Annotated in this window: 59 protein-coding genes (1 of these 59 cut by a window edge); 31 read left to right on the top strand and 28 right to left on the bottom strand. The window is 60.8% G+C overall.

Annotated elements, in window-relative coordinates:
* The first annotated feature begins 45 nt into the window (after positions 1-45).
* The gene (locus POI8812_RS06990) at positions 46-537 is read left to right on the top strand and encodes a VOC family protein (RefSeq protein ID WP_108781839.1); all 492 of its coding nucleotides are present in this window, start codon (positions 46-48) and stop codon (positions 535-537) included.
* A 30-nt stretch (positions 538-567) separates the two neighbouring features.
* Here the strand turns inward: POI8812_RS06990 and POI8812_RS06995 are convergent, their stop codons facing one another.
* From POI8812_RS06995 to POI8812_RS07035, 9 genes are all read right to left on the bottom strand, one after another.
* Positions 568-993, bottom strand: coding sequence for a GNAT family N-acetyltransferase (locus POI8812_RS06995; RefSeq protein ID WP_162844945.1), 426 nt, complete (start codon positions 991-993; stop codon positions 568-570).
* A 76-nt stretch (positions 994-1069) separates the two neighbouring features.
* Positions 1070-3277 carry an FAD-dependent oxidoreductase gene (locus POI8812_RS07000; protein ID WP_108781841.1) on the bottom strand — a complete coding sequence of 736 codons (2208 nt, stop codon included), beginning with the start codon at positions 3275-3277 and terminating at the stop codon, positions 1070-1072.
* A 44-nt stretch (positions 3278-3321) separates the two neighbouring features.
* A complete protein-coding gene (locus POI8812_RS07005) occupies positions 3322-3765 on the bottom strand; it encodes a DUF6841 family protein (protein WP_108781842.1) in 444 nt (147 codons plus the stop codon).
* Positions 3766-3768: 3 nt separating this feature from the next.
* Positions 3769-4980: an acetyl-CoA C-acetyltransferase gene (locus POI8812_RS07010; protein ID WP_108781843.1), complete on the bottom strand. Its 1212-nt coding sequence runs from the start codon at positions 4978-4980 to the stop codon at positions 3769-3771.
* Between the two features lie 17 nt (positions 4981-4997).
* Entirely contained in the window at positions 4998-5336 is a 339-nt protein-coding gene (locus POI8812_RS07015) for a hypothetical protein (RefSeq protein WP_108781844.1), read from the bottom strand.
* 61 nt (positions 5337-5397) lie between these two features.
* Positions 5398-6024, bottom strand: a complete 627-nt coding sequence (locus POI8812_RS07020) for a glutathione S-transferase family protein (protein WP_108781845.1) — start codon at positions 6022-6024, stop codon at positions 5398-5400.
* Positions 6025-6147: 123 nt separating this feature from the next.
* On the bottom strand, positions 6148-7302 hold the full coding sequence (locus POI8812_RS07025; RefSeq protein ID WP_108781846.1) for an acyl-CoA dehydrogenase family protein: 1155 nt from the start codon (positions 7300-7302) through the stop codon (positions 6148-6150).
* Positions 7303-7434: 132 nt separating this feature from the next.
* On the bottom strand, positions 7435-9207 hold the full coding sequence (locus tag POI8812_RS07030; protein WP_108781847.1) for an acyl-CoA dehydrogenase C-terminal domain-containing protein: 1773 nt from the start codon (positions 9205-9207) through the stop codon (positions 7435-7437).
* A gap of 64 nt (positions 9208-9271) precedes the next feature.
* Positions 9272-9667 (bottom strand): MerR family transcriptional regulator, encoded by a 396-nt coding sequence (locus POI8812_RS07035; RefSeq protein ID WP_108781848.1) that lies wholly within the window; start codon positions 9665-9667, stop codon positions 9272-9274.
* Between the two features lie 333 nt (positions 9668-10000).
* Between POI8812_RS07035 and POI8812_RS07040 the strand changes: the two genes are divergently transcribed.
* Complete coding sequence (locus POI8812_RS07040; protein WP_108781849.1) at positions 10001-10906, top strand: LysR substrate-binding domain-containing protein; 906 nt, start codon at positions 10001-10003, stop codon at positions 10904-10906.
* Positions 10903-11892, top strand: a complete 990-nt coding sequence (locus POI8812_RS07045) for a GT-B fold glycosyltransferase domain-containing protein (RefSeq protein ID WP_146186133.1) — start codon at positions 10903-10905, stop codon at positions 11890-11892. The genes POI8812_RS07040 and POI8812_RS07045 overlap by 4 nt, the downstream gene beginning before the upstream one ends.
* 3 nt (positions 11893-11895) lie before the next feature.
* On the opposite strand, the gene POI8812_RS07050 is transcribed toward POI8812_RS07045, so the two are convergent.
* Positions 11896-12276, bottom strand: coding sequence for a MerR family transcriptional regulator (locus POI8812_RS07050; RefSeq protein ID WP_108781851.1), 381 nt, complete (start codon positions 12274-12276; stop codon positions 11896-11898).
* Between the two features lie 162 nt (positions 12277-12438).
* On the opposite strand from POI8812_RS07050, the gene POI8812_RS07055 reads away from it, so the two are divergent.
* From POI8812_RS07055 to rarD, 4 genes are all read left to right on the top strand, one after another.
* On the top strand, positions 12439-12897 hold the full coding sequence (locus POI8812_RS07055) for a PaaI family thioesterase (RefSeq protein WP_245895302.1): 459 nt from the start codon (positions 12439-12441) through the stop codon (positions 12895-12897).
* Positions 12894-13400 carry a PaaI family thioesterase gene (locus POI8812_RS07060; protein ID WP_108781852.1) on the top strand — a complete coding sequence of 169 codons (507 nt, stop codon included), beginning with the start codon at positions 12894-12896 and terminating at the stop codon, positions 13398-13400. Before POI8812_RS07055 ends, POI8812_RS07060 begins: the two co-directional genes overlap by 4 nt.
* Positions 13401-13522: 122 nt before the next feature.
* On the top strand, positions 13523-14404 hold the full coding sequence (locus POI8812_RS07065) for a DMT family transporter (protein WP_108781853.1): 882 nt from the start codon (positions 13523-13525) through the stop codon (positions 14402-14404).
* A gap of 71 nt (positions 14405-14475) precedes the next feature.
* The gene (gene rarD, locus POI8812_RS07070) at positions 14476-15351 is read left to right on the top strand and encodes an EamA family transporter RarD (protein ID WP_108781854.1); all 876 of its coding nucleotides are present in this window, start codon (positions 14476-14478) and stop codon (positions 15349-15351) included.
* Here the strand turns inward: rarD and POI8812_RS07075 are convergent.
* Positions 15315-15872 carry an LOG family protein gene (locus POI8812_RS07075; RefSeq protein WP_108781855.1) on the bottom strand — a complete coding sequence of 186 codons (558 nt, stop codon included), beginning with the start codon at positions 15870-15872 and terminating at the stop codon, positions 15315-15317. The two genes, rarD and POI8812_RS07075, sit on opposite strands and share 37 nt — an antisense overlap.
* Before the next feature lie 115 nt (positions 15873-15987).
* Here POI8812_RS07075 and POI8812_RS07080 point away from each other — a divergent pair, with 115 nt between their 5' ends.
* From POI8812_RS07080 to POI8812_RS07095, 4 genes are all read left to right on the top strand, one after another.
* Positions 15988-17442: a LysM peptidoglycan-binding domain-containing protein gene (locus POI8812_RS07080; protein WP_108781856.1), complete on the top strand. Its 1455-nt coding sequence runs from the start codon at positions 15988-15990 to the stop codon at positions 17440-17442.
* 3 nt (positions 17443-17445) lie between these two features.
* Positions 17446-18024, top strand: a complete 579-nt coding sequence (locus POI8812_RS07085; protein ID WP_108781857.1) for a sigma-70 family RNA polymerase sigma factor — start codon at positions 17446-17448, stop codon at positions 18022-18024.
* Positions 18017-18748, top strand: coding sequence for an anti-sigma factor (locus tag POI8812_RS07090; protein WP_108781858.1), 732 nt, complete (start codon positions 18017-18019; stop codon positions 18746-18748). The genes POI8812_RS07085 and POI8812_RS07090 overlap by 8 nt, the downstream gene beginning before the upstream one ends.
* A 339-nt stretch (positions 18749-19087) precedes the next feature.
* A complete protein-coding gene (locus POI8812_RS07095) occupies positions 19088-20914 on the top strand; it encodes an ABCB family ABC transporter ATP-binding protein/permease (protein WP_108781859.1) in 1827 nt (608 codons plus the stop codon).
* Between the two features lie 141 nt (positions 20915-21055).
* Here the strand turns inward: POI8812_RS07095 and POI8812_RS07100 are convergent, their stop codons facing one another.
* From POI8812_RS07100 to POI8812_RS07140, 9 genes are all read right to left on the bottom strand, one after another.
* On the bottom strand, positions 21056-23143 hold the full coding sequence (locus POI8812_RS07100; protein WP_108781860.1) for a dipeptide ABC transporter ATP-binding protein: 2088 nt from the start codon (positions 23141-23143) through the stop codon (positions 21056-21058).
* Between the two features lie 19 nt (positions 23144-23162).
* Complete coding sequence (locus POI8812_RS07105; protein WP_211310401.1) at positions 23163-23447, bottom strand: putative quinol monooxygenase; 285 nt, start codon at positions 23445-23447, stop codon at positions 23163-23165.
* The gene (locus POI8812_RS07110; protein ID WP_108781862.1) at positions 23447-24595 is read right to left on the bottom strand and encodes an ABC transporter permease; all 1149 of its coding nucleotides are present in this window, start codon (positions 24593-24595) and stop codon (positions 23447-23449) included. The genes POI8812_RS07105 and POI8812_RS07110 overlap by 1 nt, the downstream gene beginning before the upstream one ends.
* Positions 24596-24613: 18 nt before the next feature.
* Positions 24614-25585, bottom strand: coding sequence for an ABC transporter permease (locus tag POI8812_RS07115; RefSeq protein ID WP_108781863.1), 972 nt, complete (start codon positions 25583-25585; stop codon positions 24614-24616).
* 78 nt (positions 25586-25663) lie between these two features.
* Entirely contained in the window at positions 25664-27307 is a 1644-nt protein-coding gene (locus POI8812_RS07120) for an ABC transporter substrate-binding protein (RefSeq protein ID WP_108781864.1), read from the bottom strand.
* A 385-nt stretch (positions 27308-27692) separates the two neighbouring features.
* Positions 27693-28853 (bottom strand): cytochrome P450, encoded by a 1161-nt coding sequence (locus POI8812_RS07125; RefSeq protein WP_108781865.1) that lies wholly within the window; start codon positions 28851-28853, stop codon positions 27693-27695.
* Positions 28850-29995, bottom strand: coding sequence for a trans-sulfuration enzyme family protein (locus POI8812_RS07130; RefSeq protein WP_108781866.1), 1146 nt, complete (start codon positions 29993-29995; stop codon positions 28850-28852). Before POI8812_RS07130 ends, POI8812_RS07125 begins: the two co-directional genes overlap by 4 nt.
* An 85-nt stretch (positions 29996-30080) precedes the next feature.
* Positions 30081-31085 (bottom strand): alanine racemase, encoded by a 1005-nt coding sequence (gene alr, locus POI8812_RS07135; RefSeq protein ID WP_108782506.1) that lies wholly within the window; start codon positions 31083-31085, stop codon positions 30081-30083.
* Between the two features lie 162 nt (positions 31086-31247).
* Complete coding sequence (locus POI8812_RS07140; RefSeq protein WP_108781867.1) at positions 31248-32744, bottom strand: replicative DNA helicase; 1497 nt, start codon at positions 32742-32744, stop codon at positions 31248-31250.
* Between the two features lie 296 nt (positions 32745-33040).
* Here POI8812_RS07140 and POI8812_RS07145 point away from each other — a divergent pair, with 296 nt between their 5' ends.
* Positions 33041-33781 (top strand): class I SAM-dependent methyltransferase, encoded by a 741-nt coding sequence (locus POI8812_RS07145; RefSeq protein WP_108781868.1) that lies wholly within the window; start codon positions 33041-33043, stop codon positions 33779-33781.
* Between the two features lie 166 nt (positions 33782-33947).
* Here POI8812_RS07145 and POI8812_RS07150 read toward each other — a convergent pair whose 3' ends face one another.
* Positions 33948-34418: a GNAT family N-acetyltransferase gene (locus POI8812_RS07150; protein ID WP_108781869.1), complete on the bottom strand. Its 471-nt coding sequence runs from the start codon at positions 34416-34418 to the stop codon at positions 33948-33950.
* A 148-nt stretch (positions 34419-34566) separates the two neighbouring features.
* On the opposite strand from POI8812_RS07150, the gene POI8812_RS07155 reads away from it, so the two are divergent.
* Positions 34567-34983: a VOC family protein gene (locus POI8812_RS07155; RefSeq protein WP_108781870.1), complete on the top strand. Its 417-nt coding sequence runs from the start codon at positions 34567-34569 to the stop codon at positions 34981-34983.
* 54 nt (positions 34984-35037) lie between these two features.
* Positions 35038-35451: a hypothetical protein gene (locus POI8812_RS07160; protein ID WP_108781871.1), complete on the top strand. Its 414-nt coding sequence runs from the start codon at positions 35038-35040 to the stop codon at positions 35449-35451.
* A 93-nt stretch (positions 35452-35544) separates the two neighbouring features.
* On the opposite strand, the gene rplI is transcribed toward POI8812_RS07160, so the two are convergent.
* From rplI to POI8812_RS07185, 5 genes are all read right to left on the bottom strand, one after another.
* Positions 35545-36177 (bottom strand): 50S ribosomal protein L9, encoded by a 633-nt coding sequence (gene rplI / locus POI8812_RS07165; protein WP_108781872.1) that lies wholly within the window; start codon positions 36175-36177, stop codon positions 35545-35547.
* 10 nt (positions 36178-36187) lie between these two features.
* Positions 36188-36415, bottom strand: coding sequence for a 30S ribosomal protein S18 (gene rpsR / locus POI8812_RS07170; RefSeq protein WP_108781873.1), 228 nt, complete (start codon positions 36413-36415; stop codon positions 36188-36190).
* Between the two features lie 20 nt (positions 36416-36435).
* A complete protein-coding gene (gene rpsF, locus POI8812_RS07175) occupies positions 36436-36816 on the bottom strand; it encodes a 30S ribosomal protein S6 (protein WP_108781874.1) in 381 nt (126 codons plus the stop codon).
* 214 nt (positions 36817-37030) lie between these two features.
* Positions 37031-38191 carry a TRAP transporter substrate-binding protein gene (locus POI8812_RS07180; protein ID WP_108781875.1) on the bottom strand — a complete coding sequence of 387 codons (1161 nt, stop codon included), beginning with the start codon at positions 38189-38191 and terminating at the stop codon, positions 37031-37033.
* 534 nt (positions 38192-38725) lie between these two features.
* Positions 38726-39628: a DMT family transporter gene (locus POI8812_RS07185; protein WP_108781876.1), complete on the bottom strand. Its 903-nt coding sequence runs from the start codon at positions 39626-39628 to the stop codon at positions 38726-38728.
* Between the two features lie 165 nt (positions 39629-39793).
* Here POI8812_RS07185 and fabD point away from each other — a divergent pair, with 165 nt between their 5' ends.
* The 4 genes from fabD (at position 39794) to POI8812_RS07205 (ending at position 42519) form a co-directional block, all read left to right on the top strand.
* Entirely contained in the window at positions 39794-40738 is a 945-nt protein-coding gene (gene fabD, locus POI8812_RS07190) for an ACP S-malonyltransferase (RefSeq protein WP_108781877.1), read from the top strand.
* Positions 40735-41316 carry an alpha/beta hydrolase gene (locus POI8812_RS07195; RefSeq protein ID WP_108781878.1) on the top strand — a complete coding sequence of 194 codons (582 nt, stop codon included), beginning with the start codon at positions 40735-40737 and terminating at the stop codon, positions 41314-41316. The genes fabD and POI8812_RS07195 overlap by 4 nt, the downstream gene beginning before the upstream one ends.
* 13 nt (positions 41317-41329) lie before the next feature.
* Positions 41330-42067, top strand: coding sequence for a 3-oxoacyl-[acyl-carrier-protein] reductase (gene fabG / locus POI8812_RS07200; protein ID WP_108781879.1), 738 nt, complete (start codon positions 41330-41332; stop codon positions 42065-42067).
* Between the two features lie 218 nt (positions 42068-42285).
* Complete coding sequence (locus POI8812_RS07205; RefSeq protein ID WP_108781880.1) at positions 42286-42519, top strand: acyl carrier protein; 234 nt, start codon at positions 42286-42288, stop codon at positions 42517-42519.
* Positions 42520-42603: 84 nt separating this feature from the next.
* Here the strand turns inward: POI8812_RS07205 and POI8812_RS07210 are convergent, their stop codons facing one another.
* Together POI8812_RS07210 and POI8812_RS07215 are read right to left on the bottom strand one after the other, a co-directional pair.
* Positions 42604-43257 carry a lysoplasmalogenase gene (locus tag POI8812_RS07210; RefSeq protein ID WP_108781881.1) on the bottom strand — a complete coding sequence of 218 codons (654 nt, stop codon included), beginning with the start codon at positions 43255-43257 and terminating at the stop codon, positions 42604-42606.
* 3 nt (positions 43258-43260) lie between these two features.
* Positions 43261-43569 (bottom strand): ArsR/SmtB family transcription factor, encoded by a 309-nt coding sequence (locus POI8812_RS07215; RefSeq protein WP_108781882.1) that lies wholly within the window; start codon positions 43567-43569, stop codon positions 43261-43263.
* 70 nt (positions 43570-43639) lie between these two features.
* On the opposite strand from POI8812_RS07215, the gene POI8812_RS07220 reads away from it, so the two are divergent.
* From POI8812_RS07220 to POI8812_RS07280, 13 genes are all read left to right on the top strand, one after another.
* Positions 43640-44119: a YeeE/YedE family protein gene (locus POI8812_RS07220; protein WP_370739577.1), complete on the top strand. Its 480-nt coding sequence runs from the start codon at positions 43640-43642 to the stop codon at positions 44117-44119.
* Between the two features lie 3 nt (positions 44120-44122).
* Positions 44123-44563 (top strand): DUF6691 family protein, encoded by a 441-nt coding sequence (locus POI8812_RS07225; RefSeq protein ID WP_108781883.1) that lies wholly within the window; start codon positions 44123-44125, stop codon positions 44561-44563.
* Positions 44556-45467, top strand: coding sequence for an MBL fold metallo-hydrolase (locus tag POI8812_RS07230; protein WP_108781884.1), 912 nt, complete (start codon positions 44556-44558; stop codon positions 45465-45467). The genes POI8812_RS07225 and POI8812_RS07230 overlap by 8 nt, the downstream gene beginning before the upstream one ends.
* A gap of 153 nt (positions 45468-45620) precedes the next feature.
* Positions 45621-46877: a beta-ketoacyl-ACP synthase II gene (gene fabF, locus POI8812_RS07235; protein ID WP_108781885.1), complete on the top strand. Its 1257-nt coding sequence runs from the start codon at positions 45621-45623 to the stop codon at positions 46875-46877.
* A gap of 6 nt (positions 46878-46883) precedes the next feature.
* A complete protein-coding gene (gene mltG / locus POI8812_RS07240) occupies positions 46884-48035 on the top strand; it encodes an endolytic transglycosylase MltG (protein WP_108781886.1) in 1152 nt (383 codons plus the stop codon).
* Between the two features lie 268 nt (positions 48036-48303).
* A complete protein-coding gene (locus POI8812_RS07245; protein WP_108781887.1) occupies positions 48304-48618 on the top strand; it encodes a hypothetical protein in 315 nt (104 codons plus the stop codon).
* On the top strand, positions 48524-49909 hold the full coding sequence (locus POI8812_RS07250) for a DNA-packaging protein (RefSeq protein WP_370739578.1): 1386 nt from the start codon (positions 48524-48526) through the stop codon (positions 49907-49909). Before POI8812_RS07245 ends, POI8812_RS07250 begins: the two co-directional genes overlap by 95 nt.
* Before the next feature lie 20 nt (positions 49910-49929).
* Positions 49930-51075, top strand: coding sequence for a phage portal protein (locus POI8812_RS07255; RefSeq protein WP_108781889.1), 1146 nt, complete (start codon positions 49930-49932; stop codon positions 51073-51075).
* A complete protein-coding gene (locus POI8812_RS07260) occupies positions 51072-51320 on the top strand; it encodes a GTA head formation protein, RCAP_rcc01685 family (RefSeq protein ID WP_108781890.1) in 249 nt (82 codons plus the stop codon). Before POI8812_RS07255 ends, POI8812_RS07260 begins: the two co-directional genes overlap by 4 nt.
* Positions 51321-51384: 64 nt before the next feature.
* On the top strand, positions 51385-51939 hold the full coding sequence (locus POI8812_RS07265; protein WP_108781891.1) for an HK97 family phage prohead protease: 555 nt from the start codon (positions 51385-51387) through the stop codon (positions 51937-51939).
* Between the two features lie 49 nt (positions 51940-51988).
* Positions 51989-53149, top strand: a complete 1161-nt coding sequence (locus POI8812_RS07270; RefSeq protein ID WP_108781892.1) for a phage major capsid protein — start codon at positions 51989-51991, stop codon at positions 53147-53149.
* Positions 53150-53233: 84 nt separating this feature from the next.
* Positions 53234-53809, top strand: coding sequence for a head-tail connector protein (locus tag POI8812_RS07275; protein ID WP_108781893.1), 576 nt, complete (start codon positions 53234-53236; stop codon positions 53807-53809).
* On the top strand, positions 53806-53835 hold the 5' end (the start) of the coding sequence (locus POI8812_RS07280; RefSeq protein ID WP_108781894.1) for a head-tail adaptor protein. 315 nt of this gene lie beyond the right edge of the window; the window shows 30 of its 345 coding nt (coding positions 1-30); it begins with the start codon at positions 53806-53808; the stop codon falls past the right edge of the window. Before POI8812_RS07275 ends, POI8812_RS07280 begins: the two co-directional genes overlap by 4 nt.

Here is a 53835-nt window from a genome sequence, read left to right on the forward strand (position 1 = left end):
TTGCGCGGATTAGGTGTCGTCCAAAGCAAAATGGAGGCTGAGCCCATGTCGAAAAAACCTCTTCTGCCATCTGGCACAACGATTGGACACACACATCTGAGGGTCGCTGATCTTGAACGGTCCATCACGTTCTGGCGCGATGTAATCGGATTTGATCTGATGCAGCGCTACGGCACACAGGCCGCGTTTCTTGGGGCTGGCGGTTACCATCATCATATCGGATTGAATACATGGGACAGTGCGGGCGGCACGCCCCCACCCAAAGGGCACACTGGCCTCTTCCATGTCGCCGTCCTGTTGCCGGACCGAGCCAGCCTTGGCGCGGTCATCAAGCGGGTGTTGGAGGCGGGCATCGCACTGGAAGGTGCCGCAGATCACGGGGTGAGCGAGGCGGTCTACCTCTCGGACCCTGATGGCAATGGCGTGGAGCTCTACCGCGATCGGCCCGAGGCGGATTGGCCGCGGGATGCAAAAGGAGAACTGGCGATGGTCAATTCCCGGCTTGATGTCGACGCCCTGATTGCGGAGGCGGCATAGGGGCGCTGCCCCTCGGGGCCTTTGGCCCCTTCACCCCGGGATATTTGCACCAAGAAGAAGCTCCATCTTCTGATAAGGTCGATCATTCTTGGTAAAGCGCGGACCGAACGGGGTGAAGCCCGCACGCCTGTAAACGCCCAGTGCCTCAATCCGCGCATCACACCAGAGCCGCTTGTGGCCGCTTTGGCGCAAATGATCCGCCATATGGGTGAGCATTGCGGCCCCCAGCCCTTTTCCGCGTTGGTCGACCTCGATGGCGAATTTGCGCAAGCGACAGTCTTCTTCATTGAAAAAGAGCGAGGCCACGCCGACCAATCGTTCACCGTCAAAGGCTCCGAAATGTAACGCCTCTGCATCGCTGGCAATCCGGGCGGCATCTATTGGCTGGCCCGGCCGCAATACCCGTGCGCGCAAGTCATGGGTTTCAACCGCTTCGATTTGACGGATCAGGGCCAAGACGAGCTCCACAACGAAAAGAGGCCGCGCGAGTGTCCCTCGCGCGGCCTCTTTATTTATCGTCGATCCTTTGGGATCAAGCGGCGGCGGCTTCAGCCTTGGGGCCGAAGCGGCCATAGAAGCTGTCGCCGTCCTTGGCCAGATCCCGAAGGATTTGCGGGCAGGTGAACCGCTCGCCGAACTTCTCCGTCAGATCGTCACAGATCGCGACGGCCTTCTCTGCGCCCAGAATGTCGAGCCAGGAGAACGGACCACCGGACCACGGCATGAAGCCCCAGCCGAGGATCGCGCCCACGTCGCCCTCGCGGATGTCGAGGAGCACATCCTCCTCCAGCGCACGCACTGCTTCGAGGACCTGCGCCATCGCGAGGCGGTGCTGCACGGTGGTCAGATCCGGTTGCTCATCAGCGTTCGGCCATTGATCCCGCAGACCGGTCCACAGCATCTGCCGCTTGCCCTTCTCATCATACTCGTAGAAGCCCGCATTCGCCTTGCGACCCAGACGACCTGCCTCGTAGAGCGAGGTGATCACATCGTCAGCGCCAGATTGCGGATAAGCATCGCCCATCGCCGCTTTCGTCGCCTTCATGATGTTGTACCCAAGGTCGATAGACGTCTCGTCCGTCAGCTGAAGCGGGCCGAGCGGCATGCCCAGCTGCTTAGCCGCGCCCTCGATCAGCGCAGGCTCCACACCCTCAGAGACCATCCGCGCACCCTCGTTCACGTAAGGGATGATGCAACGGTTGGCGTAGAAGAAGCGCGCATCGTTGACCACGATCGGCGTCTTCTTGATCTGACGCACGAAGTCGAGCGCCTTGGCCACGGCAACGTCACCGGTCTTCTCACCCTTGATGATCTCCACCAGCAGCATCTTGTCCACGGGGGAGAAGAAGTGGATGCCGATGAATTGCTCGGGCCGGGCAGAGGCGGTCGCAAGCTCGGTGATCGGCAGGGTCGAGGTGTTTGTCGCGAAGATCGCGTCCGCGGGGATCGCGTCTTCCACGGCCTTGGTCACCGTCGCCTTGATGCCGGTATCCTCGAACACCGCCTCGACAATCAGGTCGACATCCGAAAGTGCGGCATAGTCGGTCGTCGCGTTGATGCGAGCGAGGACAGCGTCCTTCTTTTCCTGCGTGACCTTCTTGCGGGACATGCCCTTGTCGAGCAGACCTTCGGAGTAGGATTTGCCCTTGTCGGCGGCGTCCTGCTTCTGATCGATCAGGACGACGTCGATTCCGGCGAGGGCAGAGACATAGGCGATGCCCGCACCCATCATGCCTGCACCGATGATGCCAACCTTCTTGACGGTCTGATCCGCGACGGCGGGGCGGTTCGCGCCCTTCTCCAGTGCTTCCTTGTTGAGGAAGAGCGAGCGGATCATGGCAGAAGAGGACGGGTTCATCAGGACCTTGGTGAACCAGCGCGCCTCGATCTTCAGCGCGGTGTCAAACGGAACCATGGTCATCTCATAGGCCGCGGACAGCAACGCCTTGGCCGCCGGGAAGGCGCCCTGCGTCTTGCCGTGGATCATTGCGTTGGCACCTACGAAGGTCTGGAAACCTGCCGGGTGATAGGCCGCACCGCCTGGCATTTTATAGCCTTTGGCATCCCACGGCTTCACGATGTCCGCGTCGGTTGCGTCCTTCACCCATGCCTTTGCCGTCGCGAGCAGCTCATCAGCCGGAACGACCTCGTCCACGATGCCAGCGCCCTTTGCCTTTGCAGGGGCGAGCATCTTGCCTTCGAGCAGCAGCGGGGAGGCTGCCATCACGCCCAGCATGTGCACAAGGCGCGCGGTGCCGCCCGCGCCGGGGAAGATGCCAACCATGATTTCGGGCAGGCCGATCTTTGCCTTGGGATTGTCGGCGACAAAACGGCGGTGCGTGGCCAGACCAATCTCAAGGCCGATACCGGCCGCGGTGCCGGGGCAGGCCCAGGCCACAGGCTTGCCGCCTTTTTTGGTCTTCTTGTCCATGTTGTTGCGCTCGATCTTGCGCAGCAGATGATGCATGCGCATCGTGCCCTCAAAGAGGCCTTTTGCCGGCTCGTCGCCCGCATCGTCGCGCATCTTGGCAAGGATGTTGAGGTCCATGCCGCCTGCGAAATCCTTTTTCGCAGAGGTGATGACGACGCCCTTAACGGCCTCATCGGCAAAGGCCTTGTCCAGGCCGTCATTCAGCTCCGCGAGCCCTTCAAGGGTCATCACGTTCATGGATTTGCCCGGCAGGTCCCAGGTCAGCGTGGCGATGCCGTCTGCATCGACGTCGTAGTGGAAGATAGTCATTTCAAAGTCTCCATCTTGCGGGAGGAAGTCGGAAAGGAGGCGGCTTAGATTTGCCCACCGATCAACAGGTCCGGATCATCGGTTTCCAGGAAGATCGGGCGGCGCACCGCCTCGTTATGGGGAATATGAAGTGCAATGCGGTACCCACCGGCCCGACGGCGCAGCCCGTATGTCACGTCAGACATGAGGAGCTGTTCATCCTTCGAGTTGTAGTAGTCGATGGTGACGTCGAGCAGGACGATCCCCGGGTCGAAGCCGCGAATATCGCGGATGGTCGTCACGACGCGCGCCAGATCGAGTTTCTGGTACGCCTCATAGACCGTGCGACCAACCTGTCGCATCTCTTCGGGGCCGTTCATAATCTTCGTTTCATGCGGTCGCATCAGCACAACCGTGCGGTCGTAGAGGCGGGACCAGCCTTCCTCGTCGCCATTCTGAAAGGCAACGCGGAACTGCTCCAGAAGATCCTCTACAGCCGCTCGGTTCATAAATTACACCCTTTCGATGATCGTTGCCGCACCCATGCCGGACGCAACGCAGAGCGTGGCAAGGGCTGTGCCTTTTCCAGTCCGCTCCAGCTCATCCAGTGCGGTGCCGATGATCATGGCGCCCGTTGCACCCAGCGGGTGTCCCATAGCGATTGAACCACCGTTCACGTTCACCTTGTCATGATCCACATCAAATGCCTGCATGAAACGTAGCACCACGGATGCGAACGCTTCGTTAACCTCGAACAGGTCGATGTCGGAAATGCTCATCCCGCTATCTGCAAGGATCTTCTCGGTCACGGGGACCGGACCGGTCAGCATGATGGTCGGATCGGTGCCGATCTTGGCTGTTGCCTTGATGCGGGCGCGGGGCTTGAGGTCGTGCTTCTCACCAAACTCTTTGGTGCCGATCAGAAGACCGGCAGAGCCATCCACGATGCCAGAGGAGTTGCCCGCATGGTGGACGTGGTTGATCTTCTCAAGATGCGGGTATTTGAGCAGGGCCACGGCGTCGAAGCCGGGCATGACCTCGCCCATCTGCTGGAAGGCGGGCTTGAGGCCGCCAAGCGACTGCATGTCGGTCCCGGGGCGCATGTACTCGTCACGATCAAGGATCGGCAGGCCGTTCTGGTCGCGCACGGTCATGACCGACTTGTCAAAGCGGCCCTCGTCCCATGCGACCTTGGCACGGCGCTGGCTCTCCATCGCGTAAGCGTCAGTGTCATCGCGGGAGAAGCCATACTCTGTTGCAATGATGTCGGCAGAGATGCCCTGTGGAACGAAATAGGTCTTCATCGCCACGGAGGGATCAACCGCAATTGCGGCCCCGTCAGAGCCCATGGGAACACGGCCCATCATCTCGACACCACCTGCGATATAGGCATGGCCCGCACCGCCGCGCACCTGGTTGCCCGCGACGTTGACGGCTTCCATGCCCGAGGCGCAGAAGCGGTTGATCGACAGGCCGGGTGCCCGCTCGTCAAAGTCCGAATAGAGAACGGCCGTCCGTGCAAGGCAGCCGCCCTGTTCGCCCACTTGCGTGACGTTGCCCCAGATCACATCCTCGATCTCATCGGTGGCAAGGTTGTTGCGGCGCTTGAGCTCATTGAGCACTTCCGCCGACAGCCGGGCCGCCGTTACTTCGTGCAGACTGCCATCCTTGCGGCCCTTGCCGCGCGGGGTGCGCACGCTGTCATAGATATAGGCTTCGGTCATGTTGAACCGCCTTTCTTCTAGCTAATCGTTGAATACCACAGACGGGCGGCGGCCAGTGTGCCGACGACCGCGATGGCGAGTTGCCATCTATAGAAAATTTTAAGCTTCGCTGTTTTTGGCGCGGCCCTGTAGGCCAGCCAGAACAGGACCAGCGCCACGACCGGCCAGATGACCCCATGCTGCACCAGAAGGAGCAACGTGATGGAGGCGAGTGCCAGGCCGGCAATGAATTGCGCGGCCGCATGGGCGAGCGGGTTCTCCGGCTCCATGTCGTTCGTATCCGGCTGGGCCGCACGCGCGGGCTGTATCACCAGCGCAAGCGCGGGCAGGGCGAGGGCTGCAATCCACCAGAGCATCAATGTGCCCCCCCGTCCCGGCCTTGAGCCGAAGCTTCGAAACGTTGTCTCACTGGCAGGCTCACGTCCGCCCCGGCATCAGATCATAAGGATGCTGCCAGCCGTCAATCGCCGCGATCCGATCGAGCCAGGCTGCGATATTTGGCCAGTCAGCCCGGTCAAAGCCGAATGGTTCGGGATAGTAGAGATAGGAACAGCACGAGAAATCTGCGATCGTGCAATGCTCTGCTGCAACCCAGTCGCGGCCCTCCAGCCGCCGATCCAGCACGGTGTAGGCTGCCTTCAGACGGCCCTGCATGAAGCCGATTACCTGCTCTGGCCGCTTCTCTTCAGGCAAGAAATTCATCAGGAAGCGGGTCAGACCGACCTGCGATGACATTTTGTGATTGTCCCACAAGATCCAGCGCAGCACCTCCCGGCGCTCATCGGCAGAACCGGGGGCAAACTTGCCCAGCGACGTGGACAGGTAATCGAGGATCACGCCCGATTGGCTGAGCTTGGTGCCCTTATGCTCCAGCACCGGCGCCTCTGCCATTTCGTTGGTTTCGAGATATTCGGGCTGGCGCAGTGCGCCATTCATAAAGTCCGCGAACACCGGCTCCCAGTTCGCGCCGCTGAGTTCCAGCATCAGCGCCGCCTTGTAGGAATGCCCGCTTTCGGCAAAGCAATGCAGCTTATAGTCCGCCATCTGTCTTCTCCCTTGGTGCTCGGCTGTTGATCGCCGGTCTTTCCTTCACCACGTCCCGGACGTGATCCGGGACCGGCCTGTTCAATGCGGCCCCGGCGTGAGGCCGGGGTGCTGGCAGCAGCATTAGAGCCCGCGCCCAACGATCTCCTTCATGATCTCGTTGGTGCCGCCATAGATCTTTTGCACCCGTGCATCGGCCCACATTTCGGCAATCGGGTACTCCATCATGTAGCCATACCCACCGAACAATTGCAGGCATTCGTCGAGCACTTTGTTTTGAAGGTCCGACAGCCAGAATTTCTGCATTGCTGCCGTCTCGACCGTCAGCTCACCCCGCTGGTGCATCATGATGCAACTGTCCAGGAAGGCGCGCGCCGCGACCGTGTTTGTCTTGCACTCCGCCAGCTTGAAGCGGGTGTTCTGGAATTGGAGCAGGTTGCCGCCAAACGCCTCCCGCTCTTTGCAGTAGTCTATTGTCCGCTGCACGGCACCTTCCATCGCGCCAACAGCGCCGGCACCGATGACCATCCGCTCCTGCGGAAGCTGCTGCATCATCTGGTAGAAGCCCTGGCCCTCAACGCCGCCCAAAAGGTTTTCTGGCGGAATTTCCACATCATCAAAGAACAGTTCGGACGTGTCGGCCGCCTTCAGCCCGACTTTGTCGAGGTTCCGGCCGCGGCGGAATCCTTCGGCATTGTCCGTCTCCAATGCCATCAGGCTCACCCCTTTGGAGCCTTCAGTCGGATCAGTCTTACAGGCCACAAGGATCAGGTTCGCGTGCTGGCCGTTGGTGATGAAGATCTTCGAGCCGGTCATGCGATAGGCATTGCCCTTCTTGATCGCACGGGTCCGAATGCTCTGCACGTCCGACCCGGTCGATGGCTCGGTCATCGCCAGCGCGCCCACCAGCTCTCCGGTAACCATTTTGGGCAACCAGCGCGCTTTCTGCTCCTCTGTGCCATAGGCGAGGATGTAATGCGCCACGATCGGGGTATGAATGCCAAACCCCCAACTGGCCAAATTGGCGCGAGACCCTTCCATCAGGATCACGGCATCATGGCTGAAATCGCCGCCTGAGCCGCCGAACTCCTCAGGAATGGAGGAGCCGAGCAGGCCCAGCTCGCCCGCTTCCTGCCATGTCTCACGCTCCATGATTCCGTCATGGCGCCATTTCTCCATCCGCGGCGCCCATTTCTCTGCGATGAATTCGCGCGTCATATCCTCAAGCATCACATGCTCTTCGGTCATCCAGTCGGATTTGAGGTTCTGGAATGTCATTGCGCGCCTCCCATGGCGTATGGCCTCTTTGCCGGGCCTTCAAATCAGGTGGGGTAGAGGTGCGGCAGCAACCCAAGCCCGCCGCACCCCCTGTTCGAACGCGCCACCCGGTGGCGGCGCGTTCTATCTCGATCAGAAGTTCGCGACGCTCAGGCCCATCACGTTCGTGCCGCCCGCGTTGATCCGCTGCAGAAGCAGCCCGGTCTCAGGCAGTTTGCGCGTGACGTAGTAGCGGCCTGTGACCAGCTTGCTCTCATAGAACTCCGCATCGCCGGTGCCCGCATCAAGCGCGGCATAGGATGCCTTCGCCATCTTCGCCCACATCAGGCCGAAGCAGACGTGACCGAATAGGTGCATGAAGTCATGCGCACCCGACAGCGCATCATCCGGCTTACCCGCGTTTTGCATGAAATACATGCCCGCGGCTTGCAGGTCCTTCGACGCTGCCTTCAGCGGGTCGAGGAACTCGGCCATACGCTCATCACCGCTGTTCTCCTTGATGAAGGTCTTCACCAGATCGAAGAACGCCATGACGTGCTTGCCATTGTCGGAGGCGAGTTTGCGGCCCACCAGATCAAGCGCCTGAATGCCGTTCGTGCCTTCATAGATCAGCGCGATCCGGCAATCGCGTACGAACTGCTCCGCACCCCATTCGGTGGTGAAGCCCGAGCCGCCATAGACCTGCTGAGAGGAGATTGTCGCCTCAAGGCCCTTATCGGTCAGGAAGCCCTTCACGACCGGGATCAGCAGCGACACCAGACCTTCGGCATCCGCATCATCATTGCGGCGGGAGCGGTCGATCATCGTCGCGGCCCACAACATGAAGGCACGACCCGCTTCGACAAAGCTCTTCTGGTCCATCAGCTGACGGCGCACATCCGGGAAGTGGATGATGCTGTCTGCAGCCTTCTCCGGCTCTTTCGGTCCGGTGACGGCACGGCCCTGAATACGGTCTTTCGCAAAAGCCAGCGCGTTCTGATACGCGACGGAGGCTTGGGCGAGGCCCTGCATACCGACGCCCAGACGCGCCTCGTTCATCATGGTGAACATCGCGCGCAGACCTTTGTGCATGTCGCCGATCAGGTAACCGGTCGCACCGTCATAGTTCATCACACAGGTCGCGTTGCCGTGGATGCCCATCTTGGACTCCAGACCACCACAGGACACCTGATTGCGCTCACCCAGCGAACCATCGTCATTGACGTGGAACTTCGGCACGATGAACAGCGAGATGCCCTTCACGCCTTCCGGGCCGCCCGGGATTTTTGCGAGGACGAGGTGGATGATGTTCTCGGCCATTTCGTGCTCACCGGCGGAGATCCAGATCTTCTGGCCGGAAATCTTGTAGGTGCCGTCGTCCTGCGGCTCTGCCTTCGTGCGGATCAGGCCCAGATCGGTGCCGCACTGCGGCTCAGTCAGGTTCATGGTGCCGCCCCATTTGAAGGAGACGAGGTTGGGCAGGTATTTCTGCTTCTGCTCCTCAGAGCCGTGCGCGTGGATCGCGGCGTAGCAGCCATGGGTCAGACCCGGATACATCATAAGCGCCATGTTGGCCGACGAGTGCATCTCACCCACTGCGATGGACAGCGTATAGGGCATGCCCTGACCGCCATATTCGGGGTCGCAGTCAAAACCGGTCCAACCGCCATCGCGCAGAACGTTGACGGCATCCTCGAAACCCGTGGGCACGCGCACAACGCCGTTTTCCAGCTTACAGCCTTCTTCGTCACCGACCTTGTTGAGCGGGGCGAGCACGTCGCGTGCGATCTTGCCTGCCTCTTCCAGAACGGCACCGGTAAAGTCGCGGTCCATTTCGTCAAAGCCGGGAATGTCGAGATCATTGACCTTCAGAACGTCATGAAGAACGAAGTCGAGGTCTTTGGTGGTTGGCTCGTAAAAGGGCATGTTTCTCTCCGTCGGGGACGCGTTGCGGCGTCTTTATCTTGATCGTAAATGTGCGGGTGACGCGTCAGGCGGCAACCTTGACGCCGCGTGATTTCAGGATGTCTTTCGCAACGTCCATTTGCTGTTCCAGATCGCCAATTGCGGCGGTCAGCTCATCCCGTTGCAGGCGCATCGCTTCCAGCCGGTCCTGCGCAACCTCATAGGTCTTGGCAAGCTGGGTGCGCTGGCAATCACCAATGTCGTAGAGGGCCAGAAGCTGGCGAATTTCCTCAAGGCTGAAACCAAAGCGCTTCCCGCGCAGGATCAGCTTGAGGCGGGCGCGGTCGCGCCGTGTGAAGAGCCGCTTGGACCCTTCGCGTACAGGCGAAAGCAGTTCTTTCGCCTCATAAAAGCGCAGCGTGCGCGGTGTTACGTCGAACTCGGCACACATCTGCCCGATCGTCGTCAAAGTGTCGGTCATTGTGAGTTTCCCCATCTGCATGACCATAAGTTGACGTTCGCGTAAGGTGATTGCAACAGCGAAACCTTACGCGAACGTCAATCATACGCAACGTCACGATCCTGCCTGTCCATCTGTGCCGCAACAGACGCGGCGAAAGGGGGAGGGTAAGTCAGCCACCTCCCGTTCACTCATCGCCATGATCTGCGGATGATCGTGCGGATCTTGGGGGCGACTCTGCACCCTGCGAAACAGTTTCCACATAATGTGTCTCCTTTAGATATTTGCAGATATGACGATGCAGCCGAGCAGAAAAAACTGGAGAAATGCGCAGCCACGGTTTAGAAAAACTAAATGGCAGACCTGAAATCAGTTCATCTCAACGGTTTGCGCGCGACAGAGGTTGTCTTGCGCCACGGATCGTTAAGCGCGGCTGCGAAAGTGCTGGGGGTAACCCCCGGTGCCGTCAGCCAGCACCTGCGGCGGACGGAGGCTCAGTTGGGCAAGGCGCTGTTTGATCGAAGTGCTGGAACCCTCGCACCCACCGCGCTGGGGCAGCAATTGGGCGCGGAGCTGTCGCTTGGTTTTCGGGCGCTGGAAAGGGCCGTCGCGCTGGCCGACGATCCGGAGCATCAGATCCTCACGCTCAGCGTGCCCCCGGTGCTGGCGGCGAAATGGCTTGTTTCCCGTGTGGCTGATTTCACCGCAGCCCATCCCGGCCTGCGGCTCAGAATTGATGCGACAGCAGCGTTGATCCACCCTGACAGCGGCGGAACAGATGCGGGCGTGCGCTTTGGTCGGGGCGGGTGGACAGATGTGATCGCCCGCCCATTGGCTGCGCAACATGCGTTTCCCGTCTGTAGTCCCGGCTTTCTGGCACAACATCCACGGATCGAGAGCGCACCCCGTGTCATCGACGCGAACGCGCGGGATTTGTGGGCCGACTGGCGCGCGGCGGCTGGATGGACGGCAGAGCCGGGACAAGTCATTGCCGCCTATTCGGATGCTGCACTTGGCCTGGATGCCGCCATTGCCGGGCAGGGCCTGTTCATGGCGTGGCCAACCCTGGCCGGGGATGCGATCGCACGGGGCCAGCTCGTCCGCCCCAGCCCGGTCACGTTGCAGGCTGATCAGACCTATTGGCTGATCCTGAGCGACACCCGCCGCCCAAGGGCAGAGCTGCGGGCCTTTGAAAGCTGGGTCAAAGCCGCGTTGAGCGATACATACTGTGCCCTCGATCTGGAGGTGGAGCCGTCATGAGCAGGCCCATCCGATTGCGCATGGCTGACCGGCTCGCCGCCCTGCGTGGACCCGCGAGCGGCCAACTGGGCATCATCTATGTGATTGACCGGGGGAAGTTCGAGTGGCAGTCGGTCCTTCTGCTGGCAAGCTTGCGCCGCGCATTCGGGCGCGCCCTAGCCATCCACGCCTATATCCCCGCCTCGGTCGAAGCAGAGATCGATGCGCGGGTCGTCGACTTTCATCGGGCCAATGGCGTGATCCCAAAGGTGCTGGATGACGCTCACCCCGGTTTCGCGCGCCCCTATCCCCACGGGAACAAAATCCTCGCCTGTGCAGCCCCCCGGTCAGAGCCGTTTGGCTTATTTGTCGACACCGACATTCTGGCGTTGAAGGGCGCAAATCCGATCACCGCTCTGGGGCAGGGCGATTTTGGTGCGGTTCCTGCTCGCGACGGACCATGGCGCCCGGATCACCGTGACATGTGGGACGCGGCTTACGCGGCGCTCGATCTGCCACTGGCTTCCGGTCCCTATCCATACTTTAACGCCGGTACGGTTCTGTTTCGCCAGGCGCCCTGTTTTGGCCGTTCAGGGGATCAGATGTTTGGGCAAGCTTGGCTGGAAATCGCCCGCGCGCTCGATCATGCCGAGGGCCTGAACGCCCGGCGACCGTGGCTTGACCAGATCGCGCTTGGTGTCATCGCTGGACTGGTGGCAGAGGATAAGCGGATCGCGCTCGATCGGGCGTGGAATCATTCCCTCACTGGAAATGGTCAGCGCCCCGATGCTCAGACCGTGCTGTTGCACTATCACGGCGGTGCACAAGGCAATCGGTTGCGCAATGTGATGGGGCGCAGCCGGATTGATGCGCTCCTGGAGGGTGATGACATTTTCGGAGATTTCAACAGGATGCTGCGCGCGCTTGAGGCGTCAATCGCGGCTCATGAACGGCCTGGCTATAAACGCCCTCCACGTCAGGCAAAGCTGAAGCAGGATTGGGAATAGCGCTCAGCTGTTCCCGCCGAGGGCCTGTTCCGCCACCTCTCGCAGGCGCTTGAGCTCGGCAATCGCCTCGTCCAATTCGGCCTTGCGCGCTTCAAGCTCATCAATCTGGTTGGTCGACAGCTCGATCCATTTGGAGAACTGCGTCGTCTGGTTATCCTCAACATCATAGAGTTCGAGCCACTGACGGATTTCCTCAAGACTGAAACCAAAGCGCCGTCCGCGTAGGATCAGTGTCAGACGCGCCCGTTCCTTCTGCCCGTAAAGCCGCTTGCGCCCATCGCGTTCGGGGGACAGCAATTCGATATACTCGTAATAGCGAAGGGTGCGAGGTGTGACATCATAGGCTTCACACATTTCCTGAAGCGTCTGCTTCTCTTCGCTCATCGAAATTCCCCTACGTCACTTTTTTGGTTTTCGTTCCTTTATCATTGCATTGTCGAACAGAAAATCAAGGGCATGCCCTTGCCGTTGGGTCATGTCTGCGGCGCTATACAAGACGGCGACCAATGACATATGTGTGCAAGAGTTCTGATGGAGAGGTCCGGCATGGTTGAGATGGATGAAACCGCCCGGTTGGAGCTTGCGCGCCGGATGGCAGCCGCAATTCCACATTCCGTTGCCCTGGGCATGCATGTAGAGGCGATCGGACATGGTTCCGCGGTCATTTCAGTGCCTTACGATGAAAAGCTGGTAGGCGATCCGACCACGGGTGTCGTGCATGGCGGCGTGATCACGGCACTGCTTGACGGTACGGCGGGGACAGCGGTGATGACCCATCCCAAAGCCCCCGGTGGCACGGCGACGATTGACCTGCGTATTGACTACATGCGCGCGGCCAGGCCCGGCCAGACCATTACGGCCCACGCCGAATGCTACCGCCTGACCCGCAATGTGGCTTTTGTGCGCGCCTATGCCCATGACGGCGACCCGGAGGATCCGGTTGCGCAGGCCAACGGCGCCTTCACGGTTGAGCCACGCGGCACGAAGATCGGAGAGACGGCATGAACAAGCGCCCCCGTCCCGAACCCGTTCAGGTCGTCAAGCAGCGGCGTGATGCAGCGCTCGCCAGGCTGACGACGAGCGTGCCCTATATGCAGTTCATGGGCATGCGCTTTGAACGGCGTGGAAACGAGCTGACCGGCATTCTCGACTTTTCCCAGCACCTGATCGGCAATCCAATGCTGCCGGCCCTCCACGGCGGGGCCATCGGAGCCTTTCTTGAATCGACGGCCCAGATGACCCTGATGTGGAATTCGGTCTGGGATCTGATGGAAAATGGCGGCGAGGCTGCTCAGAAGATCGAGGCAGGCGACTTCCCAGCTTGGCCCAAGACCATCGACATCACCGTGGATTATCTGCGCTCTGGCCTGCCGCGCGATGCCTATGCGCGGGCAGAGATCACGCGGGCCGGGCGGCGCTATGCTTCGCTGCGGGTGATGACCTGGCAGGATGATGTGGAAAAACCCTTTGCAGAGGCGCTGGTGCATTTCCTGATGCCGCAGGGCTAGGGGAGATGGCCGCGGCCTCCGGCGGGGATATTTTCAGGAAGTGAAAGCGATACCGTTCGACGCGGATCGAACCATGTGGGTCAGACCCGTGGCATACCGACCCACGAAGGGAGATCGCGAAAATGGATCAGGCAGAGCAGACGCCACCCGACTGGTTGGCGATTGGCGCGGTCGGGGCCCTCGTCGTCACATGGGGGTCGGCGTTTGCGCTGACCGACGTTGCCTTGACGGGCTTTGGACCGCTCGCCGTGGTGTCCGCCCGCGCCGGGCTTGCGGCCTTTGTTCTATGTCTGGCCGCACTGCTGACGGAGCAGGGTCTGCCGCGCACGGTTGAGCATTGGGTTTGGTGTGGCGTGATCGGGATCACGTCGCTGGCCTTGCCCTTCACATTGCTCACGTGGGCGCAGCTGACCGTTGACAGCACGCTGGCGGCGATCCTGATCTCGGGCGGGCCGCTCTTTGTGCTGATCTTCGCCCGGCTTATTCTGGGCACCCCGTTGACGCTGCGCCGGGTACTGGGCTTTGTCGTCGGCCTTGCCGGTCTCGTCGTCCTGATCGGGCCGGGGGCGCTGAGCGGGTTGGGGGGCGATGTGCTGGCGCAATTGGCCTGTCTGGGCACGGCGGCCTGTTATGCGTTTTCATCTGTCCTCGTCAAACGGATGCCGCCTGTTGCTCCAATCCCAGCCACAGCTGCCAGTCAATTGACTGCGGCGCTGATCATCCTGCCTTTTGGCGGTACGGCTTTTGCGACCGAGTTTGCCGTGGGCCCGGCCTTGCTGGCCCTTGTGGTGCTGGGGTGCATCCAGACCGGGGCCGCGCAATTGCTACGCTTTTGGACCGTGAGGCGGGCAGGTCCGGTGTTCATGGCATCCGTCAGTTACCTGATCCCGGTTTGGGCAGGCTTTGTCGGGGTGGCCTTTCTGGGGGAGACCATCACGCCATCCCTCGTCATCGGTTTTGCATTGATCATTTCTGGATTGCTGGTCGCGCGTCCGGGGCGCTGATTGCGCCGATACAAGTTCTGGCTTCCCCGTCGCTCCGCCCGCGCGTAGGGCTGCTGTGGAAGGAGAGTGCCATGAGCGACGCGATCAAGGGTGTTCTGGCGATGGTCGCGACCTGCGTGACCTGGGGCCTTTCGGGCATCTACTATGCCGAACTCAATCACATTCCCCCGCTTGAGGTGCTGGCCCATCGCACGATCTGGTCCTGTGCTTTCTTTGTCATCGTCATCCTTGCGACCGGTCGCGTCGACAAGGTGCGGGAGGCCGTAGCTTCCCCCCGCACGATGGCCCTACTTTTCATCACGGCATTGCTGATCTCGGCCAACTGGTTTGGATTCATTTTCGCGATTCAGAACGGGCAGGCGATGGAGGCGTCGCTGGGCTATTACATCTTCCCGCTGGTTGCGGTCGCCATCGGCTTTGTCGTGTTGGGCGAGCGGTTCGGGCGTGCGCAGGCCATTGCGATCGTCATTGCGGCCCTTGCCGTTTTGATCCTGACCGTTGGTCTTGGGGTGCCGCCGTGGATCGCACTTGTCCTCTCAGGCACGTTTGGCTTTTACGGGTTGATCAAGAAGCAGCTCGCCGTAGGCCCTGTCACTTCGACCTTTTTGGAGGTCTCCCTGATCTTGCCGCTGGCGCTGATCTATCTGGGCGGGGGCGTGTTTGCCTACGATCTGCGGGACATGCTGCTGCTGATGGCGTCAGGTGTGCTGACGGGCGGCCCGTTGATCGGCTTTGCCTACGCGGCGCGGCGGCTGAACTACGCCACGCTGGGTCTTGTGCAATATGTAAACCCGACGCTGCAATTCTCCGTCGCGGTCTTTGTGTTCGGGGAGGCGTTTACCCGCTGGCATGGTATCGCCTTCCCGATGATCTGGGGTGCGCTTGCGCTCTACTCTTACGCCGTCTGGCGTCAGGACAGGGCCGCGCGCAAGACCTCCATGGCCTGATCGGCGGAGGTCGTCACGGTCAGAAGGTCGCGGAAAGACGGTTCGCAAAAGCCGCGCGCAACCATGTGATCAATCAGCGCGACCAACCCGTCCCAGTAGCCATCCGAATTGAGCAGCACGATGGGCTTGTCATGCACGCCAAGCTGGCGCCAGGTCAGCACTTCGAACAATTCGTCAAGCGTCCCAGGCCCACCCGGCAATACGAGGATCGCATCTGAATTGGCAAACATGACCGTCTTTCGGGTGTGCATATTGTCGGTGACGATGAACGTGTCACTGTCCTGCTTGCCAACCTCTCGATCCACAAGGTGAGAGGGGATCACCCCAAACAGCGGCGCACCGCCCGCCTGTGCTGCATCCGCGACCGCACCCATCATGCCGACATCGCCCGCACCGAAGACAACGCGCCAGTTTTCCGCCGCGATGGCCGCGCCAATCGCCTTTGCATCCTCGATATAGGCGGGGTTGTCGCCATCGCGGGAGCCGCAGAACACGCAAATGCTGGTTGGGATGACAGTCATGTGACCTCTAAGCCTCAATTTAAGTTCTGCCGACACGCGCGGGTCGGCGAATAATTGCCTATCGTTAACCGATAGGCGAACACTAGTGTGAAAGTGAGATGGGGACGAGGGCGTCATGTCAAATACCGGTTGGGGCATTGCAGGGGTCGGCGCGATTGCGGCCGCCATTCTCGCCTATTTCACACTCGCACCCGGCGACGCGCCGGTGGTTGAGGAGCCTGAGCTGGCGCAACAGGGTGAGACTGCGGAGAGCTCGGAACCCACGATTGGTGAGATTGCGCTGTCAGAGGCGGACGCAACAGACCCCGATGCAGTGACCGAAGAGGTAGCACCCGAAGAATCGGACGATAGTTCAGAGCCTGTCGAAGCCGTCGCCGAGGACGCGGCGCAGACGGATGATGACGCGCCCGAGCTTGAGGTGGCTGAGGCGCCGGCAGAGGACGATACCTCCGGGGATGAGGCCGCTGAGGCTGATGCTGAGGCCGGCGAAGAGGTTGCGGAGGCCGCCGCGGAGGATGAGGCTGCCGAAGCCGCCGCCAATGAAAGTGGTGATTTGGCTGACGCAGAGACATCTTCTGACGAAGATGTGTCGAACGCAGGTGCGACGGCTGAAGCTGAGATCATTGCGCCGGAAGCGGACGCGGATGACAGTGCCGAACTGGTCGAGGACGCAACAGCCATTGTGGAAGCCGAGAACGAGACTGTCACCGACGCTGAAGCCGAATCCGTTGCTGCCGAGCCAGAGCAAACAAATGACAACGCCCCCACCTTCGATCTGGTCCGGGTCGAGCGCGACGGCTCAGCGGTCATTGCAGGCCGGGCCGAGCCACAGTCCGAAGTTGAGATCATCGCAGACGGTGAGGTGATTGGAACGGTCGTCGCGGGCAGCTCGGGTGAGTTCGTGGCGCTGCTGGATACGCCTGCTACAACCGGGCCACAGTCTCTCACCCTCGAAAGTGTGACCGAATTCGGTGAGACGGCAGAATCGAATGAGGCCGTGATCGTGATCGTCCCAGACGCGGCCGAGGAAGCGACCCGCGCGGAACCCCCGACCGTGATCCTGTCGACACCGCGCGCGGTAGAGGTCATCCAACCCACTGTCGCGCCCGTCGACAACATCGTTCTGGACACGATCACCTATTCCGCCGAGGGCGAGGTCGTCCTTACTGGTCGGGGGGAGCCGGGATCGGCAGCCTTCATCTATGCCGATGATCGTCCCATCGTTCAGGCGGATATCCGTCAGGACGGCAACTGGACGGCAGTGGTCAACGAATTGGAGGCGGGCATCTATACATTGCGGGTTGACGAGGTCGCAGAGGATGGCGATGTCACCTCCCGCGTCGAAAGCCCCTTCCAGCGTGAAGAGCCCGAACTGGTCGAAGAAACCTTTGCCGAGGTTGAGGACGAGGCACTGCAAATTACCGTCCAGCCGGGGAACAACCTTTGGACCATTGCGCGGGAACGCTATGGTGAAGGCCCGCTCTTCACCTTGATTTTCGAGGCCAACGAAGATCAGATCCGCGATCCCGATCTGATCTATCCCGGTCAAATCTTCGACTTGCCGGAGTGATCCGTGGCTGCATCTGATGAGATTGTAGAGATTGAGGCGCTGATCGCGCGATGTGGTCTGAAGGACAAAGCGGCCTTTGGAACCCTCTATGATCGCACCAGCGCGAAACTTTTTGGCACCTGCTTGCGTGTTTTGAAAAACAGCACGGAGGCCGAAGAGGCATTGCAGGACATTTATATCAAGATCTGGCGCAACGCCTCGAAGTTCCGGCCGGGCACCTACAGCCCGATCACATGGCTTGTGGCGGTTGCGCGCAACCACTGCATTGATTTGCTTCGCGCAAAGAAGGGCGGGCGGTCGGTCGAGATTGACGAGGCGATCATGCTGCCCGATCCGACACCGGGGCCAGAGCGGCAGATGCTTGCATCGGACGCGCGTCAGCGGATCGAGGGATGCTTGCGCACCTTGCCGGAAGATCGCTCACAGGCGGTGCGCGCGGCCTATCTCGACGGGTACAGCTATGCGGAACTCGCCGCTCATTTCGATGTCCCGCTGAACACGATGCGCACCTGGCTGCGCCGCGCGCTTTTGAAACTGCGCGATTGTCTGGGCGACGGATATACGGCGGCCGACTATGAGTGAGCAAAATCCCTTTGAGCGTGATGAGCAATCCGCCGATGCCGCAGCCCTTGCCATGGGGTTGCTGGAAGGGGCGGAGCGGGCCGAGGCGCGGGCGCAACTTGAAACCGATCCGGCCTTTGCCGCTGAAGTTGCGGCGTGGCAGCGCCGTCTGAGCGGCATGGATGAGGATTTCGTCGCAGTTGCCCCTCCGAAAAGGCTCAAACGCAAGATCGAGGCCCGTCTGTTCCGTCGACGTCGCAACGGGCTGGCGGCACTCTGGCAATCTGCGGGCCTTTGGCGGGGTGTCGCGGTTCTCGGCACGGCCGCAGCCGTTGCCCTGGCCTTGCGCCCGGGGCTGATCCCATTGCCCCCGGAATTGCAGCCCGCCCCGGTGACAGAGGCGCGCCTGATCACCGCGCTCTATGCACCCGATGACGGGCTCAACGTCATCGCGACACTCGACCCGACCCAGGCCGTCTTGCGCGTGACACGGTTGGAGGGCGCGGCGCGTCCCGGTCGCGAGCTGGAGCTGTGGTTTGCACCTGATCCCGACACGGCCCCGACATCGCTGGGTCTGATCACCGAGCAGACGGTTCTGGCGCTGCCGCTGGATCCAGCGCTTGCCGGTACGGTTGGCGCTGCCGGCTATTTCGCGATTTCTGACGAACCATTAGGCGGATCGCCGACCGGCGCACCGACCGGAGACGTCCTGGCCGTTGGGCAAATCGAAGAAATCGATATCTAAGTGCTGACGCCCTGCGCCAATTTGTCCTTACTTTTCAGTTGCTAGGCGTAAATTGAGCTGAATTGCGAAATTTATTTCGAAAAATCAGTGCGTTTATCTGTCCTTCCAGGGAACCATTCGGCGCCCCGGAAGTTTCAGATACAGACTGGATGCGCCTCTGTCGCGTCATACAGCCTGGGGTGGTCACGTAGCGTTTTGACTGCTCCGCCCCGTCATCGTCCTATGTTCATCCCAGGGCGGTGCGGGGCACCACCATAACATGAAATTGTCGTCCTGACTGGTCATTTTCGACCGGACTGCCTAATTGAGTGGCTCTAACGCCTATGCGGAGCCGATTGCATGACGACAGCCACCCCCGATCCGCAAGATGCCGAACGTTCCGTATTGCGCAAAGTGATCCCCTATCTTTGGCCGGAGGGGGACCATGCGGTGAAGACGCGGGTTGTCGTCGCACTCTGTCTGCTTGTGCTGGCGAAGGTCGTGACTCTGATCACGCCGCTCTTCTTCAAGGAGGCGGTCGACGCGCTGGCCCCAACAGAGGGGAGCGCGCAAACGACCTTTTTGATGTTGAGCGGCCCGGTCGCTTTGGTCGTCGGATTTGGTTTTGCGCGGTCTGGGCAGGTGCTCTTTGCCCAGCTCAGGGACGTCGTGTTCACCCGCGTGGGTCAACAGGCGCTGCGCCGCCTCGCCTTGCAAACCTTTGAACATATCCATGCGCTGTCCATGCGCTACCACATGAGCCGGAAGACCGGCGGCCTGTCGCGCATCATCGAGCGGGGCGTGAAGGGTGTCGACTTCCTGTTGCGCTTCGTTCTGTTTTCAATTGGACCGCTGATTGTGGAACTGACGTTGATGGCAGGAATTTTCTGGTACCTCTTCGGTTTCTGGTACGCGGTCATCGTAGTCGCGACGATCGCGCTCTATACCATATTCACCTTCAAAGTGACCGAATGGCGCGTTGCGATCCGCCGCCGGATGAATGAAGCGGATACGGATGCGAACCAGAAGAGCATCGACAGCCTGCTGAACTTCGAAACCGTCAAATATTTCGGTGCGGAACGCCGTGAGGCGGCGCGCTATGACCGTTCCATGGCCAATTATGAGCAGGAAGCGGTCAAAACGAATTACAGCCTGGCGGCGCTGAATTTTGGCCAATCCATCATCATTACGACAGGTCTGGTGATCGTCTTGGTCATGGCAGCCCGCGACGTGCAGGCAGGCAATTTGAGCGTCGGCGACTTCACCATCGTGAACATGTACATGATGCAGATCACCATGCCGCTCAACTTCCTCGGCACTGTTTATCGTGAAATTCGTCAGGCGCTGGTCGATATGGGGGAAATGTTCGGCCTTCTCGAGCAACCGGCCGAGGTGACGGATAAGCCCGACGCAGGGCCGCTGAATGTTGCGGGCGGCGCTATTTCGCTAGACGATGTGCGGTTCGGCTACGATGCCGAGCGGCCGATCCTGAAGGGTGTAAGCCTCGACATCGCCGCAGGTCAGACCGTGGCTCTGGTCGGACATTCGGGTTCGGGAAAATCCACCATCGGGCGGCTTTTGTTCCGCTTTTATGATGTCACCGGTGGCGCGATTCAGATTGATGGTCAGGACCTGCGCGACGTGACGCAGGAAAGCCTGCGCCAGCATATTGGTGTGGTTCCGCAGGACACCGTGCTGTTCAACGACACCATCGGCTACAACATCGCCTATGGTCGTCCAGAGGCGACAACGGCCGAGGTGATCGAGGCGGCGCGCGCGGCCCAGATCCACGATTTCATCGAAAGCCTGCCGGACGGGTACGAGACCAAGGTGGGTGAGCGTGGGCTGAAGCTTTCTGGTGGTGAAAAGCAACGCGTGGGCATCGCCCGTACCATCCTGAAAAACCCGCCCATCCTGTTGCTGGACGAGGCCACCTCTGCCCTTGATACCGAGACGGAGCAGGGCATTCAGGATAGCCTGCAGCAGATGGGCGAAGGTCGCACCGTCATCACTATCGCCCACCGCCTGTCTACCGTCGTGCACGCGGACCGTATTGTCGTTCTCGACCATGGCGAGGTGGCCGAGAGTGGCACCCACGAAGAACTGCTCGCCGCCCATGGCCGCTACGCCCGAATGTGGGCGCAACAGGCCGCTGAGGACGAAGAGGAAAGCCCTGTCACCGCGTGAGGCGGACGTTGGATGCCTCCGGCGGGGATATTTGGACCAAGAAGAAGCGAAGGGCCGCCCCTCAGCACGGGCCGGCCCTTTCTTCTTGGTTCAAATATCCGCCCCGCAGGGCCTGCCCCGGCATTGAGCCGGGGGCCGGTTTCACTCTGCCGCGTGGATCTGGATCACGGGCTCCATCTTGTCGAGCATCTCTTGGGCAAGGTGACATTTGATCTGATTGCCCGAGGGCAGATCGCGCATCGGTGGCACCTCGGTCTCACACAGGTTGCCTGACACTTTCGCCTTATGCTGGCAGCGCGTCTGGAAGGGGCAGCCCGGAGGCGGGTTCATCGCAGAGGGAATATCGCCGTCGAGGACCACCCGCTTTTTCTCCACCCGCGTATCCGCGATGGGCACAGCAGAGAGCAGCGCCTCGGTATAGGGGTGATAGGGCGGGGCAAAGACCTGTTCAGTGGTGCCCATCTCCACCACATGGCCCAGATACATCACCATCACCCTGTCCGCGAGATAGCGCACGATGGAAAGGTCGTGGGAGATGAACAGCATCGTCGTGCGGCTCTCGTTCTGGATGTCTGTCAGCAATTGCGTCACCGCGGCCTGCACTGACACGTCGAGGGCTGAGACGGGTTCGTCAGCCACAACGACTTTCGGCGTTCCGGCAAAGGCGCGCGCGATCCCGATCCGCTGCTTCTGCCCGCCCGAGAGCTGGCGCGGCATCCGCTTGGCAAAGGCGCGCGGCAGCTTCACGAGATCGAGCAGTTCGAGCATCTTCTGCTCCCGCTCTTCAACCGTCTTGCCGATGCCGAATTTTTCAAGCACCCGGATGATCTGGCTGCCGATCTGGTGAGACGGATTGAGCGTGTCAAACGGGTTCTGGAACACCATTTGCACATCAGAAATCGTCTTCACGTCGCGGGCTTCGATGTCAGTTCCGCCGATCTCCTTGTTGCCCAATGTGACGTCGCCATTTGTCGCGGTTTCCAGACCGAGCAGCACTTTGGCGAGCGTGGACTTGCCGCAGCCGGACTCACCCACGATGGCCAACGTCTCACCCTCGCGGGCTTCGAAACTGACGGTTTCATTGGCTTTCACGACGCGGGTTTCCCCACCGCCGAACAGGCCATTGGCTGCGACCTCATAGTATTTCTTCAGGTTATCGACTTTCAGCACCACATCGCCTGCGGTCTTGCCGGAGCCTTCTTCTGCCCGGGGCGGCTTGGCGGCCCAATCGATCTCCTGCCATTTCAGACAGCGCGTGCCGTGGCGGTCGTCGCCGGGCACCTCATCCATCTTGATATCGGTCGCGTTGCAGCGTCCCTCCTCGAAATAGTTGCAGCGCGGGCCGAAATTACAGCCCGGCGGGCGCTCATGGGGCAGGGGGAAGTTGCCCGGGATCGCAATCAGCGGGGAGGCATATTTGTCCGCCCCCGGCAGCGGGATCGAACGGAACAGGCCCTGCGTATAAGGATGCCGCATCTTGTCAAATACATCCTTGATTGAGCCGGTCTCCACCGCCTCGCCCGAATACATCACGCACAGCCGGTCGCAGGTGTCGAGCACGAGGCCGAGATTGTGGGAGATGAAGAGCATAGACGTGCCAAACTTCTCCCCCAGATCCTTAACCAGATCGACGATCCCCGCCTCGACCGTCACGTCGAGCGCCGTGGTAGGCTCATCAAGGATCAGTAGTGAGGGTTTCGACATCAGCGCCATGGCGATCACGATGCGCTGCTGCTGACCGCCCGAGAGCTGGTGCGGATAGGATTTCAGCATCCGCTCAGGGTCGGGCAGGCGCACGGCCTCCACCACTTCGAGTGCTTGCTGATAGGCGTCCTTCTCGCTCATCCCCTCGTGGATCATGGGGACTTCCATCAGCTGCTTTCCGATCTTCATCGCCGGGTTCAGCGACGCCATCGGCTCCTGATAGATCATCGCAATTTCGGAGCCGCGAATATCGCGCAGCTCTTCATCCGACATCTCGTTAAGGTCGCGCCCCTTGAACTTGATCGAGCCGCCGACGATGGAGCCGTTCTTGCCAAGGTCCTGCATGACGCCGAGCGCGACGGTGGACTTGCCGCAGCCGCTCTCGCCCACAAGGCCCATCGCCTCACCGGGCTGCACGGTGCACGAGAAGTCCATCACCGCCGGGATTTCCCCCGCACGGGTGAAGAAGGAAATGGAGAGGTTCTCAATCTCAAGAACCGGGCCGTCATAATCCCATTTGGTCATCTCAAGTTTCCCTCTCGTCTCAATCCAGTGTCGTCTGACCAAGCTCATGCTGCCGGACACGCGCGGCAGTGATGAGGGAGGTCAGGCTATTCTCGGGTCCGTCCGCACGAAACGCATCAAGCGCATCCATTGAGGACCATTGTTCCAGTATGGTCACCCGATCCGCTTCGATCGGATCGGGTGCCACGCTGAAGATTTGGCAATCGGGGTGAGCGCGCGCTGCACGAACCGCGTCGAGCGATCCTTCAATGAACGCGTCACGCTGCCCCGGCTTCACGTCAATCTCACCAGCGACAATGATCATCAGTCCTTCAAACTCTGTTCGCGCAGGCTGTCGGCCAGCAGGTTCAGACCGAGCACGAGGCTCATCAGCGCCAGCGCGGGCGGTAGGGCGACATGCTCCACCGAGCGCCAGATCTTGCGACCTTCAGAGATCGACAGACCCCAATCCGGGCTTTCGGGGCTGACGCCCAGGCCGAAGAAGCCCAGCGTGCCCAAAAGGATCGTGGTGTAGCCAATGCGCAGGCACAGATCGACGATCAGCGGGCCGCGCGCGTTGGGCAGAATTTCCCAGAGCATGATGTACCAGGGCCGCTCTCCGCGTGTCTGGGCGGCGGCCACATAGTCGCGCGTTTTAATGTCCATGGTCAGGCCCCGCACGATGCGGAACACGGTGGGGGAGTTCACGAAGACCACCGACACGAAGATGTTCAGCGTGTTCGGATCCATCGCAAGAATGCCCAGCGGATCGCTGTTGAAGGCGAGACCCATATACATCCACCCGCCCACAACCGCGACGGCCAGAAGCTGCATCCACAGCACATCGGGCCGCGTCTTGTAGCGCGAATAGAAGAACAGGAAGAAGAAGGCGATGGGGAAGAAAAACAGGATCGCGGCCATCGTCGTCGGGATCGGTGTGTCGCGAATGCCCGGCGTGACGAGCAGATAGAACAGCAGGATCACAGGGAAGGCCAACACCAGATTGGCCAGGAACGTCAGTACCGTATCAATGATCTTGCCATAGAACCCTGCCGGAAGGCCCAGCGTGATGCCAACCATAAACGCAAACAATGTCGCGGCAGGCGCAATCGCCAGAACGGTCTGGGAGCCTTTGAGCAGGCGGGAGAAGACATCCCGTCCCAGGTTGTCGCCGCCGAACAGCATCACCTGACCTTCCGGGGTGAAGGCGCCAGGCACCGCGCGCTTCATGCTGGCGAATTGCTGCTGCGGGTCAAAGGGCAGCACATAGTCGGCCAGCAGCGCAGTTATGACCCAGAAGAAGACGAGCGCGAGGCCCACCATACCGACCCAGCTGTCATAGAGCTGTCCATAAAGCCCCAGCCGCTTGCGCAGCACAAAGCTCGTGCCCATCAGGGCGGCCAGCACCAGCCAGACCAGCCAGAGTTCTACAAAGGCCTGTGCGAAAATCGCGCCAAATCCGAGAGGTTCCATGATCCTAGGTCCTCTTTCTTATTTCACGCGGATGCGCGGGTTGAGGTAGACATAGCCGATATCCGAAATCAGCTGTGTGATCAGCACGACCGCCACCGACACGACGGAGCAGGTGAGCAGAAGCTCGATGTCGTTGTTCTCAGCCGCCTGCACCAGCGCATCGCCAAAGCCCTTATAGCCGAACATCCGCTCCACGATGACGACGCCGGTCAGCAGCCACGGGAACTGCAGCATGATGACAGTGAACGGCGCGATCAGGGCGTTGCGCAGCGCGTGCTTGATGACGATCTGGCGAAAGCTCACGCCCTTCAGGCGGGCGGTGCGAATGTACTGCGCCGTCATCACTTCGGCCATCGAAGCGCGGGTCATGCGTGCGATATATCCCATGCCATATGCAGCCATGGTGATCACGGGCAGGGTGAAATTGTAGAAGGTGATGTTCAGCCCGTTCCGCCCGGTGGCCGATGCAGCCGAGCCGTTGAGGTGGAAATCCCCGAACCACTCTTTGAACAGGCTCGCAAAGATCACGGTGAAAATGATCCCGGACACATATTCCGGTGTGGCGGTAGAGCCGATGGCGACCAGCGACAGCGACCGGTCCGTCTTCGATCCTTCGCGCATGCCAGCCAGCACGCCCAGCAGCAACGCGGATGGGATCATCACGATCATCACCCAGAACATCAGCGCGCCGGTCGCGGCGAGGCGCCCAGCAATAAAGGGGCCAACTTCCGTATCGAACCGGGTGGACATGCCCCAGTCGCCGGTCAGCACGCCACCCAGCCAACTGAAATATCTGTAGAAGAAGGGATCCGTATATCCGCGGTTCTCAAGCCAGAGCTGCACTTCCTCGGGCGTCATGCGCATGTTGCCCGCTGACAAGGCCAGCTTGACGAGATTGGGTTCCAGATTGGTGAGATAGAAAACCACGAGGGTCAGGGCGAACATGGTCAGAAGCATCACGCCGAGGCGTTTCAAGATGAAGATGAGCATGTAACGTCCTGTAATCTTATTGGGAAACTGGATCGGCCGCGCCCGGGATCCGGGCGCGGCCTGTCTTGTCGAGACGACTTACGACAGCCAGGTGTCGTTGAGGTACATCTCAAAGGTCGGGTGCATGCCGTAGCCGTTCACCTGATCGGTGTGGTGCATGAACAGCGAGCGCCAGTAGGGCTGGATGATCACGCCCGAGCTTTGCAGGTTCATTTCGATCTGCTCCATGAGCACACGACGCTGATCGGCATCGGCAATGGTCATCGCCTCGGTCAACAGCGTGTCGAACTCTTCGTTGGCATAGGCACTCTCGTTCCATGCCTCGCCAGAACGATAGGCGAGCGCGAGCACCTGCACGCCAAGCGGACGCTGGTTCCAGTTCGTGGTGGAGAAGGGATACTTCGTCCAGTCGTTCCAGAAGGTGGAGCCGGGGATAACCGTCCGCTTCACGTTCATGCCCGCGTCGCGCATCTGCGCTGCAATCGCGTCGGTGGTGATGGTGCGCCAGTCACCGTCAATCGAGGTCAGTTCAAACTCGGTCTCTGCTTCACCAACAGATTCCAGCAGGGCCATGGCTGCTTCGGGATCACGGGTGATCGCGGGCAGTTCGGCATATTCCGGGTGCATCGGGCCGACATGGTGGTTTTCCGCCGGAAGACCGCGACCGGACTGGCCGAGTTCCAGAACGACAGAGTTGTCCACGGCCAGCTGGATCGCGTTGCGCACTTCCTGCTTGTCGTAAGGCGCATTCTCGATGTTCATCCGCGCAACGATGGTGTTGGCCGTCGCCACCTCGGATTTCGTCAGGCCGAGATCGTCGAGAATGTCGACGAATTCCGGCTGCGTTTCGTAGTTGATGTGGATTTCTTCCGCCTCAAAGGCCGAGATTTCCGCCGACTTGTCGGTGCCGTAATCGTACATCTCGATCCCGTCGAGATAGACTTCGTCACCCCAGTATTCGCTGGCGTCGCGCTTCTCGAAGAAGGCGCTCTCACCCACGGCAAAGTCGGTCAGCAGGAACGGACCGGTGCCGATTGGGTTATCCGTCAGGTTCTCGGACCCGTCGAACGAGCGGTGAACGACCAGTGCCGGATAGTCGGCCATGCCCGGAATGATCGTGATGTCTGCGCGGGGCAGGGTCAGCTTGACGGTGTAGTCGTCGACGATCTCCAGAACGCCGTCGGCGATGTTACCGGTCTCGGAATCGACGAGCGTGCCCATGCGCGAGGCCATGGAGTTGCCCTCGACACCGCTTTCGCACCAGCGGGTGATGTTGTGGGCAACATCTTCTGCCGTGAAGTCGTCGCCATTGTTCCACTTCACGCCCTGACGGACGTTCAGGACGTACTCGGTCGCGTCATCATTGGCTTCCCAGCTTTCCAGCAGCATTGGCTCGAAGGTGAAGTCACGGGTGTAGCGAACCAGCGTTTCGCAGAACTGGCGGGCGACGTTGCCCTTCTGGGACCAGTCAAAGACGCGCGGATCGTCGACGGGCATAATGTCCATGGACACCTGGATTGTGCCGCCCATCTCGCCAGAGCGGTGCCCGTCCGCGAATGCTGGCTTTGCGCCCAGCATGTGATAGGCGCCTGCGGTCGTCATACCCAGTGCGGTCGCCATGGCGAGGAACTCACGCCGCTTCAGCTTGCCTGCGCGGACTTCTTCAGCCAGCTCCGGCAGGCGCGGGTGGATCGCACCGTCGTTCAAAGTGTGTTTGGTCATTCAACCTCTCCCAATTTTGTCACAAGACTTCAGCCCGGCTTCCCCCGGCAAAGACCAGTGACATTCATGTCGTGACGCTTTGCGTCTTGATACCAATTCCCTTGCGGGCCCCGTCCGGCCTGCTGTTCTCGCAGGTCCGCTCGCCATTGAAGGAAGGCGCCCTGCCAAGGTCAACAGCAGAGCGGAAAAGTTTTTGTCAATTTGCGACGGGGACTATTCAATTTCCGACAATTCGAACCGGTATGACTGATCGGTCAGGATTATTGCTGCGCAACATCAGCCCTTTGCGCAACGCAATGTCGCAAATCGGGCGAAAATTGGTGTGCAACCGCTTACACGGTTGGGTTGTGAGATCGGTTGTTCTGCGCAACTGTTGATATTGGCCTCAGGTCGCGCAGATCAGCTTTTCAAGTCCATGGAAGTGATAGCGGTCGGCATAAACAGGCGGCTCGATGATCCGCAGGTCAGGGCAACGCGCGATCAGAATCGGCAGCGCTGTCGCAACCTCCAGCTTGGCCAGCGGCGCCCCGACGCAAAAGTGCAAGCCTGCGCCAAGGCTCAGCTGCGGGCCGGGCGTCCGCGTGGGATCGAAACGGGCGGCATCAGCAAATACGGCCTCATCCCGATTGGCCGAGGCCAGCATCAGGCCCACAACCTCACCTTTCGCGAAATGATGTCCGCCAACCTCGACATCTTCCATCGCAAAGCGCGTGAACATGTGGAGCGGTGGATCAAAGCGCAGAATTTCTTCTGTCAACAGATCGGGATCGTGGGGATGCCACATATCGTTCGATATCAGTGTTTTAACGCCATTTCCTAATGCGTGCACCGTCGCCTCATGCCCGGCATTGAGCAGAAGGATGCAGGTTGCGATCAACTCGTCCTCGTTCAACCGATCTTCGTCGGCTGCAATCAGGGCCGAGATCAGATCTTCGCGTGGATCAGCCCGGCGTTCGGCGATATAGCTTTGCAGATAGGCGGTAAAATCCAGCGTTGCAGCCACTGCCGCATCCTCGACCACGCGGTCGCGGCGGACTTGATACATGGCCACCATCGCATGCGACCAGCGCAACAATTGCGGCGCCATATCTTCTGGCACGCCGAGCAGGCGACAGATCACGATGACGGGCAGGGTCTCACAAAAGGAAGACAGCAAGTCGCCCTCTGGCGGCATCTCGTCAATCAACCGGTGGGCCAAGGCCTCAATCTCTGGCGTCATCGCGGACACACGGCGAGAGGTGAAATCGCGCATGACCAAACGGCGCAGGCGGGTATGTTCGGGCGGTTCCCGCTCCAGCATCGAAAGCCTGTCCACCGCATAGAACGGCTCAAGATGTGGCGGCGTCGGCTTGGGAAACGGATTCTCCCGCCCGAACCGCCGGTCCCGCAGGATTGCATTCACCTCCGCGTGCCCGGCGGCACAGGCATGGCCATACTCCTCCCAATGAAAGAGGGGCCCCGCGGCGCGGGCGATCTCGTAGAACGGATAAGGGTCCTGAACGAACGGGTGCTCAAGCGGGGATTGGGAAAGACGCGGAAGGCTCATGGCATCGCCTGCGCGATGGCCTGTTCCAGATCCGCAATCAGATCGCGCACATCCTCAATGCCGACGGACAGGCGCAACAAGGCCGGCGATACGGCAGAGCCGGGCGGCTCCACCGCGATCCGGTGTTCGATCAGGCTCTCCACCCCGCCCAGCGATGTGGCCGGGACAAAGACGCGGGTAGAGGTTGCAATGGTCCTGGCGGAGGCTTCGCTGCGCGCGATCAAGGACAGCATGCCGCCGAACCCGCCCTCCATCTGGCGCGCGGCCACATCATGGCCGGGATGGTTGGGTAGGCCGGGATACAGCACAGCCTCGATCCCGTCATGATCGCTGAAATGCGTGGCGATCTCCATGGCGTTCCGGCAGGCGCGGTCCCAGCGTAAATGCAACGTGCGTAGCCCACGGATCAGCAGATAGGCTTCAAACGCGCCCATCACCGTGCCTTGCAACGTCCGCACCAGCCGCATCTCATCCCACAGTGCGCCGGTGTCGCGCGTGCTCAGCACGCCGCCTGTCAGATCGGAGTGACCGTTTAGGTATTTCGTGGCGGACTGAAAGACGATATCGGCCCCCAAATCCAGCGCCCGCGTTGTCATCACCGGGCAGCAGGTCGCATCAAAGATCAGCTTCGCGCCTGTGGATGCTGCAATCTTGGCGGCAGCCGCAATATCGGTGATGTCCCAATTCGGATTGGTCGGGCTTTCGATCCAGATGAACTTCGTCTCTGGGCGGACTGCCGCCGCCAGCGCGTCGGACTTGCTGGCATCAAAGTAACTCACGGTTATGCCACGCAATTCCGCCATGCGGTTCAACCAGGTGATGGTCCCATGATAGGCGACTTTCGGACAAACGACATGATCGCCGCTGCGCAAGGTTTCAAACACAGCGACAACGGCAGACATGCCAGAGGCAAAGAGCATCGCCGCCTCAGCCCCGTCCAGATCGGCCAGGACTGCCTCTGCGTGCTGCGTGGTCGGCCCGCCATCGCGGCCATAGACCGCCCGGCCCATCGGGGCATAATCCGCATCCCGCGCGAAGGTCGAGGCAGGCTCGATCCCCGGCACGACCGCGCCATGGGCGGGATTGATGAAGTGCAGCGCTTGCGCCAGCCGCGTGGCCTTATGCTGTCGATCATTGCTCATGCCGCGCTCTCCCCATGGTCTGGCTCTCCTTATGAGCCTCAGGGAACGGGGCGACAAGCGTCTGATTTGTCCAATCGGTCAGAAATCAGGTGGTGTAGCTCCGCGCATAGCGACCGCCCAGGCTGGTGAGCACCTCATATCCTATCGTGCCAGCAGCGTCGGCCAGTGCATCGACCCCCTGATGCGGCCCCAATATATCCAGCCATTCGGGCGCGCCCGCCTCGGTCACATCGACCGTCAGCAGGTCCATCGAAACACGTCCGGCCAGCGGGCAGGGCGTGTCACCGGCCCAAAGCGTGGCTCCGCCACTCATCGCCCGGATCAGACCGTCTGCATAGCCGGCCGACAGCGTGGCGATGCGACGGGGCCGGTCCGCGACGTAGGACGCGCCGTAGCCGACCGCCTCACCTGCCGCAACCTCACGGATCTGGATAACCGGCAGAGACAGTGTCACAACCGGCTGCGCTGCCGCGAAAGGAAGCCCGCCGTAAAGACCGATGCCCGGCCGCGTCATCTCGAAATGATAGTCGGCACCCAGCAAAGTGCCGCCCGTCGCGGCCAATGAGCGGCGGCCGGTTCCCGCAATCTCCTGAAAACAGCTGAGCTGAGCGGCATTCTGCGGATGATCCGGCTCATCCGCGCAGGCCAGGTGGGACATGGTCAGCACGGGCGAGCCCAGATCGGGCAGGTGCCCCAGATCGGCGGGCTCCAGCCCAAGCCGGTTCATCCCGGTGTCCAGTTGCAGCGCGTAGCGTCCGGTCGGCGCCACTGCAAAACGTTGCGCCTGCTCGATCGAATTGAGGCAGGGCACCAGCTCAAAGTCGCGAAAGGCCGCTTCATCGCCCGCCATCAACCCGCCAAAAACAAAGATCTCCGCGCCAGGTCCGAGTACGTTGCGCAGCGCCACACCTTCCTCGGTCTGCGCCACGAAGAAGGTGCGCGCACCCGCCTTTGCCAGCGCCTTGGCGACGGGCGCGAGCCCAAGCCCGTACGCATCCGCCTTCACAACGGCTGCCGTCTCCTCGGTCCGTGCAAGAGCCCGCCAATTCGCGACAATGGCCGCCAGATCAATTGTGAGCTTGGCCTGCATGCGCGCCTCCACCATCTTAGAATGAAGTCAGCATACCCGGCCACCATGCGCTGCCAATCACCCAAGCGACGATGCGGCGTCGCAAAGGCGCGCCCATCATCAGCACCGGTTTCGCATCCGCGACGGGGCTGCGGATGCTATTCGGCTGAAGGGGCTTCGAAGTCAGTAATCCTGCGCCCCGGCCTGCCAGCTTTGCACAAGGTCCGAAAAGCGGGTGAAGCGCCCTTCAAAGGCCATCTGCACCGACCCGATCGGGCCATGACGCTGCTTGCCGATGATGACCTCTGCCTTGCCCGTGACCTGTTCCATCAGGTCCTGCCACTTGGCCGTGGCTTCCAGATCGGTCTCAGACGGTTGCTCGCGCTCGCGATAATATTCCTCACGATACACGAACATCACGGCGTCCGCGTCCTGCTCAATCGAGCCGGATTCACGCAGGTCCGACAGCTGGGGGCGCTTGTCGTCCCGGTTTTCCACCTGACGGCTCAACTGCGACAGCGCGATAACCGGGATCTCGAGTTCCTTGGCAATCGCCTTGAGGCCTTGCGTGATTTCAGAGACCTCGTTCACCCGGTTTTCCGACGCTTTCGAGCCGGTGCCCTTGAGCAGTTGCAGATAGTCCACGAAGAGCACGTCCAACCCGTGCTGCCGCTTCAGGCGGCGCGCGCGGGCGGCCACGGTCGAGATCGGCAGGGCAGGCGTGTCGTCGATATAGAGCGGAATTTTCTCCAGCGTTTTGGAGGCTTCGATGAAGCGGCGAAACTCATCCGGATCGAGGGAGCCGTCGCGGATCTTGTGGCTGTCCACTTCCGCCTGCTCAGCCAGAATACGCGCGGCCAGCTGATCGGCGCTCATCTCCAGGCTGAAAAAGCCCACGACACCACCATCGACCGTGCCTTCCGTGCCGTCCGTGCGCATCCCCTTCTTCCAGGCCTTCGCAATGTTGAAGGCGATATTGGTCGAAAGCGCCGTTTTCCCCATCGACGGACGCCCTGCAAGGATCAGAAGGTCCGATTTGTGCAGGCCTCCCAATTTATCGTCGAGGTCACGCAACCCGGTCGAGATCCCCGCCAGCTTGCCCTCGCGCTGATATGCGGAATTGGCGACGTTGACGGCGGTTGTCAGCGCGCGCAGGAAGGATTGGAACCCGCCTTCGGTGCGGCCCTGTTCGGCCAGTTGATAGAGTTTCTCTTCCGCGCGAACGATCTGGTCCTTTGGCTCGCTCTCGACCGTGACGGCACGGGCGTTGCCAGCAACCTCCTCGCCGATTTCGATGAGCGAGCGGCGGATCGCCAGATCATAGATCATCTGGGCATAGTCTTTGGCCGCATAGGTGCTGATCGCCGCCCCGGCCAGACGGGCCAGATAGGCCGGACCTCCCAGTTCCTTGAGCCCTTCATCCTCGGCCAGGAACGCCTTGAGCGTGACAGGCGAGGCCAGCGCGTTCTTCTGGATCCGCGCAGAAGCCGTATCCCAGATTCGCTTGTGCACAGGGTCGTGGAAATGCTCGGTCGAGACGATCGAAGCGACGCGGTCATAGATCTCGTTGTTCACGAGCAGGGCGCCCAAAAGGGCCTGTTCCGCCTCGATATTATGGGGAAGCGGCTGGTGCTCCGCCTCCGCCTGCTGCGCCGTGTCCGCCTGATACGCGCCGTCCATACCCAAAACCCCACTCTGCCCACTGATCGCCCTTTATAACCCGATTACCCGCAATCCCCATGATGTGAACACTGGGGATAAGTCCGGAATCGTTGAGGACGTTTGCGCAAAGACTACCCCGAAACCCGCCGCGGACACCATGCTATTGCGGCGGGCGAGTGCGGTAGGCTCAGCCCTTGCGACCGTGAAGCAAGCAGGCGCCCCGCATTTCACCGCAACGCCGCCACGGGCGGCTTTCAGGTGTTGCGTATAGGGTGTAGGACGACTGGGCAGCATTAAAGCGGTCTGGTTTGTGAATGAGTGATCCAAAAGACGACATTTATGATCCCGCCTTTGTCGCGAACCTCTTTGATCGGTGTTCCCGCAGTTACAGGCGGTGGAGCGCGATCAGCTCATTTGGTTTCATTGCACTCTGGAGACGTCAGTGCGTCGGTCGACTTGCGACACCACAAAACACTCAACCTGTTGTCGTTGATTTGATGGCAGGAACAGGTGAGGTCTGGCCGTATCTTCTGCGTCGCTTCCCAGACTTGGAAACGATCACGGCTTTGGACATTTCTCATCGCATGCATGTTGATGCTGTTGCTCGCTTGCACGGTGCCTATGCTGAACGGATCACCCATGTTGAAGCAGATGCCCTTAAAACGGATCTTGAAGCGAATTACGCCGATCTTCTGGTGTCCACATTTGGTCTGAAAACGTTCAACGCTGAGCAACAGGCGCTTCTGGCACGGCAGATTGCTCGGATAGTGAAGCCGGGCGGCAGTTTTGCACTGATTGAAGCGTCAGACCCCAAGGGCTGGATGCTCCGCCCAGTCTACCGGTTCTATCTCGATAGAGTGCTGCCCTTGGTGGAACGGTATCTGCTTCGAGGTGCCAATGACTTCAGTATGATTGGGACCTACACACGCAACTTCGGCGACTGCGATCAAATGGCAATCGCTCTGCGCGAAGCCGGTCTCTCAGTCGAGGTTAAGAAGCACTTTTTCGGTTGTGCCACCAGCGTAGCAGGAACCAAGCCTACGGAGCATGGGTAGCAGACGTAGGGGGGCGTTTGAGGTCCGCCCCGTACTGACTTGAAGCACGCGTCCCGGTCGCGTTCCGCTCGATGCTTGGCATGAGTGCCTCTTTGCGCGCGCGCCGCCAAGTCAGGAGTTCGGACACGTATCGCCCATGCCGCAGCACGACTTCCGGCTCGGAACTTCAAGCGGTCTCCAGCCGATATTTCAGGAATCTCACGCCGTCATAGTCATGCGTGCCAAGCAGCACGGCGCCCAGGCGTTTGAGCGCGCTCAGGTTCGTGCGTGACGGGGGCAGCAGGAATGTGACGAACGGGATCCGATCATCTCTTCGCGCAAAGTCTATTGCCTTTCGCGAAATCTGCGCGCCCAGCCCGAACCGTTCAGGTTTTAGCACCAGCCCGTAATCCCATTCTTCACCCTCTTTTTGAAAACCGCCCCACCCGACATATTCACCGTCGGCAAGGAAGGCCCAGTGACCCAGGCCGTCCCGCTCCCAGCAGCGCTCCTTGCTCACGATGAAGCGTTCGGCTGCGATCGGATCCCACTCGAAGGTGAGCAGGGGCATATGTTCGGCCACGCGCGCATCAGACATATGGGCCGCAATTTCCGCAGGATCGATCTCGCGCAGCCGTGCGAAGGTGATTTCTGGCATGGGGCGACCTTTGCGCTCTTTTGTTTTGGTCCAACGGATATATGGGCAAGTTCCATGATGTACAGGGCGATCAAGCGGTGCTCTCAACCGGCTTCGCCATCTTGCGGATTGGGCGTAACTGCGCTTCTTTGAACGCGGGAGGACTGCCATGATTGCCTATGTTACCGTTGGCGCCGATGATATTGCGCAGGCAGAGAGGTTCTATTCCGCGCTGCTCTCGCCGCTCGGCTATGAACTTGAACACTATCAGGGCGATTTGAGCTATATCCCGCCGAAAGGAGCGGGACAGGGTGTTGCGCTACCAGACCTCTACGTCAAACGGCCCTTCAACGGACAGCCAGCTTCAGCGGGGAATGGAACGATGATCGCCTTCGAGGCGCGGGATCAGTCGCAAGTGCGTGCCGTGCACGCAGCCGCCCTCGCAGCTGGGGGAGCGGATGAAGGCGCACCCGGTTTCCGGCCCGATTACGGCGCAGATTTCTTCGTCTGCTATCTGCGCGATCCACAGGGCAACAAGCTCGCGCTGTTCTCCAGCAACCCTGACGAGCCGGGGCGTGATGGATAGGATCCGACCTCTTTTTGACAGCGGCCGTCCCATGCGACGCCATAGGAGCTGATCATGCTTCACGGTCTCGGCTTCTTCGCAGTGATTGTCATGGGCGGTTGGATCGGCGGGGCAATCTTGGTTCTGAGCCTTGCGTTCGCCGGAGCCACCCGACTGCGCGCCCGACGTCATCTGGGCAAATATGGCGATGCCACGTTGCTGATCATTGCCGTGCAGGCAATCTGGGCGCTGATTGCGCTTCTATCTAGCGAAACCTATGCCATTAGTGGCTTGGCGTGCCTAAGCGGGGCCTTGGGCCTGATGGTGCTGCCCGTTGCGTCGGTTCTGGATATCTTGACCCTGATCGTCGTCGGACGCCGCAGGGCGTTGAACGGTCGGTTACTCGTGTACCTGGTCGCCTCCACTGCCATCTTTGGTGTCGTCGCGGGATTGACGGTCATCAGGTCAGCATTGCTCTGCACGGTATAACCCAACGCGGCTCTGTGAGCGGGCAGAACAAAATAAAACCCCGCCCGGATGTGCCGGGCGGGGTTAAAATTCAAAGGCTTAAGAGCGGCAGGATCAGACCTGCGGCTGCTCCTCTTCGTCGCCATTGCTGTCTTCGATCGGGGCATCATCCTCATCGTCGAAGTCGTTGGCGGCACCGCCCACATCGTCGAACAATTCGGCGATGTCGAACTCTGCTTCAGCATCTTCCTCGGCACGGATGTCCGCGATGGACTTGCCCTGCGCCTGGATTTCAGCTTCCTCAGCGGAGCGTGCGACGTTGACGGTGATGGTTGCGGACACTTCAGGGTGCAGCACCACTTCCATCTCGTGCAGGCCGAGTTCCTTGATCGGCTGATCCAGAACGATCTGACGGCGCTCGACAGAGAAGCCGTTCTCGGTCGCTGCATCTGCCGCGTCACGGGTGGTGACGGAGCCGTAGAGCGAACCTGCGTCGGAGGCGGAGCGGATGACGATGAAGGTCTGGCCGTCGAGCTTCTCTGCGAGGCTTTCGGCTTCTTTCTTCGTTTCCAGGTTCCGCGCTTCCAGCTGGGCTTTCTGGGCTTCGAACTTCGCTTTGTTGGCGTCGTTCGCGCGCAGAGCCTTGCCTTGCGGGATCAGGAAGTTGCGGGCGTAGCCGGGCTTGACGTCCACGATCTCGCCCATCTGGCCGAGCTTCGCAACGCGCTCAAGAAGGATTACATCCATGTCAGATCCCTCACTTCACGGCGTAGGGCAGCAGGGCGAGGAAACGCGCGCGCTTGATGGCTTTCGCCAGTTCACGCTGTTTCTTGGCCGACACTGCGGTGATACGGGACGGAACGATCTTGCCGCGCTCAGAGATATAGCGCTGCAGCAGTTTCACGTCCTTATAGTCGATGGTCGGTGCGCCCTCACCAGAGAAGGGGCAGGACTTACGACGGCGGAAAAATGGTTTACGAGCCATGTGTCTTAACTCCTCTCAGATCAATCGCGGCGCGGGCGGTCGCCACGGTCACGGCGCGGGCCGCGCTCGTCACGGGCGTTTTTCGCCTGGATCACAGCAGAGGGGCCTTCCTCATGCTTGTCGACGCGCACGGTCAGGACGCGCATCACGTCCTCATGCAGACCCATCAGACGCTCCATCTCCTGCACAGCGGCGGAAGGGGCATCAGAGCGCATGTAGGCGTAGTGGCCCTTGCGGTTCTTGTTGATCTTGTACGCCATCGTCTTGAGACCCCAGTATTCGGTCTCGGAGACGGAGCCGCCATTGTCGGACAGCACGGCAGAGAAATGCTCGATCAGACCCTCGGCCTGTGCGGTCGAGATATCCTGCCGGGCGATGAAAGTGTGCTCATAGAGAGCCATGGCATTCACCTATGGTCGGGCGCGCTTCAAAATGTGCCAAAGATCCGGCGCAGGCACATACGAGGGGCGTCGCGATTCGATTGGAATTGCGCCGGAATGAGGCCTTATACATCTGTGGTATGGGGGAGCAAGCCGATATGGTCAGTTCGTTTGCTACATTCAGTGTGCCCGGTGGGGCGGTGCGGGCGGCCTGTGTGGGCCGCCCGCGTTCACATCAATCCACCACAGTGAAATCGCCGGGTGTTTCAATGGCTTCGAGCAGCATTTCGAACTCGATCATCGAGCCTGCGCGGTCGATTTTAAAATCGTCCCATTCGGGGCGCGTGTAGCCGCCGATTGCTTCCCACTGGGCCAATTCGTCGGCGGTCAGGTCGTGGAAATTCACGCCGGCCGCGCGCATCTCGCTCATCGCGTAGTCTTTGGACTCTGGCACTTGGGCAAGGTTCTCGAACGTGGTTTCGCGGCTGGCCTGGTCAATGGCGCGGCGCAGGGCAATCGGCAGATCGTTGAACCAGTCAATATTGCACGAATAGACCTGACTGTCGGGCACGGCCATCGTGAACGAGATGTCGCTCAGATCGTTCTTGAACCCGAACACATGCAGCGCACCAACTGACGGATCGAGCGCGTCCACAACGCCCTGCTGGATCGCGACGAGGGTTTCGTCCCACGCAACCGGCACCGGGTTCGCCCCGATCATCGCGTAATATTGGCGCAGCGTTTCAGAGCCGGGAATACGGATGTTGATGCCCCGCAGATCATCCGGCGTGCGGATCTCGCCATAGGTGTCGCGGCGCACCGCAATCGTGCGCGGGTTGGTGACGACATAGAAGAGCGGCTTGAACCCGCGTGCGTTCACGCGCGGGTGAACAATGTCGCTCCACCGGTCGGAGTTGACCAGGTTGGTGAAGCGCTGGTTCGCGCCGCACAGGTAGGGCAGGTTGATCAGATCGACCACGGGCGCAAAGGGTGCGAAGTTCGAAAGGGAGTGTTGTGCAGCCTGGATCGTGTCGCGCTGAACCTTTCCGGCCAAGACACTTCCAACGCCTTCTTCCCCGTCCGGGGCCAATTGAACGTAAATGCGGCCTTCGGTGAGACGTTCGACATTGTTTTTGAAGGCCGCCTGCATGATCGGGAACGAGATGTTCTGATCAATGCGATAGGCCGTGCCAACCAGCATGATGTGTTCGGCATTGGCGCGGGCCTCTTCATCGGCTGCCGCAGTCTGCCCCATGGCCTCTTCCGACCAGAGCATACCGCCTGTGGCGGCCATAACGGCGGCGGTAAAACCACTCGTTCCGATCATCTTCAGGAAATTGCGGCGCTCCAGCTCGGTCTGCGCGGCGGCGTGTGCGATCACCTTGGTGTGGTCCATGGCTATACCCCTTTATGTACGACCCCCCTGGCCAGCGGGACCGATTTGATTTCTTTGCCGCACATGCAAACGGGCGCCACGGTCCGCCCTAGGGAAGGTGCGGACGGACCGTGGCAGCTGAAGCGAATCCCACAATTTGCTCCAGATACCGTACCCGAGGGGAAGCCCGGGTCTTTCGTCTGCATTTGCGACTACTGCCAAAACAGATCGACAGGTTTTGGGTCGCTTTTCAAATGGTATCTGGTCTCATTTTTCGCTGGCTTTCCAAGGGGGTGAGTCCGCGATGGCGCAAATTTGGGCCAAAATCGACAGTTTTCAAACTGCTTAAAAATGAGACGCATGTTCTCAATTATTACCATAAATCGGTGGGTTAGCGTATGCGTTGCTGAAGGTGGAGTTGTCATTTTGGGACCTGACGGCGTCGCAAAATGTATGCGCTTTCATTGCGACAGAAAATTTCACGTAAGTTTCCGATCTCGGCGGAATGTCGCCGATCAACGCCTACTTTGCGGCGTCAGGGCGCTCGAAAACGGGTCAGTGATTCGATCTAGGGTTGCGCGCGGCACGTTGCTCTCGCCACAGCACGAAGAGACCTGCACCCACGATGATTGCACCGCCGAGCCATGTCGCGGCATCGGGAAGCTCAGCAAAGACGAGCCAGCCAATGCCGCTCGCCCAGATCAGGGCGGTATAGTCGAACGGGGCCACAACAGACGGCGGGGCCATGCGGAAGGCCTGGGTCAACATGGTGATCCCAAGCGTGCCCGTGATAGCCATTCCACCCGCCAGCAACCAGTCGACTCCCTGCGGCGCAGGCCACCCTGCGACGAACCCAACCCAGAGCGTGCAGATGCAAAAGGGGAAAAGCGTGAGGTAGAACATCAGCGTGCGTGGCGTCTCGGCCGGGTCAATCCAGCGCGCAGCGATCATCACCAGAGCATACAGGAACGCAGCGCCCAGCGGCAGCAATGCGACGAGCTGTACCGCATCGGCGCCCGGCCGCACGATGACCAGCGCGCCCGCAAACCCGATGGCCAGCGCAAGCCAGCGCAGCGGGCCCACATGTTCGCGCAGCAGCACGACCGACAGCGCGGTGGTGAACAGGGGAGCTGTCATGGCAAGGGCCGTCGCGCCGGCCAGAGACATCGAGCGCAACGCCATGAAAAAGCACCAAAGCGCGCCGAGCGCCAGAAAAGCCCGCCCCAGATGGATCAAGGGCCGTTTGGTCACGAACCCGGCCTTGCCGTCGAGGGCGAGGACCAGTGCCACGACTATTGGAAGCGAGATAAGGTTGCGCAGGAACAGGATCTGGAACGGATCGAACCGCTGAACCAGTTCCTTGCCAAAAGCGTCTGACAAGGTCAGGCAGAAAATACCCGCGCACATTACCCCAATGGCACGACCGGCCTGTTCCTTGCTGACGGTCATGTCGGACATGCTTGGCTACTCCCTCTTCTCGTCGCTTAGCATGCCGGGACAGGCGGCGGATACTGTGGGTAATGGCGATATTGTAAGGGTACGTTGGCTGTCGCTGCGGGCTGCGGCCTTGCCCCCTGACGCTACGGCGCATAAACCGAGGTTAAAGGAATTGGGAGGTTCACCATGCGCGCATTCGTTTTCCCCGGGCAGGGCGCTCAAGCCATTGGAATGGGCAAGGCTTTGGCAGAGGCCTATCCGGCTGCTCAGGCGGTTTTCGATGAGGTTGACGACGCACTTGGTGAAAAGCTCTCCACCTTGATTTGGGAGGGTGAGGCAGAGACGCTGACACTGACAGCGAATGCGCAACCTGCCTTGATGGCGACCTCGCTTGCGGCCATGCGCGCGCTCGAGGCGGAAGGCGTTGCCATCGCAGATGCCGCTTACGTTGCGGGTCATTCGCTGGGCGAATATTCTGCACTCGCCGCAGCCGGAGCCCTCTCAATCGGTGATACGGCGCGCCTGCTGCGCACCCGCGGAACGGCAATGCAACAGGCCGTTCCGGTGGGCGTCGGCGCCATGGCCGCGCTTCTAGGCCTCGATTTTGCAACCGCGCAGGCCGTGGCAGAGGAGGCCGCGGGTGATGAGATTTGTCAGGCGGCCAACGACAATGATCCCGGTCAGGTCGTCGTCTCGGGACATTTGGCGGCTGTCGAGAGGGCCGTCGAAATTGCGAAGGCGAAAGGTGCCAAGCGTGCGGTCATGTTGCCGGTAAGCGCGCCTTTCCACTGCGCCCTGATGGCACCGGCCGCAGATGTGATGGCAGAGGCGCTCGACGATGTCGATATCGCTGCACCCGCCGTGCCGCTGATCGCGAATGTCACCGCAGGACCGGTGTCAGAGCCAGCAATGATCCGGTCGCTGCTGGTTGATCAGGTCACAGGCTCCGTGCGCTGGCGGGAAAGCGTCGGTTACATGGCGGCAAATGGGGTGACAGAGATTTACGAGATCGGCGCGGGCAAGGCTTTGAGCGGCATGATCCGGCGCATCGAACGGGCGATTGGCTGTCAGGCCGTGGGTACGCCGGAAGATGTGGCCAAGGCTGTTGCGGCCATCAAAGGCACCGCATGAGGGCCGCCCGCGGTCTATTGATTGCTGGTGCGTTGCTGGCATCTGCGCCCGCCGTGGCGCAGGATTGCGTAATCGACTGGGCCGTCCAGGGTGAAACGATCCTGATGGCGGGGGAGGTCGGTTGGGACAGCCTCGATGCCTTCTATGCGCTGATCGATGATTTCCCAGACGTGACGGAGATCGTGCTAGAGCAGATCTGGGGCTCTTGCGACGATGAGGTGATGGTCGAGCTGGGCTATGCGATCCGCGATCTCGGCTTCGACACCTATCTCTTTGCCGATAGCGAAATCTATTCGGGTGGCGTCGACCTGTTTTTGGCCGGTGTCACACGCCGGATGGAGCGGGGTGCGATCGTTGGCGTTCACTCCTGGAGTGATGGCGTCCGTGACGGGGCCTCTTATCCCAGAGACTCGGCAGAGCATGATCTCAACCGCGACTACATCATCACCATGCTGGGTGATGACAGCTTTTACTGGTTCACGCTGGACGCGGCCCCTGCTGCGGGGATGCATACAATGACAGCGGACGAAATCCAGCGCTTTGGGCTTTTGACAGAAGCGCCGCTGCGCGGAAACTGAAAAGGACTTTCAAATGTTTGATCTTACGGGAAAATCAGCGCTGATCACCGGCGCGTCTGGTGGCATTGGCGGCGCGATTGCAACCGCCCTGCATGAAGCGGGCGCAACGGTCGGGCTGTCAGGCACCCGCGAAGCGCCACTGCAAGAGCTTGCGGAAACGCTGGGGGAGCGGGCGCATGTGCTGCCGTGCAACCTGTCTGACGCTCAAGCCGTCGACGCGCTGCCCAAGCAGGCGGCGGAAGCGATGGGGTCGGTCGATATCCTGATCAACAATGCGGGCATCACGGCGGACAACATCTTCATGCGCATGTCCGATGACGAATGGGACCGTGTGATCAACGTCAACCTGACCTCTTCCATGCGGCTGTGCCGGGCGGTGATCCGTCCGATGATGAAGGCGCGCTGGGGCCGGATCGTGAATGTCACTTCGGTCGTTGGCGTGACCGGCAATGGTGGTCAGGTGAACTACGCCGCGTCCAAGGCGGGGATGATCGGCATGACCAAGTCGATTGCGCAGGAAGTCGCCTCTCGCGGGATCACGGCAAACTGCATCGCGCCGGGCTTCATCACCACAGCCATGACCGACAAGCTGAACGACAAGCAAAAGGACGGGATCATGGGGGCCATCCCGGCGGGCCGGATGGGCACGGGTGAGGAAATCGCCAGTGCCGCGCTCTACCTGTCGAGCGCGGAATCGGGCTACGTCACCGGGCAGACGCTGCACGTCAATGGCGGTATGGCGATGATCTGACGGGACCGGGTCGCGGGTGCGACCCTTGTAACGGCGGTGTGCGAAAACCATCTTGCCCAATCAGGCGGGTGTGGTATAGCGCGCCGCGAACGGCCCCTGCGACATTGCGTTCGCGTGGTTTTGCCGTTACGGAAACATGACGCAATTGCAGGCCTTGCGGGGCAGGCGACACGGGCAAGGGCCTAAGGCTTACCCCGCAACAGATAAGGAAAAGAGATATGAGCGACATCGCAGATCGCGTGAAGAAGATCGTTGTTGAGCACCTGAGCGTTGAAGAAGAGAAAGTGACCGAAAACGCGTCCTTCATCGACGACCTCGGCGCAGACAGCCTCGACACGGTTGAGCTGGTCATGGCCTTTGAAGAAGAGTTCGGCATCGAAATCCCGGACGACGCGGCAGAGACCATCCAGTCCTTCGGCGACGCAGTGTCCTTCATCCAGAAGAACGTCTGATCCACTTTCGGTTCAGTGACATTTGAGAGGGGCGTGCCCAGGCGGGTGCGCCCTTTTTGTTTACGGTGGTGGCGATGGATCTGCCTACGCCATCAGAATAGCCGCGCAGATCATCGCCTGACCGGACCAGTAGAGAAACCAGAGCACGGTTGAGCTGAAGCGCCGTGCGCCACGTGTGTCGGGCCAGACAAACAATTCGAAGCCCAAAATTGCGTCCGAGGCGATGAAGGCGAGGGCTCCGATCAGAGCGAGGCTAAGAAAGCCGTGATCCGGCAACCCAAATGCCGCGAAACCCATCGCCAGAATAACCGCCACATAGACAAGCACAGGCGCTTGCATGGCGCCCAGATGGGGCCAGAGCCGCCTCAGAATCGGGATTGCGAGTGCCAGCAATCCGGCGCAGGCCAGTATGCGCCAAGGTTGGCCCAAATAGAGGCCGCCGCCGCCTGACAGGTCCACGAACAACAGGACATATCCCAAATGGCCAAGCAGGAAGGCCGCCAAACCGAAGAGGAAGGCGCGCTCTCCATCGCGGGACAGGAAAAGATCGCCCGTCGCGCCCAACGCCAGTGCGACCGTAAGCATCCATGGTCCTGCTGAGAGCAGGCTGATCAGGGCGAGCGATGTGACCGGAACCACCTTGACGCCCGTGCGCAGGGCAGAGTTGGGTTGATGGACCAGATAGAGCCCGTAGCAAAGGGCGCAGATTGCTGAAAGGGCGCCGAGGGCGATCAGCATCTTCTAGGCATTGTCCGGCGCGCAAAACGTCTCGTAAAGCGCCTGCATCACCTGCAACGTCTTTGCATCAGCAATTCGGTAGTGGATGACCAACCCGTCCCGCCGAGTCGCGACGAGACCTGCCGCGCGCAGCTTGGCCAGATGCTGGCTGAGTGCGGATTGCGAAAGGTTCAATCGTGAAAGCAGCGCGCCCACAGATTGTTCGCCTTCGGCCAGTTGGCACAGGATCAACAGCCGCGCGGGGTTTCCCATAAGTTTCAGGCGGGCCGCGACCTCATCAGCGCGGGCTTCCAGTTCCACCAGATCTTTCATCACCGGGTTACCTTAAATATTAGAATTGACTAATTTAGATAATACTGATCTTACTGATCACAGGCGGCGTTTGCAACGGAGTATGACGGATATGGAGACGGGTGTTCTGACAGCCTTTACGCCCTGGGCCTCGCTGGGCGGCGGCGTGTTGCTGGGACTTAGCACGGTGATGCTGATGGCATTACTGGGGCGCATTGCGGGGATCTCTGGAATCACGGCAGGGGCCTTTGCCCTCGTTCCTGATGGGAAGGGATTTCTGGCCGAGGGCGGCTGGCGCGTCGCGTTCGTTGCGGGCCTCGTGGCCGCACCCATGGTGATGGGTGTCTTCGGAGCGGGCGAAATCGCGCAGACCGTGCCTGACAATCTGCCACTGATGGCAGTCGCGGGCGTGCTTGTAGGGCTTGGCGCTGGATTGGGGTCTGGATGCACCTCCGGGCACGGTGTTTGTGGTTTGGCACGGCTTTCACCCCGTTCGCTCGCATCGGTGCTGACCTTCATGGCGAGCGGTGCGGTTATGGTTGCTGTCCTGCGTCACGGCTTGGGAGGCTAGATCATGCGTGCACTGAACGGATTTCTCAGCGGCTTGCTGTTTGGAATTGGCTTGGTCATCAGCGGAATGTCTGACCCTGCGAAGGTGTTGAACTTCCTAGATGTGTTCGGAACCTGGGATCCGAGCTTGGCCTTTGTGATGGGCGGCGCATCGGTCACGGCTTTTATCGGATACCGGATTGTGCTGCGCCGCGAGCGGCCAGCATTCGAGCCGCAGTTTCAGGTTCCGCGCACCAGCGGCGTCGACCGTCCGCTGATTGTGGGTGCGCTGGTTTTCGGTGCAGGCTGGGGACTGGGCGGGTTTTGTCCGGGACCAGCATGGACCGCTCTGCCCCTGGGCGCGCCGGGGACGTTGATCTTCATTCCCGCAATGCTGATTGGCCTATGGCTGGGCCGAAGCACCAAAGTGAACGCTCTAGTTGCCGGGAGGCTGAACCATGTCTGAGCTCAATCAACCCATCGAACGTTTCTCGCCGTCAACCGGTGCAGGCTCGGCCAATGTGTGGGGGATCTACGAGCCTGAAAGCGGCTCAATCCAATATGTGTGCGCCTGCCCGGATACGAAAGAGGCGGCACTTATCGACGTCGTGCTCAATTACGACAGTGCGGCGGCCCGATTGCGGACCGATGCGATGGATCAGGTTCTGGCTTTGATCGCGCGGGAGGGGCTGTCGGTAACGCAAATCCTCGACACGCATCCGCATGCGGATCACGTGATGGCCTCGGCCCGGCTGCGCGACCGTCTCGGCGTGCCCAATGCAATTGGTGCAAAGGTGGAGGAGATCGCCGCGCTGTGGCGGGACTATTATCATATGGGTGCCGCTTTGACGCCTGCGCCGCATTTTGATCGCCTGCTGGAACCGGGTGATACGGTAACCGTCGGCATGCTGACATTGGAGGTGATGCTATCGCCCGGACACACGCTGGGTTCGATCAGTTATGTCACTGGCGATGCCGCGTTCGTGCATGACACGCTGATGCAGCCCGATGCAGGGACGTCTCGTGCCGATTTCCCCGGTGGGTCGTCCGCTGATCTGTGGGAGAGTATTCAGGCGATCCTGGCCTTGCCGCAGGATACGCGGCTGTTTGTCGGCCATGACTACGGGACGGACGCGCGCAAATTCCCAGAGTGGGAGGCGACGGTGGCCCAGCATCTCGACAGCAACAAGCACGTGCATCGTGATGCGGTGCGAGAGGACTATATCGCGACCCGCGATGCGCGCGATGCCACGTTATCGCTTCCCGGGCGGATGCTCGCGGCGTTGCAGATGAACCTGCGGGCGGGCAAGGAGCCGGAGGCCGAGGCGGATGGGCATTCCTATCTGAAAATTCCGCTCGGCAAATTCTGAGTGCGGTTCGCGAATTGTCGCTGAAGCTGCGTCTTATCCCGGTGATTTCGCCTCAAAGCGCCGCCGGACACGGCTTGCGGCGGGTTCAAGCCTTGTCGTGCCCCCGCATGGAACGCTATATGCCCTCCAACTAAGATTGCGAGGAGAGCGGGCATGCGTCGTGTAGTCGTGACGGGTCTGGGAATGGTGACACCGCTGGCCAGCGGCGTCGAGGAAACGTGGAGCCGTTTGCTGGCGGGGGAAAGCGGGGCCGGTGAGATCACCCGGTTTGACGCCTCGGCCGTGACCACGAAGATCGCTTGCGAGGTTCCCTATGGCGACGGAACGGACGGGACATTCAACCCGGATGACTGGATGGCACCGAAAGAGGCGCGTAAGGTCGACACTTTTATTCAGTTCGCGATGGCTGCATCCATTCAGGCTGTCGAGGATTCGGGCTGGAAGCCCGAGGATCAGGAAGGGCAGGAGCGCACGGGCGTTTTGATCGGTTCGGGCATCGGTGGGCTGCAATCCATTGCGGACACGGCGATCATGATCAAGGAGAAGGGACCGCGCCGCGTGTCGCCGTTCTTTATACCGGGCTCGCTGATCAACCTGTGCTCGGGTCAGGTCTCTATCAAATATGGTTTCAAGGGTCCGAACCATGCGGTTGTGACGGCCTGTTCCACCGGCGCGCACGCGATTGGCGATGCAGCCCGGTTAATCGCCCTCGACGACGCGGATGTGATGATTGCCGGTGGTGCGGAAAGCGCGATCTGTGAGGTCGGCATCGCAGGATTCAACGCCTGTAAAGCTTTGAGCACCAAGCGCAATGACGACCCTAAGGCGGCAAGCCGCCCCTATGATGCAGACCGCGATGGATTCGTGATGGGCGAGGGTGCTGGAATTGTCGTGCTGGAAGAGTACGAGCACGCCAAAGCGCGCGGTGCCAAGATCTATGCCGAGGTTGTCGGCTATGGTCTGTCAGGAGATGCCTATCACATTACGGCCCCGGCAGAAGATGGCGATGGTGGCTATCGTTCGATGAAAGCGGCGTTGAAGCGCGCGGGCCTTGAGGCGGCTGATATCGACTATATCAACGCGCACGGCACCTCGACCATGGCTGACACGATCGAGTTGGGCGCGGTTGAGCGGCTGATGGGCGATGCTGCGGCCAAAGCGACCATGTCTTCCACGAAATCGGCGACCGGGCATTTGCTGGGTGCAGCTGGGGCGATTGAGGCCATCTTCTCGATCCTTGCGATCCGGGATCAGATCGTGCCGCCGACCCTGAACCTGGAGAATCCTGCGGTTGAGACGCCTTTGAACCTGGCTCCGCTGAAGGCGCAGGAGCGCGAGGTGAATGTCGCGCTTTCGAACTCGTTCGGATTTGGCGGCACGAATGCCTCCGTTATCTTTCAAAAGGTCTGATCGTCCGTGAAAAACATCGCCTCTAATGCGCTCACATTCCTGATCGTCGGCCTGATCGCGCTGGGTGGCGTGATTGGCTATGGCCAGAACGCCTTTTATGCGCCGGGGCCGCTGGAGCGACCGGTTTGCCTACAGGTGAACCGAGGCGCGAGCGTTGAGGCGATTGGGCAATCCTTGCAAGAGCTTGGGGCGCTTGAAAATCCGACGATTTTCCGCATCGGCGCCCGCTACACCGGGAAAGGCGAAGATCGGCGGTTCGGCAATTTTCTGTTGCCTGCGAATGTGTCTATGGACGAGGCGCTGGATATCGTCACGGCCGGTGGGCAGAGCACTTGCGGTGCGGAGGTCAATTTCCGCATCGGTGTGACCCGCTTTGACATTCTGGCCCGCGAGCTGGATCCGGCCTCGGGTGATTATGTCGAAGTTGCTCGCTGGGAGCCGGGCGTCGATGAGCAGCCTGAAGCGTTCGAAGCCTTGCGCGATGAGGACCCGGATCTGCGCTATCGCGTCACCGTTGCCGAAGGCACGACGAGCTGGCAGGTGCGCGAGGGTTTGAATGCTGTTCCCTGGCTGGAAGGTGAGATTGCAGAGGTCCCGGCAGAGGGCACGCTCGCCCCTGATAGCTATGAATTCCGGGTGGGCGATGATCGCGCGGGCATCATTGCCCAGATGGAAGAACGTCAGGCGCGCCTGTTGGCGGATGCGTGGGAGAACCGCCAGCCGGGTCTGCCGCTCGACAGTGCCGAGCAATTGTTGACGCTTGCATCCATCGTGGAAAAGGAAACCTCGCTGCCCAGCGAGCGTGGGACGGTGGCCGCGGTTTTCATCAACCGGCTGAACCGTGACATGCCGCTCCAAACCGATCCGACGGTGATCTACGGGATCACCAATGGGGAGGGCGTGTTGGGACGTGGGCTGCGGCGCAGTGAGCTGGACCGTGCTACGCCGTACAACACCTATCAGATTCAAGGCCTGCCGCCCGGACCGATTGCCAACCCGGGTCGCGACGCGATTGCGGCGGCGGCCAATCCTGTGGACAGCGAGTTCATCTTCTTCGTCGCGGACGGGACGGGCGGCCATGCTTTTGCCGTGACCTATGAAGAGCACCAGCAAAATGTTGCGCGCTGGCGCGAGATTGAGGCGGAACGCGCTGAGTGATTCCGCCGCGTTGCTGCGATTTTAGCGATTGAAGACGGCGGGCCGGACCCAAAAAGGGTTAACGGCCCGTTTTCCGTTTTGAACAAATTCAATCACTTAGCGTTGAGTAATGGTTAATAATTGCGTAAAAAGTGTCCTGAGAGACATTTTGTTGTTGACTGTGCGTGCGGTCTTCGGCATAGATACAGGCAAGCTGATAAAAGTGTGACAGGCGGCCGGGGCGACCCGGGCCGCTTTTTTTATTTCTTTTCCAGCAGGTTAATCATTCATGACCCACTCGAACGAAGTCGGGGCGCAGGATCGTTTGCGCCTCAAGGCCGAAGCCGCACGGGTTCTCTACGACAGTCTTACGCTGGTTCTCAAAAGCCGGGTGGCGCAGCTCAACGCGTCTGCGGAGGGGACAGACGTGCTGCCCAAGGAACTGATCGCTGAAATCAACAACCACCACAAAGCGTTGACCGCATTAATCGAAAAAGAGGTGACCCTCGATGCTGCCCGACCAGATGCCCGTTGCCGATCCGACATTGACCTTGCCGCCGCACGAGATGAACTCATTGCGCGCCTTCTTGAGCTGCGCAAGTGAGGCGGAGATCCGGGCGCTCGTCGATGAGCTGAGCGAAAATGCGGTCCGCGCGATGCCCTATCTCTTTGAGCTTTGGGCGCTGGACCATCAGATCGCACCGGAGGGCGATTGGGCGACCTGGCTTGTGATGGGCGGGCGTGGCGCGGGGAAGACGCGCGCCGGTGCGGAATGGATCCGGGCGCAGGTCGAGGGGGCAGGGCCGGAAGATCCGGGTCTTTGCCGCCGCGTGGCGCTGGTGGGTGAGACCTATGCACAGGCGCGGGATGTCATGGTGCTGGGCGACAGCGGATTGATTGCCTGCTCACCTGAGGGTTATCGCCCGAAATGGGTGGAGAGCAGGCGCACACTTGTCTGGCCGAATGGTGCGGAGGCGCAGGTCTTTTCCGCCCATGATGCGGATGCGCTGCGCGGCCCGCAATTTCACGCCGCCTGGTGTGATGAGTTGGCCAAGTGGCCCAACGCGCAAATGACATGGGACATGCTGCAATTTGCCCTGCGTCTGGGTGAGGATCCCCGTGCGGTGGTTACGACCACCCCGCAACCCACGCCGTTGATGACAGAGTTGTTGGACAGTCGGCATGTGGCGATGACCCATGCGGCGACCTCGGCCAATGCGGCCAATCTGGCACCGACCTTCCTGAAGCTCGTCACCGAAAAATATGGCGGGACGGCGCTGGGGCGGCAGGAGCTCGATGGCGAGATGATTGAGGACATGCCTGACGCGCTCTGGCCGGCGAAACATATCCGAGAGGTGGCGGCGGACACGCTGCCTGATCTGCAAAAGGTTGTGGTGGCGCTGGACCCGCCGGTTTCAGCGCATGAAGACTCTGATGCGTGTGGAATCATCGTTGCGGGCCAGATCGGCCAGGGCGGTGATGCGCAATATGTTGTGCTCGATGATGCGACGGTGCAGGGGGCCAGCACGCTTGATTGGGCCCGGCAGGCGGTCGCGATGGTGGAGCATTGGCGGGCCGATTACTTGGTGGCCGAAGTCAATCAGGGCGGCGATCTGGTGGCGCAGGTTCTGCGACAAGTGCATCCCGGGGTGCCCCTGCGCACCGTCCACGCATCGCGCGGCAAGGTCGTGCGCGCCGCGCCTGTCGCGCTGCTTTATGAGCGCGGCCAGGTTCGACATGCGGGCCGATTTACCGAATTGGAAGATCAGATGCGGGCGATGGGCCGCAGCGGGTTCAAGGGCAAAGGCAGCCCCGACCGGGTCGATGCGCTGGTCTGGGCGCTGAGCGATCTGATGCAGGTCGAGGCGGTGATGCCGCGTGCGCGGCAGTTGTGATGAGGAACGGGAGATCAGCGATGCTGGGTTTGTTTGAACGAAAGGCGGCACCGGAGGCAAAGGCCTCTGCCGCGGGGCCGGTCGTGGCGTTTCAGACGGCGGGGCGGGCGGCGTGGTCTCCGCGCGATGTGCCCAGCCTGACGCGCAACGGGTTCACAGCCAACCCGGTCGGGTTTCGCTGTGTAAAGCTGATTGCAGAGGCCGCAGCGGCCGTGCCGTTGGTGCTGCAGGACATGCAGGCGCGGTATGACACCCATCCTGTGCTGGACCTTCTGGCGCGCCCCAATGCAGGGCAGGGACGCGCCGATCTGATGGAGGCTTTCTTCGGTCAGCTTCTGTTGAGCGGCAATGGCTATCTGGAAGCGGTGGGAGAGCCGGGGGCCGTGGCCGATGAGTTGCATGTGCTGCGCTCGGACAGGATGCGGGTGATCCCGGGAGCGGATGGCTGGCCGATCGCCTACGAATATGCGGTCGGGGGCAAGACGCACCGGTTCCCGGCGGAGATGATTTGCCATGTCAAAGCCTTCCATCCGCAGGATGATCATTACGGTCTTTCGCCGATGCAGGCGGCTGCGACCGCGCTGGATGTGCACAATGCGGCGTCCAAATGGTCGAAATCGCTGCTGGACAATGCGGCGCGCCCGTCTGGTGCGATTGTCTATCGGTCTGCCGACGGGTTCGGGGCCTTGGGCGCGGATCAATATGATCGCCTGAAGGCCGAGCTGGAGGGCCAGCATCAGGGTGCGGCCAATGCGGGGCGGCCGATGCTGTTGGAAGGTGGGCTTGACTGGAAGCCCATGGGTTTTTCCCCCTCGGACATGGAGTTTCAAAAGACGAAGGAAGCCGCCGCGCGGGAAATTGCGCTGGCCTTTGGCGTGCCGCCGATGTTGCTGGGTCTGCCCGGTGACGCGACCTATGCCAATTATGCCGAGGCGAACCGCGCCTTCTATCGCCTCACGGTCCTGCCCTTGGTGGGCAAGGTCGCGGGCGCGCTGTCACACTGGATTGATGGTTTGGGCACGGCGCGATTGCGGCCCGACCTTGATAATGTTCCGGCCCTTGCCGTGGAGCGGGAGGCGCAGTGGCGTCGCGTGGCTGAGGCTGATTTCCTGACGGATGGTGAGAAGCGCAGCCTGTTGGGCCTTGCGCCCCGGCCCACCCCATGAGCGGGCGCAGCGGCGGGTCGCGCTTTCTCTACGAGCCATTTGATGCGGCGAGTGCGCGGGTCGAGACGCTTGAGCAGGTGACGCAAGCCAGGTGGAGTGCGCTGGAACAGCGTTTGGGCGGGATCGAGGCGTTGCTCGACCGGATGGAGCGCAGGATGTGGATGGCCGTTTACGGCGTGGCGGGCGTGCTCGCAACGCAAGGGCTGTTCCTGCTGTTGTCAGGCGGCGTCGGGGCGGGGGCCTAGCCCTTCTTCTTGGGCCAAATATCCCCGCCGGAGGCGGCGGAGCGGACGCAATCAGGAGATCGTTATGGACAATGTAAATCCGGTCGCGGGACTGGAGCGGAAATTCTGTGCCTTGGGCGAGGGGCTCGCCCTGGGTGAAGACGCGGTGATCGAGGGGCATGCCTCGCTATGGGGGCTGGCCGATCAGAGTGGCGATATTGTGCAGCGCGGCGCCTATGGTGGATCGCTTGCGCGGCTGGCGGCTGAAGGGCGGCGGGTCAAGCTGTTGTGGCAGCATGATCCGGCACGGCCCATTGGCGTCTGGGACACGGTGCGTGAGGACGAGAGGGGCCTCTACGTCCGCGGACGACTGTTGACAGAAACGCAAGGCGGACGCGAGGCGGCGGCGCTGCTGGCCGCGGGCGCGATTGACGGGTTGTCCATCGGCTATCGCACCGTGCGTGCCGAGAAATCGGGCACCGGACGCCTGCTGACGGAACTGGAGCTTTGGGAAGTGTCGCTTGTGACCTTCCCGATGTTGCCTCAGGCGCGCGTTGCGCCGGGGGCGGGTGGTGCCGATCCGGCACCGGACGAAGACCTCGTTGCGATGATTTCCGCAGCGCGGGAGATGCTGGCCTGAGGGGTGCCCTGGCCGCGATCAGATTCATTTTTCACGCAAGGATATTTTGATGACGGATGCGACATCCGGGGTCGAGGTGAAAGCGGCCATGGCCGGTTTTCTGAACGACCTCAAGGGCTTTCGGGCCGAAATTGAAACCAAGCTCACTGAACAGGACAAGTGCATTACCATGCTTCAGACCAAATCCCGCGCCGATGCGCGCCCCGCCCTGTCCACCGCTGCGGATGTAGAGGTTCCGCATCAAAAGGCCTTTGCTGCCTATTTGCGGTCGGGCGACGATGACGCGCTGCGCGGCCTGATGGTTGAGGAAAAGGGCATGTCCACCCAGGTTTCCGCCGAGGGTGGTTTCCTGGTGGACCCGCAAACCTCTGAAACCATTCAAGGGGTGTTGCGCGGTGCGTCCTCGCTGCGGTCTGTCGCCAATGTGGTCAATGTCGAAAGCTCTGCCTTTGATGTTCTTGTCGATCATACGGATATTGGTGCGGGTTGGTCGGATGAGACCGGCGCACAGGCCGAGACCGGGACGCCGCAGCTTGAGCGTATCTCGATCCCGCTGCACGAGCTTTCGGCGATGCCCAAAACCTCTCAACGTCTGCTTGATGACAGCGCGTTTGACGTCGAGGGCTGGCTGGCCGCGCGGATCGCGGACAAGTTCTCGCGCGCAGAGTCCGTGGCCTTCATCAATGGTGACGGTGTGGACAAGCCGACAGGCATTCTGAGCTATACCGCCGTTGCCAATGACACGTGGAGCTGGGGCAATATCGGCTATGTTGCCACGGGTGAGGCGGGTGATTTTTCCGCCCTCGATCCGGCGGACGCGATCGTGGACCTGGTCTATGCGCTTGGCGCGCAATACCGCGCGAATGCAAGCTTCGTAATGAACTCGAAGACCGCAGGCGCGGTGCGCAAGATGAAGGATGCAGATGGCCGCTTCCTTTGGTCGGATACATTTGCGGAAGGAGAGCCTGCGCGCCTGATGGGTTATCCGGTGCTGATCTGTGAGGACATGCCGGATATCGCGGCCGATGCCACGGCGATAGCCTTTGGTGATTTCACGAATGGCTACACCATCGCAGAGCGCCCGGACATGCGCATCCTGCGCGATCCATTCTCGGCCAAGCCGCATGTGCTGTTCTTTGCCACCAAGCGTGTCGGCGGCGATGTAAGCGATTTTGCTGCGATCAAACTGCTGAAATTCGCCGCCTCCTGAGGCGGCGCTGAACCTTGAACAACCCAAAAGGGGCGCGCCGGACGGCTGCGCCCCTTTTTCATGGCGAAATGGGGGAGATGGCAGATGATGCTGACTGAACTAGTGGCTCCGACACAGACGGCGGTGGATGTCGCGCGCCTGTCTGAGCATCTGCGGCTTGGCAGCGGTTTCGCCGATGACGGTGCGCAGGACGCAACCTTGGAAATGTATATTCGCGTGGCCACGAGTGCGGTGGAAGCGCGGATTGGCAAAGCTCTGATCACACGGCAGATGCGCCTGGTACTGACGGGGTGGAGCGCGGTTGAGCGTCAGACCCTGCCCATGGCGCCGGTGGCACGGATCGACGCAGTGCGGGTGATGGATCGAAGCGGAGAGGCCCGAACGGTGGGGGCCGGGCTTTGGGCGCTGCGGCGTGACATTCAAGCGCCGGAGCTGGTGGCCAATGGCGGTTCATTGCCCTCGATCCCGTCAGGTGGACAGGTGGAGATCGACTTTGAAGCGGGGTTCGGACCGGCATCTGAAGATGTGCCTGCGGATTTGCGGCAGGCGGTTCTGTTGCTGGCGGCCCATTACTATGAAGCGCGCCATGCTGGGGAGGCGGGGGGGGTGCCCTTTGCGGTGCTGGCGCTGCTCTCCCCCCACCGGGCGGTGCGGCTATGAGTGTGCGTGCGATCCCCGAATTGAAC

Source organism: Pontivivens insulae (assembly GCF_900302495.1).
Classification (GTDB): domain Bacteria; phylum Pseudomonadota; class Alphaproteobacteria; order Rhodobacterales; family Rhodobacteraceae; genus Pontivivens; species Pontivivens insulae.

Bases quoted from the DNA above. Each gene is read 5' to 3' on its own strand.
- POI8812_RS06990 (WP_108781839.1), top strand. From the start codon at position 46: ATGTCGAAAAAACCTCTTCTGCCATCTGGCACAACGATTGGACACACA.
- POI8812_RS07000 (WP_108781841.1), bottom strand. From the start codon at position 3,277: ATGACTATCTTCCACTACGACGTCGATGCAGACGGCATCGCCACGCTG.
- POI8812_RS07005 (WP_108781842.1), bottom strand. From the start codon at position 3,765: ATGAACCGAGCGGCTGTAGAGGATCTTCTGGAGCAGTTCCGCGTTGCC.
- POI8812_RS07010 (WP_108781843.1), bottom strand. From the start codon at position 4,980: ATGACCGAAGCCTATATCTATGACAGCGTGCGCACCCCGCGCGGCAAG.
- POI8812_RS07015 (WP_108781844.1), bottom strand. From the start codon at position 5,336: ATGCTCTGGTGGATTGCAGCCCTCGCCCTGCCCGCGCTTGCGCTGGTG.
- POI8812_RS07020 (WP_108781845.1), bottom strand. From the start codon at position 6,024: ATGGCGGACTATAAGCTGCATTGCTTTGCCGAAAGCGGGCATTCCTAC.
- POI8812_RS07025 (WP_108781846.1), bottom strand. From the start codon at position 7,302: ATGACATTCCAGAACCTCAAATCCGACTGGATGACCGAAGAGCATGTG.
- POI8812_RS07030 (WP_108781847.1), bottom strand. From the start codon at position 9,207: ATGCCCTTTTACGAGCCAACCACCAAAGACCTCGACTTCGTTCTTCAT.
- POI8812_RS07035 (WP_108781848.1), bottom strand. From the start codon at position 9,667: ATGACCGACACTTTGACGACGATCGGGCAGATGTGTGCCGAGTTCGAC.
- POI8812_RS07040 (WP_108781849.1), top strand. From the start codon at position 10,001: ATGGCAGACCTGAAATCAGTTCATCTCAACGGTTTGCGCGCGACAGAG.
- POI8812_RS07045 (WP_146186133.1), top strand. From the start codon at position 10,903: ATGAGCAGGCCCATCCGATTGCGCATGGCTGACCGGCTCGCCGCCCTG.
- POI8812_RS07050 (WP_108781851.1), bottom strand. From the start codon at position 12,276: ATGAGCGAAGAGAAGCAGACGCTTCAGGAAATGTGTGAAGCCTATGAT.
- POI8812_RS07055 (WP_245895302.1), top strand. From the start codon at position 12,439: ATGGTTGAGATGGATGAAACCGCCCGGTTGGAGCTTGCGCGCCGGATG.
- POI8812_RS07060 (WP_108781852.1), top strand. From the start codon at position 12,894: ATGAACAAGCGCCCCCGTCCCGAACCCGTTCAGGTCGTCAAGCAGCGG.
- POI8812_RS07065 (WP_108781853.1), top strand. From the start codon at position 13,523: ATGGATCAGGCAGAGCAGACGCCACCCGACTGGTTGGCGATTGGCGCG.
- rarD (WP_108781854.1), top strand. From the start codon at position 14,476: ATGAGCGACGCGATCAAGGGTGTTCTGGCGATGGTCGCGACCTGCGTG.
- POI8812_RS07075 (WP_108781855.1), bottom strand. From the start codon at position 15,872: ATGACTGTCATCCCAACCAGCATTTGCGTGTTCTGCGGCTCCCGCGAT.
- POI8812_RS07080 (WP_108781856.1), top strand. From the start codon at position 15,988: ATGTCAAATACCGGTTGGGGCATTGCAGGGGTCGGCGCGATTGCGGCC.
- POI8812_RS07090 (WP_108781858.1), top strand. From the start codon at position 18,017: ATGAGTGAGCAAAATCCCTTTGAGCGTGATGAGCAATCCGCCGATGCC.
- POI8812_RS07095 (WP_108781859.1), top strand. From the start codon at position 19,088: ATGACGACAGCCACCCCCGATCCGCAAGATGCCGAACGTTCCGTATTG.
- POI8812_RS07100 (WP_108781860.1), bottom strand. From the start codon at position 23,143: ATGACCAAATGGGATTATGACGGCCCGGTTCTTGAGATTGAGAACCTC.
- POI8812_RS07105 (WP_211310401.1), bottom strand. From the start codon at position 23,447: ATGATCATTGTCGCTGGTGAGATTGACGTGAAGCCGGGGCAGCGTGAC.
- POI8812_RS07110 (WP_108781862.1), bottom strand. From the start codon at position 24,595: ATGGAACCTCTCGGATTTGGCGCGATTTTCGCACAGGCCTTTGTAGAA.
- POI8812_RS07115 (WP_108781863.1), bottom strand. From the start codon at position 25,585: ATGCTCATCTTCATCTTGAAACGCCTCGGCGTGATGCTTCTGACCATG.
- POI8812_RS07120 (WP_108781864.1), bottom strand. From the start codon at position 27,307: ATGACCAAACACACTTTGAACGACGGTGCGATCCACCCGCGCCTGCCG.
- POI8812_RS07125 (WP_108781865.1), bottom strand. From the start codon at position 28,853: ATGAGCCTTCCGCGTCTTTCCCAATCCCCGCTTGAGCACCCGTTCGTT.
- POI8812_RS07130 (WP_108781866.1), bottom strand. From the start codon at position 29,995: ATGAGCAATGATCGACAGCATAAGGCCACGCGGCTGGCGCAAGCGCTG.
- alr (WP_108782506.1), bottom strand. From the start codon at position 31,085: ATGCAGGCCAAGCTCACAATTGATCTGGCGGCCATTGTCGCGAATTGG.
- POI8812_RS07140 (WP_108781867.1), bottom strand. From the start codon at position 32,744: ATGGACGGCGCGTATCAGGCGGACACGGCGCAGCAGGCGGAGGCGGAG.
- POI8812_RS07145 (WP_108781868.1), top strand. From the start codon at position 33,041: ATGAGTGATCCAAAAGACGACATTTATGATCCCGCCTTTGTCGCGAAC.
- POI8812_RS07150 (WP_108781869.1), bottom strand. From the start codon at position 34,418: ATGCCAGAAATCACCTTCGCACGGCTGCGCGAGATCGATCCTGCGGAA.
- POI8812_RS07155 (WP_108781870.1), top strand. From the start codon at position 34,567: ATGATTGCCTATGTTACCGTTGGCGCCGATGATATTGCGCAGGCAGAG.
- POI8812_RS07160 (WP_108781871.1), top strand. From the start codon at position 35,038: ATGCTTCACGGTCTCGGCTTCTTCGCAGTGATTGTCATGGGCGGTTGG.
- rplI (WP_108781872.1), bottom strand. From the start codon at position 36,177: ATGGATGTAATCCTTCTTGAGCGCGTTGCGAAGCTCGGCCAGATGGGC.
- rpsR (WP_108781873.1), bottom strand. From the start codon at position 36,415: ATGGCTCGTAAACCATTTTTCCGCCGTCGTAAGTCCTGCCCCTTCTCT.
- rpsF (WP_108781874.1), bottom strand. From the start codon at position 36,816: ATGGCTCTCTATGAGCACACTTTCATCGCCCGGCAGGATATCTCGACC.
- POI8812_RS07180 (WP_108781875.1), bottom strand. From the start codon at position 38,191: ATGGACCACACCAAGGTGATCGCACACGCCGCCGCGCAGACCGAGCTG.
- POI8812_RS07185 (WP_108781876.1), bottom strand. From the start codon at position 39,628: ATGTCCGACATGACCGTCAGCAAGGAACAGGCCGGTCGTGCCATTGGG.
- fabD (WP_108781877.1), top strand. From the start codon at position 39,794: ATGCGCGCATTCGTTTTCCCCGGGCAGGGCGCTCAAGCCATTGGAATG.
- POI8812_RS07195 (WP_108781878.1), top strand. From the start codon at position 40,735: ATGAGGGCCGCCCGCGGTCTATTGATTGCTGGTGCGTTGCTGGCATCT.
- fabG (WP_108781879.1), top strand. From the start codon at position 41,330: ATGTTTGATCTTACGGGAAAATCAGCGCTGATCACCGGCGCGTCTGGT.
- POI8812_RS07205 (WP_108781880.1), top strand. From the start codon at position 42,286: ATGAGCGACATCGCAGATCGCGTGAAGAAGATCGTTGTTGAGCACCTG.
- POI8812_RS07210 (WP_108781881.1), bottom strand. From the start codon at position 43,257: ATGCTGATCGCCCTCGGCGCCCTTTCAGCAATCTGCGCCCTTTGCTAC.
- POI8812_RS07215 (WP_108781882.1), bottom strand. From the start codon at position 43,569: ATGAAAGATCTGGTGGAACTGGAAGCCCGCGCTGATGAGGTCGCGGCC.
- POI8812_RS07225 (WP_108781883.1), top strand. From the start codon at position 44,123: ATGCGTGCACTGAACGGATTTCTCAGCGGCTTGCTGTTTGGAATTGGC.
- POI8812_RS07230 (WP_108781884.1), top strand. From the start codon at position 44,556: ATGTCTGAGCTCAATCAACCCATCGAACGTTTCTCGCCGTCAACCGGT.
- fabF (WP_108781885.1), top strand. From the start codon at position 45,621: ATGCGTCGTGTAGTCGTGACGGGTCTGGGAATGGTGACACCGCTGGCC.
- POI8812_RS07245 (WP_108781887.1), top strand. From the start codon at position 48,304: ATGACCCACTCGAACGAAGTCGGGGCGCAGGATCGTTTGCGCCTCAAG.
- POI8812_RS07250 (WP_370739578.1), top strand. From the start codon at position 48,524: ATGCTGCCCGACCAGATGCCCGTTGCCGATCCGACATTGACCTTGCCG.
- POI8812_RS07255 (WP_108781889.1), top strand. From the start codon at position 49,930: ATGCTGGGTTTGTTTGAACGAAAGGCGGCACCGGAGGCAAAGGCCTCT.
- POI8812_RS07260 (WP_108781890.1), top strand. From the start codon at position 51,072: ATGAGCGGGCGCAGCGGCGGGTCGCGCTTTCTCTACGAGCCATTTGAT.
- POI8812_RS07265 (WP_108781891.1), top strand. From the start codon at position 51,385: ATGGACAATGTAAATCCGGTCGCGGGACTGGAGCGGAAATTCTGTGCC.
- POI8812_RS07270 (WP_108781892.1), top strand. From the start codon at position 51,989: ATGACGGATGCGACATCCGGGGTCGAGGTGAAAGCGGCCATGGCCGGT.
- POI8812_RS07275 (WP_108781893.1), top strand. From the start codon at position 53,234: ATGATGCTGACTGAACTAGTGGCTCCGACACAGACGGCGGTGGATGTC.